The organism is Kitasatospora sp. NPDC048540 (assembly GCF_040651175.1).
In the GTDB taxonomy this organism is placed as follows: Bacteria; Actinomycetota; Actinomycetes; order Streptomycetales; family Streptomycetaceae; genus Kitasatospora.
Window position 1 is genome coordinate 1 of sequence record NZ_JBEZIR010000001.1, and the last position, 56,475, is coordinate 56,475.

A 56,475-nucleotide genomic window follows, 5' to 3' on the forward strand; every position below is an offset into this window, starting at 1 on the left:
CCCGGCCGACCGCGATCCGCGACGAGCTGATGGTGAAGGTGCATTGGACCTCCGGCGCCGGTTCGGCTTATCCGGGCGCCCGTCCACCCGCTCCACCCGTTGACGCAGTACGAAGGCCCCGCTCGATTCCACTGTCATGCCCCTGACGCCACGGCCCCACCCCGGAGCGTCGCACCCGCGGGGCGTGGCGGGATCCCCCACGACCAGGAGTCACGCAGCCATGCATCGTTCCGTTCCCGCCCCCCGGCCGCAGGGCCGGCGGCGGTCCAAGAGCCTGACGGCTCTGGTGGCCGGCACCGCCGCCTCCGCCCTCCTCGGTACCGCCCTCGCCCTGACCTCGGGTACCACCGCCCAGGCCGCGCCGACCAACTCCACCGGTGCCCCCGCGACCAGCGGCGGCATCAAGGTCGCCTACTTCGACCAGTGGTCGATCTACGGCAACGCGTACTACCCGAAGACCATCCAGGACACCGGCGTGGCCGGGAAGCTGGACTACCTGATCTACGACTTCGCCAACATCAACCCGACCACGCTGTCGTGTTTCGAGGCGACCAAGGCCGCCTCCCAGGACGAGAACAACCCCAACGCCGGTGACGGCGCGGCGGACGCGTTCGCGGACTACCAGAAGAGCTTCGGCGCGGACATCTCGGTCGACGGGGTGGCGGACGCCTGGGGCCAGCCCATCGCGGGCAACTTCAACCAGCTGAAGAAGCTGAAGGCGAAGAACCCCAACCTCAAGGTGCTGCTGTCGATCGGCGGCTGGACCTACTCCAAGTACTTCTCCGACGCGGCCGCCACCGACGCCTCGCGCAAGAGGCTGGTCTCCTCCTGCCTCGACATGTTCATCAAGGGCAACCTGCCCGTCGACGCCGGGTACGGCGGCGCGGGCTCGGCGGCCGGGATCTTCGACGGCATCGACATCGACTGGGAGTACCCGGGCGGCGGCGGCCACCTCGGCAACCACGAGAGCGCGAGCGACAAGCAGAACTTCACCAAGCTGCTGGCCGAGTTCCGCACCCAGCTCGACGCCCAGGGCGCGGCCGACCACAAGACCTACGCGCTCGCCGCGGCGGTCGGCGCCGGCCAGGACAAGATCAAGAACATCGAGACGGACAAGGTCGGCCAGTACCTGACCTTCCTGGACGTCATGACCTACGACATGCACGGCGGTTGGGAGGCGCAGGGCCCGACCAACCACCAGGCGCCGCTCTACTCCGGCCCGAACGACCCGATGACGCCGATCCCGGGCGGCACCGGCAAGTACTCGATCGACGCGGCCATCAAGGCCTGGACCGTCGGCGACCCGCAGTACGGCATTGCGGGCGGCTTCCCCGCCAACAAGATCAACATGGGCATCCCGTTCTACTACCGCGGCTGGACCGGCGTGCCCAACAACGGCAAGAACGGCCTGTTCCAGAGCGCGACCGGCCCGGCCGCCGGCGCGGCGATGTCCGGCAGCGTCCCCGGCATCCAGATGTACAAGGAGCTCGCGGGCTTCGTCGACAACGCGTCCAAGACCTTCTGGGACGACCAGGCGAAGGCCACCTACTTCTACGACGGCACCACCTTCTGGAGCGGTGAGGACGCCAAGTCGATCCAGGCCAAGGTCGACTACGCGCACTGCAACGGCCTCGGCGGTTCGTTCGCCTTCTCGCTGTACGACATGGGCACCAAGACCGCCCTGTTCGACAAGATGGTGACCGCGACCAACGGCTCCGCGGCCGACTGCCCGGCGGCCCCGAGCAGCCCGTCGCCGTCCGCCACCTCGGCCTCGCCGAGCGCCTCGGCCTCCCCGTCGACCTCGGCCTCGCCGTCCTCCTCGCCGTCGACCTCGGCCTCCCCGTCGAGCTCGCCGACCACGCCCGGCACTTGCACCGCGCCGAGCTGGAACGCCGCCACCGTGTACGCCACGGCCGGCACCAAGGTCAGCTGGAAGGGCCACAACTACACCAACAAGTGGTGGACCACCAACGAGGACCCCACGCTCAGCGGCCAGTGGGGCGTGTGGACCGACAACGGCGCCTGCTGAACCACTGACCAGCCCGCAACAGAGCGCCCGGCCGGGACCTCCCGGCCGGGCGCTCCGCACGTCCGCGGGCGGACGGCCCGGTTGCCGTGCCCGGGGTGGGTCAGTCCAGGTCCTCGGTTCGGCCGAGGGCGTCGGGCTGGGTCACCTCGATGCGGCGGAGCATCCGGCCGAGCATGGCGGACAGGGCCGGGCGCTCCTCGGGGGTGATGTCCTGGAGCAGGTCGGCCTCGAAGACGGCGGCCATCCGCATGAGCTCCAGCCACTTGTCGCGGCCGTCCTCGGTCAGCTCGATGATCACCCGGACCCGGTTGGTCTCGTCCCGGTCGCGGGTGACCAGGCCGTCGGTGACCATGCGGTCGATCCGGTGGGTCATCGCGGCCGGGGTCAGGCCGAGCCGCTTGGCCAGCTCGCCGGGCCCGAGCCGGTACGGGCTGCCGGAGATGACCAGCGCCTTGAGCACCTCCCACTCGGCGGACGTGATTCCGAGCACAGCCAGCTGCCGGCTGTAGGCCACGTTCATCCTGCGGGCGAGCCGGGAGAGGGTGGACACGATGGTCTCCACCTGGGGGTCCACCGTCGGGAATTCCCGCTGGTAGACGGCCACCTGCTCGGCGATGCCCAGCTCGCCGTCGTCCGGCGGCGCGGGTCTGCGTGCGCTCATGCGGACCATTGTCCCACGCAATCCTGCAGTCGTTAAGCCTTTGACGTCTCAACCTTTCGATGCATAGAGTTCAGGCCTAAAGTTTAGCTCTTAAATCTTCCGGCCTAAACACGACAGGTCCGAAGTCTCAAGCGAAGGGGTGTGCACGGTGACCGGCACGGTGAAGCAGCAGAGGCAGCAGCGGTACGGGGCGGGCGGCCCGCTGCGCCGCGTCCAGATCGGCAACGCGCTCAGCGCGTTCGGCAGCGGCTTCACGATGCCGTACATGTTCGTCTACGTGGACCAGGTGCGCGGGCTCGGCTCGCTCGCCGCGGGGATGGTGTTCACCCTCTTCGCACTGGCCGCGCTGGCCGTGCTGCCGTTCACCGGCCGCGGCATCGACCGGTACGGGCCGCGCCCGGTGCTGCTGGCCGGCGCCGCGCTGGCCGCCGTCGGCGCCTTCTCGTTCGGGCAGGCCGCCACCACGCCGACCCTGCTGGTGGCGTCCTTCCTGTTCGGCGCCGGTGTCACCACCTGCCAGCCGGCCCTCGCCACCATGATCGTGCGCAGCTCGGCCAAGGCCGGCCGGGCCCGGGCCTTCGCGCTCCAGTTCACCCTGGTCAACCTGGGCATGGGCATCGGCGCGCTGGTCGGCGGGCAGATCGTGGACGTCGCCGACCCGGCCAGCCTGACCCGGCTGTTCACCATCGAGGCGCTCACCTTCCTGGGCCTGGCCGCCGTCACCGGCACCGCCCGGATCCCGGCCGCCGCGGCCGAGGAGAGCGGGCCGGTTTGCCGGGACGCCCCCACCGGCCTGCGCGCGCTGGTCCGGGACAAGGCGATGCTGCGGCTGTGCCTGCTGGCCGGGCTGATCTTCTTCACCTGCTACGGACAGTTCGAGTCCGGTGTGGCGGCGTTCGCCACCGACACCGTCGGCACCGCGCCGTCCACCCTGGGCGTGGCGATCGGCGCCAACGCGCTGACCATCGTGGTGCTGCAGATGTTCGTGGTGCGGATCACCGAGCGCCGCCGCCGCACCACCGCGATGGCCGCAGCCGGCGTGGTCTGGCTGGCCGCCTGGGCGATGGCCCTGGTGGCCGGGCTGATCCGGACCGAGGCGGCGGCCGCCACGGCCGCCATCGTCGCCATCTACGCGCTGTTCGGCGTCGGCGAGTCGCTGCTGGCGCCGACCCTCGGCCCGATCGTCGCCGACCTGGCCCCGAGCCGGCTGCTCGGCACCTACAACGCCGGTTACGCGCTGGTGAAGCAGATCGCCGTCGCGGTCGGCCCCGCGGTCGGCGTGCTGCTGGTCGGCTCCGGTACCTGGCCGCTGTACCTGGCCGCGATGGCCGCCTGCACCCTGCTGATCGTCGCGCTGTCGGTGCGGCTGCGCGGGCACCTCACCCCGGCCCAGGACAACGTCCGGGTCCTGACGGTCGCTCAGCAGCCGGTCCGGGAGCTGCAGACCGCCGCCTGACCGGGCGCCGCGGACGGCCGCCCGGCCGGATCAGGGCCGTACCCGCTCCGGGGTGCGGCCCCTCCCGGGACGGGACTACGCTCGGTAACGTCGGAGTGGTCCCCGTCCCGGAGAGGGGCGAAGCATGACTTCCGACGTGCTCGACTCCGGTGGCCCGGCCGCCCTGCGGTCCGGACTGCTGGGGGACGTCATCGGGCCCGGCGACAGCGGCTACGACGAGGCGCGGGCCGTCTTCAACGGCATGGTCGACCGCAGACCGGCGGTGATCGCGCAGTGCGCCGACCCCCGTGACGTCGCCTCGGCCGTCGCCTTCGCCCGTTCGCACGGGCTCGAGCTGTCGGTCCGCGGCGGCGGCCACGGGGTGACCGGCGCCGCCGTCGCCGAGGGCGGGCTGGTGGTCGACCTGCGCCGGATGAACTCCGTCCAGGTCGACCCGCAGGCCGGCACCGCCCGGGTCGGCGGCGGGGCCACCATGGCCGACCTCGACCGGGCCACCCAGCCGTACGGCCTGGCCACCACCGGCGGCCGGGCCTCCACCACCGGCGTCGGCGGCCTCACCCTGGGGGGCGGCTCCGGCTGGCTGGAACGCCGGTTCGGGCTGATGTGCGACAACCTGCTCTCGGCCGACCTGGTCACCGCGGACAGCCGCCGGGTCCGCGCCGACGAGCAGCAGCACCCCGAGCTGTTCTGGGCCCTGCACGGCGGCGGCGGGAACTTCGGCGTGGTCACCTCGTTCACCTTCGGCCTGCACCCGCTGCCCGCCTTCGCCATCGCCCTGCTGCTGTGGCCCGCCGAGGCCGGACCCGAGGTGGTGCGCCGCTACCGGGACTACCTGGACGACGCCCCGGACGAGGTCGGCGGCGCCCTGCTCTACCTCACCGCGCCACCGGAACCGTTCGTCCCGCCCGACCTGGTCGGCCGGCTCGCCGTCGGCATCCTGCTCACCTACACCGGCGGCCTCGGCCAGGCCCAGCCGGTCTTCGAACCGCTGCTCGGGCTCGACCACCGGGCCGAAGTGATCGCCGAGCTGCCCTACGCGGACGTGCAGTGCATGCTCGACGACCCCCCGGGGTACCGGAACTACTGGTCGGCGGAGTACCTGGCAGGCTTCCCCGACCAGGCGGCGGACCTGTTCTGCGCGCGAGCGCGGGACATGGTCACGCCGTCGCCGTCCCAGCACGTGCTGTTCCCGCTCGGCGGGGCGGTGGCCGCCGGCCGCGACGACTTCCCGGTGCCCTGGCGCTCCGCGCCCTGGGCCGTCCACCCCTTCGGCCTGTGGGAGGACCCGGCCGACGACGCCCGCGGCCGGGCCTGGGCCCGCGCGGTGTGCACGGACCTCAGGCCCTGGTCGGTCGGCGCGGTCTACCTCAACTTCATCGGGGACGAGGGCGAGGAGCGCAGACGCGCCGGTCTCGGCGAGCGCAACGCCCGCAGGCTGGCCGCGGTCAAGGGCGAGTACGACCCGGACAACACCTTCCACCTCAACCACAACATCGTCCCGGCCTGACCCCGCCGCCACAGCCGCTGCCCGGCCCGGGCGGGAGGGGAAGGGGCCTGCGACGGGCTGCGCGCGGCGCCGGTGCGCGGGCGTCGCATGGGGGAGGGTGGGGTGCCTTCCGGCCGGCGGCCCGGGCGGGGGTCTGCCCCGCCGCCACAGCCGCTGCCCGGCCCGGGCGGGAGGGGGACGGGACTGCGAGGGGCGGCGCTTGGGATGGGGGTGCCTTCCGGCCCGGGTGGGGGTCAGGGGGCGGTCGGCATCAGGAGTGAGAAGGTGCCCTCGCGGTCCGCGAACCGGATCGCCAGCGGCGCGATCGGGCCGCCGAACTCGAGTACGAGCTGTCCGGAGCCGCCCGCCGCCACCGCCTCCAGCAGGAAGTCGCGGTTGACCAGCACCCGCAGGTCGCCCGCCGCGGCACCGCCCGGGTCGGCGGCCACGCTCAGCGCACCCCCGGCGTCCACCGCCAGCACCGACACCGGGTAGTCGGCACCGTCCTGGCCGCGCCGGGCGGGGCGCACCGGCCCCTCGGCCAGCGCCCGGCGCAGCCGGTCCGCGTCCGTCGCGACCCGGTGGGTCGTCTCCAGCCGCACCAGCGCCCGGTAGTCCGGGTAGTCCTGGTCGATCCGCTCCCCGCTCACCGAGCGGCCGTCCACCGTGACGGTCAGCTGCTCGCCGTCCAGCACCAGCCCGGCCGCCCCGGCGGAGCCCGCCAGCAGTGCGCGCACCTCGTCGGCCAGCGCCGTCGGCACGATCACGCTCAGCTCCGGACCGTCCTGCCCGGCCACCGGGGCCTGCGAGAGTGCCAGCCGGTAGCGGTCGGTGGCCACCAGGTGCAGCAGCCCGCCGGTGGTCTCGAACAGCACTCCGGCGACCGCCGGGTGCTCCCGGCCCGGCGCCGCCGCGAAGCGTACGGCGTCCAGCGCGGCCGCCAGCGCGGCGGCCGGCACGGTCAGTCGGATCGGTCCCATCGGTGTCTCCCTCAGCTCGATCAGTGTCCGGACCGCGGAGAGCTCACGGCGGGCGTCCGCCAGGCCGTCCTCCAGCCTGCGCAGGTGGGCCTCGACGGCCTGTCCGGCCGCCTGCGGCCCGCCGTCCAGCACCCGCCGGACGTCGGCCAGCGGCATCCCGACCCGGCGCAGCCGGGCCAGCAGCCGGGCGTCGGGCAGTTGCTGCGGCGCGTACCAGCGGTAGCCCGTGCGCGGGTCCACCCGGGCCGGGCAGAGCACCCCGGCGCCGTCGTAGAAGCGCAGCGCGCTGACGCTCAGCCCGCTGTCCCGGGCCATCTCACCGATACTGCGCATGCCGCTCTCCACACCGGGAACACTGGGCCCTCGACCAGGTCGAGGGTCAAGCCGCGCCGGCCGCCCGGGCCGGTCCAGGACATGCCGAAGGCCCGGCAGACTGGTCTGCCGGGCCTTCGTGCTACTGAGTAGCGGGGACAGGATTTGAACCTGCGACCTCTGGGTTATGAGCCCAGCGAGCTACCGAGCTGCTCCACCCCGCGTCGGTGAACACGACCTTACGGCACGCGGCGCCCAAAGCGAAATCGCTTTCCGCACGAGGGCGGCGGATCACCGGGCCGCCCGCCACCGGCGGGCTAGGATCTCCCCGAGGCGACACAGTGTCAGGCCCGGCCGGCGTCCCCGTCAGCCGGACCCACCGATCGAACCGGCGAGGTCATGGCGCACGCGGCAGTCACCGACACTCCTGCCCCCGTCCAGGCTCCCGCCCCGGCACCGGGCGGGCCGGCCCCGTGGGCGGTCCGGCACTCCGGCTGGCTCGGCCCGCTGGCGGTGGCGCTGTTCGCCGGGCTGCTGCGGTTCTGGAACCTCGGCAAGCCGAACGCCTTCGTCTTCGACGAGACCTACTACCCCAAGGACGCCTGGTCCCTGCTGCGGCAGGGCTACGAGGGAACCTGGCCCAAGGACGCCAACGACCTGGTCCTCGGCGTGCCGCAGCGGATCCCGCTCTCCACCGACCCGGAGTTCATCGCCCACCCGCCGCTCGGCAAGTGGGTCGTCTCGCTCGGCGAGTGGGTGTTCGGGCTGCACCCCTTCGGCTGGCGGGTCATGGTCGCGCTGCTCGGGACGGTCACCGTGCTGATGCTGGCCAGGATCGGCCGCCGGCTGTTCTCCTCCACCCTGCTCGGCTGTGCCGCGGCGCTGCTGATGTCGGTGGACGGCCTGCAGTTCGTGCTCAGCCGGGTCGGGCTGCTGGACGGCGTCCAGATGTTCTTCGTCCTCGGCGCCTTCGGCTGCCTGCTGGTCGACCGGGACCGCACCCGGGAGCGGCTGCGCGCCGCCCGGGCCGAGGGCGGCCGGGCCGGCGACCAGGTCCGGCACGGCCTGCGGCCCTGGCGGCTGGGCGCCGGTGTGCTGCTCGGCTGCACCTGCGCGGTGAAGTGGAACGGCCTGTACATCGTGCTGGCGTTCACCGTGCTCACCCTGCTGTGGGACCAGGCGGGCCGCCGCCGGGCCGGTGCGTACCGCCCCTGGCGCTCGATGGTGCGCCGGGACGCGCCGTGGGGGCTGCTCTCCACGGTCGGCGCCGCGCTGGTGGTCTACCTGGCGAGCTGGACCGGCTGGTTCGCCACCGGCGGCGGCTACGACCGGCACTGGGCGGACGGCCGGGCCGGCCTGTCGATGCCCCGCACCCCGGTCGTCGACATCCCGCTGCCGCAGATCCCGATGACCTGGGTGCCCGCGCCGCTGCGCAGCCTGTGGCACTACCACGCACAGATGTACGACTTCAACACCGGCCTCTCCGACCCGCACTCGTACCAGTCCAACGCCTGGAGCTGGCTGGTCCAGGGCCGCCCGGTGTCGATGTACTGGCAGCAGCTCCCCCAGGGCCAGGGCGGCTGCACCGCGCCGGAGGGCTGCGCCAGCCAGATCCTCGGCCTCGGCACCCCGGTGCTGTGGTGGGCCGCGTGCTTCGCCCTGGTGTACGCGCTGTGGCGGTGGTTCTTCCGGCGGGACTGGCGCTCGGGCGCGGTGCTGGCCGCCGTCGCCGGCATCTACCTGCCGTGGTTCCAGTACCAGGCCCGGACCACCTTCTCGTTCTACATGGTGGTGCTGGTGCCGTTCCTGTGCCTGGCGGTGGCGCAGATGCTCGGCGCGCTGCTCGGCCCGCCCGGCGCCTCGCCGGTGCGCCGCCGCTGGGGTGCGGCCGGCGCCGGGGCGGTCGTGCTGGCCGTCATGGCCTGCTTCGTCTTCTTCTACCCCCTGTACACGGCGGAGGTGATCCCCATGTCGGACTGGCGGGACCGGATGTGGTTCACCAGCTGGGTCTGACCGGTGGCGGCGCCGGCCCAGCTGCTCCCGGTCACCCCGCTGCTCGGGGTGGTCTGCGCGGTCCTGCTGGCCGGGGCGGTGGCCGTCGCCGGATGGGGACGGCTCGGCCACGGCCGGGCGGTGCTGCGGGCCGGGCTGCGGGCGGCGGTCCAGCTCGGCGCGGTGGCCCTGGTGATCGCCTGGGTGGTGGGCTCGTTGTGGGCCACCGCCGCCTTCGTGCTGCTGATGCTCGGCGTCGCGGTGCGCACCGCGGGCCGGCGGATCACCGCCGGCCCGGGCTGGGTCTGGGCGGCGGTACCGATCACCGCCGGGGTGCTGCCCGTCCTGGTCCTGCTGCTCGGCACCGGGCTGCTGCCGCACCGGGGCCTGGCGGTGGTCCCGGTGGCGGGCATCCTGATCGGCGGCGCGCTGAGCGCCACCTCGCTGTCCGGCCGGCGGGCGATGGACGAGCTGCGCACCCGGCACGGGGAGGTGGAGGCGGCCCTGGCGCTGGGCTTCGAGGACCGGGACGCCCGGCTGGAGATCTGCCGGGCGGCCGCGGCGACCTCGCTGGTACCGGCGCTCGACCAGACCAGGACGGTCGGACTGGTCACCCTGCCCGGCGCGTTCGTCGGGATGCTGCTGGGCGGCGCGACGCCGGTCCAGGCCGGGGCGGTGCAGCTGTTCGTGCTGGTCGCGCTGCTCCTGGTGGAGTCGGTCGCGGTGGTCGCGGTGCTGGAACTGGTCGGGCGGGGCCGGCTCACCCCGGATCCGGTCGGGGCCGTGGGGTAGGCTGGGCGACTGTTGAAGGGGAGTAGCCCTCCACCGGAACGTCGACATACTGGCCCGCTCGCGGGCCCGGCGCCCGGGACACCCGCACTCCGGGGTGTTGGCGAGACCTTCGGCCGCAGTCCTGTGATCATTCCAGTGCTGTCGGGCCGAAGCGTCCCCTCGCGGAGCTCTCCGGCCGGGCAGCCCGACCGAGAGACGACCGACACCCCGATGAGTCTGACCGTTGCCGCCGTCACCTTCGGCATCATCTTCCTCGCCGAACTCCCCGACAAGACCGCGCTGGCCAGCCTGGTCCTCGGGACCAAGTACCGCGCCTCCTACGTCTTCGCGGGTATCGCCGCCGCCTTCGCCCTCCAGGTCGGCCTCGCGCTGGCGGCCGGCAGCCTGCTCGCCCTGCTCCCGCAGCGCTGGGTCGAGGGCGTCACCGGACTGCTCTTCCTGGCCGGCGCGGCGATGCTGCTGTGGCACAAGGACGAGGAGGACGACGGCCAGGAGGCCAGGCAGCCGTCCTCCGGCAGCTTCTGGAAGGTGGCCGGGGCGAGCTTCGCGGTGGTCGCGGTCGCCGAGTTCGGCGACCTCACCCAGATCATGACCGCCAACCTGGCCGCCAAGTACGCCGACCCGCTGTCCGTCGGCCTCGGTGCCTGGCTGGCGCTGTGCGCCGTCAGCGGCATCGCCATCCTGGGCGGGCAGAAGCTGCTGAAGCACGTTCCGATGCGGGTGATCATCCGGGTGGCGGCCGGTGTGATGCTGCTGATGGGCGCGTTCAGCCTGGTCAAGGCCGTGGTCGGCTGACCTCGGCCCGGCCTGGCCGGCCGGGGCCCGCCCCGGCGGGCCGGATCAGCCCATCGCCTCCAACTGGCCGCGCGTCACCGGCCCGTACTTGCCGCGCTCACCCGACGGGATGTTCTGCCCGTACACGGACTGGAAGTAGCTGACGGCCTGCTTGGTGCGGCCGTCGAAGGTGCCGGTGACCAGCGAGTCGTCGTACGCCCAGTACAGGACGTCCGCCAGCCGCTGCTGCATGGCGCTGACGTCCGGGCCCTTGTCGCCCTGCTGCAGCATCGCCCGGACCGTGATGGTCGGGGTGGGCGCCGGCGGGCTCGGCGGCGCCGTCGGGGAGGCGGAGGCCGTCGGGCTCGGCGGGACGCTCGGCGCGGTGGCGGACGGGCTGGCCGGCGGCTTGCTGGTGGCCGCCTTGGACGCACTCGCCGATGGCGAGGCCTTCTGGCTGGGGGAGGCGCTCGGGGACGCCGAGGGGCTCGGGGCCACCGGGGGCGCGGCCTGCTCGGGGGAGGACACGCTCGGCAGCGGCAGCGCCTGGTCCGAGGACTTCCCGCCGTCCGAGGGGGCGAGCGCCATCGCCAGCCCGGCGCCCAGCGCCACGATGCCCAGACCCGCACCGACCACCACGGCCCGGCGGCGGCCGGCGGTGCCCCGCCCACCGCCCGGAGCGGACGCCCCGGCGGGGGCGAGCACCTGGTACGAGCCGAGGTCGGACCGGCCGGTCCGGTCCTGCTGCGGCTGCCCGTACCGGTGGACGGGCTCCGGCCCGGCGGGCGGCGCCGACGGGACCGGCGGCAGCAGCGCCGTCTCCTGGTTCCCGCCGTGGTTGCCGCCGTACCGGTACGGCTCCTGCTGTGCCTGTGCCTGTGCCTGTGCCTGTGCCTGTGCCTGTGCCTGTGCCTGTGCGTGCTGCCCGGGTCCGTCCGCGGCCTGCGGCAGCAGCGCGGTGGCGAACGGGTCGGCCGCCGCCGGTGGTTCGTAGCCGACGGCCGCCGGAACGTACGGCCGTACCAGCGGCGGGCCCTCGATGTGCGGGAGCACCACGGTCTCCTCGACCGGGGAGGCGCACGCGCAGCCGCCTGCGGTACGGGCCGCTCCGCACCGGTGGCAGTGCTCTGCCGGCATGGGCCGGTCCTCCTCGGGTCGGGTGTGAACGGGCCCGATTATGCAGGAGGTTGCCGGGCGTGCACAGGCTCGTTCGCCCGCTCCGGCAGTCATTGTCCCGGTTGATGACGATACGAACGTTGTGAACGATCGGTGTCGATCCGGTGTCAGGCGGAGTCCGTCGAGGGGAGCTTCGAGGGGTCCATCACCAGCTCGGCCGGCGGTGCGGACACCTCCACCGGCCGGTCGAAGCCGCCGAACCAGACCGTGCCCGCGCCGTCGCCGGTCAGCGTCTCGATCTTCACCGGGTACGGCGTGCCCTCGGCGGCGACGTAGATGTCCGAGTCCACGGCGGCCGCACTGTGGTACTTGACGGCCTGCACGCCGTCGATCCGGTCGGTGCCGGTCCGGGTGAGCACCCCGAGGCCCGAGGACAGGCTGTCGTACTGTGCCAGCAGCCTGTCCAGGTCGCACAGCTGGGCGAAGGGGGCCCAGAGCTTCTGGTCACCCGACGGGACGGCCAGGTAGTCCCCGGCCACGCCGGGGGGCAGCGCCCGGCCGCCCGCCCCGCCGCCGAGCGACGGCAGCGACCCGCTGTCCGGCTTGATCCAGCGGCGGTCGCCGACCGCCAGGAACTCGTAGGTGCCGGAGCCCCGCACGGCGGTGCGCCCGGTGCACGCACCGTGGCGGTCCAGCGAGACCGGATCTCGACGTTCCGGCCCTTGGCCTTCCCCAGGTGGGTCACGGTCAGCGACTGCGCGGCCCGGTCGACGCTCTCGTAGGGCGACAGCGCCGCGCCGGAGGCCGGCGGGTCCGGTGCCCGGTCGCCGCCGCCACAGCCGGACAGCGCGAGCGCCAGGACCGAGCAGGCCGCAGCCGCCCCGGCCGCCGCGCGCAGCCCCGTACCCGTGCGCGTCCCCATGACATCCCCCCGGACGGTGTCGATCTCCGCCGGAGGCTAGCAGGCCGGTCCGACGGTCCGTCAGCCGGCCCTGAAACGCTGCGGGCTGACGCCGTTCACCCGCTTGAAGGCGGCGCTCAGCGCGAACGCACTGCCGTAGCCGACCCGCCGGGCGACCGCCGCCAGCGTGGCGTCCGGTTCCCGCAGCAGGTCCGCGGCGAGGGCGAGCCGCAGACCGGTCAGGTACGCCATCGGCGGCTCGCCCACCAGCTCGGCGAACCGCCGGGCCAGCGCGGCCCGGGAGACCCCGGCAGCGTCGGCCAGTCCCGCCACCGTCCACCCGGCGGCCGGGTCGGTGTGCAGCAGCTCCAGCGCCCGGCCGACCACCGGGTCGCCCTGCGCCCGGTACCAGCCGGGGGCCCGCGCCTCGGGACGGGCGAACCAGGCCCGCAGGGCGGAGCTCAGCAGCAGGTCGAGCAGCCGGTCGAGTACCACGTCCTGGCCGGGGCCGTCCCGGCCGATCTCCTCCTCCAGCAGCGGCACCAGCGGCGAGGACCACTGCGCGCGGTCCAGCACCAGCAGCAGGGGAAGGGCCCGCAGCAACCGCCCGCTCACCTCACCGCGCAGCTGGTACGTGCCGCTCAGCAGCACCGTCGACCCGCCCGGGCCGTCGCCCCAGGCCCGGACACCGAGGTCCATGTCCGCGCACAGCTCCACCCCCTCCGGGGTGGTCGAGCGCTGGCCCGGGTGGATCACCACCCGCGGCGGCCGGTCCGGCCGGTCCGCGACGGTGTACGGCTGCGGGCCGCGGGCGACGGCCAGGTCACCGGGGTGCAGTTCGACGGCCGGGCCCTCGTCGGGCACCACCCAGACCTCGCCGCGCACCGGTGTCAGCACGGTCAGCGGCGCCTCGTCCTCGATCCGCACCGACCACGGCGGATCGAACACGGACCGGAGCAGGAAGGCGCCCTGGGCCCGCGGCCCCGCGAGCAGAGCGGCGAGTGCGTCCACGGGGCCCAGCTTAGGACCGGCCTGGACGCGCACGCATGCGGCCGAGCGTCCCGGCCATGGCCGCCCCCCGGGCCCCGGCGGTTGACTTGCGGGCATGACGGTACTTCGAACGGCGACCCTGGTCGCGGCCACCGTGGCCACCGGGCTCAGCGCGGGACTCTTCTACAGCTACGCCTGCTCGGTGATGCCGGGCCTGGCACGGGCGGACGACCGGACCTTCGTCGAGGCGATGCAGCGGATCAACGTGGCCATCCTGAACGGCTGGTTCGCGCTCTCCTTCGCCGGCGCGATGGTGCTGCTGGTCGCCGCGGCGGTGCTGCAGTTCCGGGGCGGCGGCGGGACGGCGCAGTGGTGGGTGCTGGCCGCCACGGCGCTCTACGCGGTCCTGCTGGTCGTCACGGTGACGGTCAACGTGCCCCTCAACAACCGCCTCGCGGCGGCCGGCGACCCGGGCGGCGGGATCGATCTCGCCGCGGTGCGGGCCGACTTCGAGCAGGTCTGGGTGCGCTGGAACGTGGTCCGCGCGCTGGCCGGCACCGCCGCGTTCGCGTGCCTGGCCCGGGCGTTGACCCTGACCGGGCTTTGACCCTGACTGGGCGCGGCTCCGCCGCCTGATCGCGGCCGGCCGCCCCCGCCCTCAGGCGGTCCGGCGGTAGCTGCTGCCGTCGCGCGGACGCTCCAGCCGGCCGTCCTCCACCAGGTAGCGGCGCAGCGCCGAGCAGTCGTCGTGCACCGTGCGCAGTGCCTCGTTGACCTCCTGTTCGGTGTACGAGCGGCCGGGCTCGAACAGGGTCTCGGTGAGGTGGGCCAGCAACTGCTCGCGCCGGGCGGCCCGGCGGGGGATCGCGGTCAGCCGGCCGCGCGAGAAGAGCGCGGCCACCGCGCCGGCCGGCTCGGGTCGCTGGGGTCGGTCGGGTCGGTCCTCGGTCATGGGTACTGCCTCCGGGTCGGTGGATCGCTGCCCCGGACGCTGCCATGCCGTACCCCCGCGGGTCACCCGATTTTGGCCCGGCGCCGCGCGGGCGGGCGCCGTGGGTGGGGCAGGATGGGGTCATGAGCATCGTGAAGATCAATGTGCTGACGGTCCCGGCGGAGATGCGGGAGACGCTGGAGAAGCGGTTCGCCGCGCGGGCCGGGGCGGTGGAGAACTCGGACGGGTTCGAGTGGTTCGAGCTGCTGCGGCCGGTGGAGGGCACCGAGCAGTACCTGGTGTACACCCGGTGGGCCAGCGAGGAGCACTTCAAGGCGTGGATGGAGGGGCCGATGCAGGCGGCGCACCGTCAGGGCCCGCCGGCCGGGGCGGGCGAGGCGCCGAAGCGCCCGGCGGCCTCGGACTCGACGCTGTGGTCGTTCGAGGTGGTGCAGTCCGCCGGCCCGAAGGGCTGACCCGCGCACTGACGCCCGGTCCCCGACGCCCGGCCCCTGGCCCCCGGGGCCGGGCGTCAGCCGTTCTCGCGGAACTCGACCGGGGTGCCGAACGCCGCCCGGCGGGTGGCCCGCCGCAGGGCGCGCAGCACCGGGCCGCCGACGGTCAGGCACAGCACGGCGGTGAGTGCGGCGCGCGGCAGGTCCCAGCCGAGCGAGGTGGTGAGGCAGTACACCGCGAAGCGGACCAGGTTGTCGGTGACCGGGTCGCCGGGGACGAAGGCGACGGAGCTGCCGAGGCCGGCGATGTAGGGCCAGCCCTGGAGGTTCATCACGGTCCCGTACGCGATCGAGGCGAGCGCCCCGTAGCAGGCCAGCATGGTGAGTTCGGCGCGTCCGCGCAGGGTGGCGGCGCCGGGCAGCAGGCCGGCGCCCAGGCTGACCCAGCCCATCGCGAGCATCTGGAACGGCAGCCAGGGCCCGACCCCGCCGGTCAGCAGCGCGGAGGCGAACAGCGTGACGGCGCCGAGGACGAAGCCGAAGCCGGGCCCGAGCGCCCGCCCGGCCAGCACCATCAGGAAGAACATCGGTTCCAGGCCCGCGGTGCCCGCGCCGAGCGGCCGCAGCGCGGCCCCCGCGGCGGCCAGCACCCCGAGCAGCGCCACCGACTTGGCCTCCAGTCCGGGCCCGCCGCCGGCCTCCCGGCCCTCCGCGATCTGCGCCAGCACCACGCCCAGCAGCAGCGGCATCAGCAGCGCGAACAGCCAGGGCGCGTCGGTGGAGTGGCCGACCAGCGCGGAGTCGGTGGCGGCCAGCAGCGGCCAGCCGAAGCCGGCCACGCCGATCAGCGAGACCAGGCCGAGCACGGCCAGCGAGCGCCGGCCGAGCGGGACCGGGCGCCCCAGCAGCAGCCGGCGGTCGGGCGGCGCGGGGCGGTCGGGCGGGCGGGTCACGAGGACGCCGCCAGGGCCTCGGTGACCTGGCGGACCGTCAGGAAGCCGGGCACCGCGAGCACCTTGGCGACCTGCGGGGCGAAGGTCGGCGAGGCGACCACCACTTCGGGTGTCGGTCCGTCCGCGACGATCTCGCCCTCGGCCAGCACCACCGTGCGGTGGGCCAGTTCGGCCGCCAGCTCGACGTCGTGGGTGGCGAGCAGGACGGCGTGGCCGTCCGCGGCGAGTTCGCGCACCACCTCGACCAGCCGGCCCTTGGCGGCGTAGTCCAGGCCGCGGGTGGGCTCGTCCAGCAGGATCACCGGAGGCCGGGCGGTGAGCACCACGGCCAGCGCGAGGGTGAGCCGCTGGCCCTCGGACAGGTCGCGCGGGTGCAGCTCGTCGTCGATGCCGGGCAGCAGCCGGGCGACCAGCGCGCGGCAGCTGCCGGGGGCGGCCTCCGCGTCCTGGTCGGCGGCGGCGCACTCGGCGCCGACGCTCTCGCCGAACAGCAGGTCGCGCGGGTCCTGCGGAACCAGCCCGATCCGCCGCACCAGCTGCTTGGGCGCGGTGCGGTGCGGTTCCAGGCCGCCGACCCGGACGGTGCCCGAGCCCGGCCGGTGCAGGCCGACCAGGCTGCCCAGCAGGGTGGACTTGCCGGCGCCGTTGCGGCCCATCAGGGCGGTGATCTCGCCGGGCCGCAGCGCGAGGTCGACGCCGCGCAGCGCCGCCACCGGCCCGCGCCGGACCGCCAGCCGTACGGTCTCGGCGACCGGTTCGCCCGTGGCGGGCGCCGCGGGAGCGGGGGAGTGGCCGGCCAGCCGGGTCCGCAGCGGGGCGGCCTTGCGGCGGGCGTCGCGGACCGACAGCGGCAGCGGCGACCAGCCGGCCGCCCGGCCGAGGGCGACCACCGGCGGGTGCACCGGTGAGTGGGTCATGATCTCGGCGGGCTCGCCCAGGACCGGCGGCTCGCCCCGGCCGGGCAGCAGGAGCACCTGGTCGGCGTACTGGACGACCCGCTCCAGCCGGTGTTCGGCCAGCAGCACCGTGGTGCCGAGGTCGTGCACCAGCCGCTGCAGCACGGCGAGCACCTCCTCGGCCGCGCCCGGGTCGAGCGCGGACGTGGGTTCGTCCAGCACCAGCACCTTGGGGTGGACGGTCAGCACCGAGCCGATCGCCACCCGCTGCTGCTGGCCGCCGGAGAGCGAGCGCAGGGCGCGCCCGCGCAGCTCGGCCAGGCCCAGCAGGTCGAGGGTCTCCTCGACCCGGCGCCGCATCACGGCGGGGGCCAGGCCCAGCGACTCCATGCCGTAGGCGAGTTCGTCCTCCACGGTGTCGGTGACGAAGTGCGCGATCGGGTCCTGGCCGACGGTGCCGACCAGGTCGGCGAGTTCGCGCGGGCGGTGGTCGCGGGTGTCGCGGCCGTCGACGGTGACCCGGCCGGTCAGCTCACCGCCGGTGAAGTGCGGGACGAGGCCGCTGACGGTGCCCAGCAGGGTGGACTTGCCGGAGCCGGACGGACCGACCAGCAGGCACAGTTCGCCCTCGGGGACGGTCAGGTCGACCCCGTGCAGGGCGAATCCGGCGGAGTCGGCGTACCGGACCGAGACCCGGTCGAAGGTGATCACTGGGTGCTCCGGGGCGGTTCGGGCGCGACGGCGGCGGGCAGCAGGCCGAGCAGGATCGCGGCGGCCGGCAGCAGGGGCAGGGTGGGGGCGGCGAGCGGGACCACGGACGGGGTGAAGGCGTCCGGGTAGCGGCCGGAGAACCAGATGGTCAGCGCGGCGACGGCCACCCCGCTCGCGCTGACCAGCCACTCCGGCGGCGCCCACGGGTCGGGCCGGTAGCGGGTGCGCACCGCGCGCCGGCTGCCCAGGGCCAGGCCCGCGCCGGTGACGGCGAGCCCGAGGACCAGGACGGGGAACGCCCACCCGGCGCCGCCCGGGGCGAGCAGCCCGTAGCAGGCGCCGCAGACGCCGAGCAGGCCGAGCACGGTGAGCGCGGCGGTGGCCCGGGAGAGGTGGCGCGGGACGTCGGCGGTGCGGCCGAAGCCCCGGGTGTCCATCGCGGCGGCCAGAGCGACGGACCGTTCCAGGGCGCCCTCCAGCACCGGCAGCCCGACGCTGAACACGGCCCGCACCCCCCGGTCGGTGCGCCCGCGCAGACGGCGTGCGGCGCGCAGCCGCTGGACGTCGGTGACCAGGTTCGGGGCGAAGGTCATCGCCACCACGACGGCCACCCCGGCCTCGTACAGCGCGCCGGGCAGGGAGCGCAGCAGCCGGGACGGGGAGGCGAGGGAGTTGGCCGCGCCGACGCAGATCAGCAGGGTGGCCAGCTTCAGGCCGTCGTAGAGGGCGAACAGCAGGCCCTCCAGGGTGACCGGACCGCCGATCCGCACCCCGCGTGCCCAGTCGGGAAGCGGCAGCTGGGGGAGGGTGAAGAGCACATGGCTGCCCGGGACCGGCGAGCCGAGCAGTACGGCGAACACCATCCGGACCGCGACCACCAGCAGGCCGAGCTTGAGGAACGCGCCGTACGAACGGGACCAGGGGGCGTCGCTGCGGCGGGCCGCCACCACGTACCCCGCCACGGCGACGATCAGCAGGAGCAGCAGCGGGTTGGTGGTCCGGGATGCGGCCGCGGCCAGGCCGAGGGCCCACAGCCACCAGGCGCCGGGGTGCAGCAGCCGGGGGCCGATGGTGGAACGTGTTCCGGTTTTCGGGGTTCGGGGCACGGGGTGGGGATCCTGGTGGGGGTCAGTGGCGTCGGCGGCGGGCCTGGACCACGGCGCCCGCGCCGAGCAGCAGGACCAGCGCCGCACCGGCGATCAGGCCGACGGAGGGGCCGCCGCCGTCGGAGGACTTCGAGGTGGCCGCCACCGGTTCGCCGCAGCCGGCCCGGGGGTACCCGGCGATGGCGCACAGCAGGCCGGCGGAGTCGTAGCGCAGCGGCGGCGCCACGGCCGCCAGCACCTCGGCCGAGGTCGCGCCGGAGGGCACCGACGCGCAGGCGGTGCGCGGCGCGGGCGGGGACTGCCCGGCGTCGAGCGCGCCGGGCGGGGAGTCCGCCGTGGTGCCGAAGTCCAGCACCACGGCGACCCGCTTGCGGCCCGCCGCGGCGGCGGTGGCCCCGCACGCCGCGGCGAAGTCCCCGGCGCCGCCGGGCTTCGCGGCCTGCCGGCCACCGTCCGGGCTGTCGGCGAACCGCCAGCCGTCGACGCCGCCGTCCGGCGGGACGTACGTGGTGGGGCCCTGCTGCTGGTACACCCAGGCGTCGCCGGACCACTTCCAGAACGACCAGTAGCGGTACCCGGCCGCCTCGGCGGGGGCGGCCGCCAGGCCGAGCAGGACGGTGAGGGCGAGCAGCCCCGCGAGGACGGCGGCGGGGCGGCCCGCCGCCGTCCGGCGTACGGCTCCGGTCACTTGGGCCCGTCGCCCTTGTCGTCCTCGGGGCGCTGGGCGTCGGCCTGCGGCTGCTCGCTCTGCGGCTGCTCCGCCGGGGTCTGCGGCGGCTCGGCCTGCCCGGCGGACGGCTGCCCGGCGGACGTCTGCTCGGTGGACGGCTGCGCGGCCGGCGCCGGCCCGGAGGTGGCCGGCTCCGCGGGGTGGGGGTGCTCGGGGTGGTGGTGGGTGCTCAGGTGCCGGGCGCCGCGGCGGCGGCTGAGGCTGATCAGCAGGCCGCCGCCGACGCCGATCAGCAGGCCGACCCCGATCAGCCAGCCGGTCGACAGCCCGGGGTCGGTCTTCGGGATGGTCGCCCCCGGCGCCTTGGTGGCGGCCGGTACGGACTGCGGGGCCGGCCCGGCGTCGATCAGCAGCTGGACCAGGTTGTGGCCGTCGAAGTCGTACGGGTCGACCTTGGCGGCGTGCGCCGCCAGCAGCAGGGTGGCGGCGGCCGCGGCGTCGGTGCCGTCCTTGCCCTGGGCGGCCCACGGGTAGCCGTTCTTGACCAGCCAGTTGGCGGCCGGGGCGGCCTGGTCGGGATGGCCCGCCCGGACCAGGCCGAGCACGGCCCAGGAGGTGGCGGTGAAGTCGGGGCCGGGGGTGGCACCGGGGGTGTTCTGCACCAGGTGGTCGCCGCCCGCGGACAGCTGGGCCGTCAGGTACGCGGAGACGGCCTCGGCCGCGTCCGCGTGCGGCACGGTCGCCGCGGTGGAACCGGCCGGGCAGGCGGGGGCCGTGGGGGAGGGGGAGGTGCCGGTCCCGGTGGGCGGCGGTACCGGGAGGCTGCCGCCCGCGGCCGCCAGGGCGGCCTGGGCGGAGGCGAGCGTGTTCGGGGCGAGCGAGCCGTCGGGGGCGGGCTGGTAGGCGAAGGCGCCGCGCTGGTCGGCGGGCGCGGCGCAGCCCAGCTGGAACGCGGCGAGGCCGTCGTAGGCGCTCTTGCCGGCCTTGGCGGTGCCGGCCGGGTCGGTGCCGGTCGCGACCAGCGCGTTGACCGCCAGCGCGGTGGAGTTGGCGTCGCCCGGGGTACCCGGGTTGTAGGCCCAGGTGCCGTCCGCGTTCTGGACGGCCTTGAGCCACTGGGTGCCCTTGGAGACGGCGTCCTGGTGGCCGCCGAGCCGCACCAGCGCCTGGACGGCGACGGCGGTGGCGTTGCTGTCCTCGGTGGCCGGGTCGCAGGCGGCGGCCGGGTCGGCCCGGTACGACGGCCAGCCGCCGTCCGCGCACTGCTGGCCGGTGAGCCAGGAGACCGCCGAGTCGGCCGGCACGACCTGGTCGTCGGCGAGGGCGAGCAGGGCCAGCGACTGGCGCCAGACACCGTCGTAGGTCGGGTCCCCCTTGCCGTACAGCCCGGCCGGCACGGCCACCGGGGCGGACGAGGGTGACGGCGTGTCGGCCAGTGCGGGCGCGGCGGTGAGGCCGGCGAGCAGCAGGGCGGCCACGGCGGCGGTGACCGGACGGGCGGCGGTCGGCATGGGGGGTGGAGCCTTTCGGTGGGCGGTGGCGGCAGCCCGGCCGGGCCGCCCGGACCCGGGCGGAGCCGGACGGGGGTGCCGCCGGGGCGCTTGCCCCCTTCGGGCCCGCCGGTGGGCCCTGACGGGCCGACGGCGGCTCGGCCGGTACCGCGTCGGTACGGCCTTTGCCCTGGTGGGAGGCGGATGGAGTTGTCGTGCCCCGACTCTAACGGCCCGGCGGACGGCTCCCGTGCCAACACGGTGTGGCCTCGGTCGCACATGGCGGGAGCCCCGCTCCGGCCGGGTGAACGGCCGGAGCGGGGCTCCCGGGGTGAGGGTGGATCAGGTGGTGCTGTTGGGCGTCATGGTCCAGGCCTGGTTGCTGGGGCCGAGGCCCCCGCAGTCCCAGAGGATCACTCGCAGGCCCGGGGTGGTGGTGTTGGCGCCCGGCAGGTCCACGCAGAGGTTGGACGCCACGTTCAGGATCCGGCCGTTGCCGTTGACGGCCCACTTCTGGCCGGGCTGGTCGGCCGAGCAGGGGGCGACCGCCAGGTTGGTGTTCCTCCCGGTGCCGTTGTTGAGGGCGCCGACGCAGTTCGCGCCGGCCCGGATGGTGCCGTCGGAGGCGAACTGGAAGTGCTGGTTGATGCCGTTCCAGCAGTTGTAGACGGCGATGGCGGCGCCCGGGTTCGGGCCGCCCTCCGCGTCGAGGCAGATGTTGCCGGCGATGGCCGAGTGCACCGAGACGCTGGCGTTCAGCGCGCCGATGTTGGTCGGGTTGTTGAAGCCGTCGACCCGCTCGGCGACCGCGGAGTGGTTGACGCCCTTCCAGATGCCGATGGTGCCGTTGGTGTCGACGGTCCACAGGTCGGCGAAGCCGTCACCGGTGATGTCGCCGGACGAGCCGATCTGCGGGTAGGCGGTCCCGTTGGTGCCGCTGCCCGTGAGGATCAGGTAGCCGGTGTCCGGGTCGAGCATCGAGGAGTAGTCCTCGGTGCCGTCCGCCTTCTTGCCGATGGCGTAGGCGCGGACGTCACCGGTGTCGGTGTTCCGGGCCCACAGGGTGGCCTGGTAGACCGGCTTGCCGCCGACCATGGTCGGACCGTTGGCCGGACCCGGGTTGATCAGCTGCCACTTGCTCCAGTCCTTGGTGGACAGCTCGGCGCCGCCCTTGCGGGAGAGCGCCCGGCCGGCGGTCTCGCCGTGCGGGAACAGCCAGAGCTTGCCGTCGATCACGGTGAGCAGCGAGCTGCGGGCGGCCAGCTTCTTGGTCGGGTCCTGCGGGTCGGTCAGGTTCTCGCCCTCGACGCCGCCGATGGAGACGACCTGGGTGGCGTTGGCCCAGCTGGTACCGCCGTAACCGGCGGGGCAGGTGATGGTCGCGCCGTCGGCGTCCTGGCAGAGGTTGACCTTGAGGATCGGCGACCGCGGGTTGAAGTTGCCGTGGCCGTCGTTCGGGTAAAGGTACAGGTTGCTGTCACCGGTCGCGTGGACGATCAGGTCGTCGACGGCCTTGCCGCCCCCGATCAGGGTGGCGCGGTGGCTGACCTGGACGCCGGCCCAGGTGCTGGTCGGCGAGGCCGCGTTCGGGCCGACGATCGGCGCCGCCGTGGACGGGTCCAGGGTCGGGCGGACCAGACGCAGGTTGCCGTTGGCGTCCGGGAGCACGATGTCCGGCTTGGCGTCGCCGTTGACGTCACCGAGCACCGGCATGGAGCCCGGCTTCCACGGGGCGTAGAAGCTGTACGGGGCCGGCTGGCTGTAGTTGCCGGCGTTGTCCTGGGACTGGACGTACAGGATGTTGCTGCCCCACAGGCCCGGGGTGTAGTGGAAGCTCCCGTTGGTGGTGACGCCCTCGTTGGTGTTCTCGTAGGTGTTGCAGTTCCAGCCGGTCACCGGGGTGGAGCTGGTGCTCCAGCGGATGCAGGCGATGCCCGAGGCGGCGCCGCCGGCCGGGACCGGGTCGTCCCCGCCCACGGTGAAGGTGCCCTGGTCGGTGCTGAACTTCGCCGGGTTGTCGTTCGGCGTGCCGGACGGCGGGAAGTCGGTCGAACCGATGCTGACGGTCGGGGCGGTCTTGTCGACCCGGAAGTAGCACCAGGCGGAGTCGGGCGAGGTCAGGCCGCCGTCGGTGGAGTTGGCCAGCCAGCCGTACTGGTGGCCGTCGGTCAGCTCGCCGTTGTTGACGCTGATGCTCTGGGCGTCGTTGTAGCCGCCGCCCGAGGCGCTGTCACGCAGCAGGCCCCAGCCGGTGTTCTGGTCGTCCCACACGCGGAACTTGGTGACCAGCGGCATGTTGGTCGGCGACCAGCTGCTGGCGGTCAGCGTGAGGTTCTGGTTGGCGCCGACCCAGCCCGGGTTGTACCAGGCGTAGGCGCCGCCGGGGGTCTGGCACTCGTTGTGCGAGTTGTTGCTCGCGAACCCGGGAGCCGGGCTGGTCCGGGGCCACCAGACGCTCGGCTTCATGTCGTAGTCGGTGACGATGTGCGGGTTGTTCTTGATGTGCTTGCGGTAGTACTTGTTGTTCTCATCATCGGGGGCGATGCCGAAGGTCCACCGGGCGTCCTTGTTCGCGGCGGCCTGCTGCATGTGCCAGGTGACGTCGAAGTTGATCGGGCCGGTACCGGTGATCCAGTACGAGTTGCCGATCTTGCTGCAGCCGCCGAAGGTGCCGCCGCCGTTGCACGGCTGGTTGCGCCAGGTGGTGTCGCCGTTGATCTGGCCGGCCCAGTACAGGCCGAGCGGGGTGCTGGTGCCCGGGCTGGAGGCGCCGGTCACGTCCGCGTAGAACGTGGCCTTGTAGATGGTCGGGCGCTCGGGCGCGCCGCCCGGCTGGTTCCAGATCGCCGAGTTGATGCCGATGCCGTAGTAGGCGCGCTCGCGGCCCTGGCCGGTGCAGTCGCTGTAACCGCAGTAGCCGACGCCGAGGTCGGTCACCTTGTCGGCGTACTTGGTGTCGGGGTGGTACTCCTGCACCTGGATCGACTGGACCGCCGGGCTGTCGGCGCTGACGGTCGGGTCGAGGTACCAGGGGCCGGTGCCCTTGCCGAAGGTGGCCGAGTCCGGCGTGAGGGTCAGCGCGGTGCTGTCGGCGGTGATGCCCATCGCGGCGGCGGTCGCCCCGGCGCCCGGGCCGTCCGCGTCGGAGGCGGCGGCCGAGGCGGCCGCGGCCGGGGCGGCGGCGCTCTTCGGCGCGGCCAGCAGGCTGCGGTTCTTGCCGGCGGAGGAGGACCCGGTGGCGACCGGCGCGGGGAGCGCGGAGTCCCACTGCAGCGGCGTCGGCGCGTGCAGCCGGGTCTGGCCGGAGGAGTCCTTCAGCGCGATGCTGCCCGACTCGTCGGTGGACACGCTCAGGCCGGTCGCCTTGACCGGGAAGCGCAGCTGCTTCAGCTTCGGGTCGGCGGCGGCCGCCGCCGTACGCACCACGATGACGTCCCGCCAGCCGCCGTCCGGCAGCGCGGTGAGCTGGAGGTCGACGTCGGGCAGCACCGAGGCGTAGGTCGCCGTCGAGCCCTGCCAGGTCGGCTTCGGCAGCTTGAACGGCGCGCTGATCGCGAACGACTTGCCGTCGGGCGTGGTGATGGTGGCCAGCGGGCCCTCGCCGCCCCCGGAGACGGTCAGCGCGTTGGTGCTGACTGCCGGGCTCAGGCTGCCGTCGGCGTTCTTGTGCAGGGCCGGGTCGAGTTCGGCCCAGTTCCCGTCGCGCTTGGTGCGGACCGGCGCGGCGTTGTCGGTCGTGCTCAAAGTGCCGTCAGGATTGACCAGCGTTTTCGAGGTCTCGGTCGTGAGCGCATCGACGACCACGGTCTGCCCGGTCGACTTCGCCTTGGCCTGCGCGTCCACGACGGCCTGCTGAGTGGCCGTCAGGACGGGCTTGTCGCCGGCCGCGGGCGACGGCGTTCCGGTCGCCGCGAGGGCCGGGACGGTGAGCGACCCGAAGCCCAGGGCGCCGGCCACGACCATCGTCGCCAACCGCGCCATTCCCCTGTTGTTCATACCCGGTGACGCCTGTTCACCGGACGTCGATATGGATCTCAGCATTCTTCTGACGCTCCCCCACATGCTCGTGCTCGCCCCCAAGGCGCGAGCGTTCGAGGGGGAACGATGGTGGGCGAGTCCCCCCCACGTCAAACGGGTTGAGGATTAGGGTGGATATTGGCGAAACGCCTTGTCAGTGGGCGGTCAGGAGGCGGGCCGCGGAGTGCAGGTCGGCCCGGACCTCGGCCAGCGACGAGCGGCCCGACAGCCAGCCGATCAAGGTCGCGTGCCAGGTGTGGCCGATCACCCGCAGCGCCGCCTGCTGCTCCGCGCCCGGCGGGCCGGGCAGGGCCGCGGCCTCCAGCACGATCGCCGAGGTCAGCCGCGACACCTCGTCCACCTCGTGGCTGACCGAGCGGTCGGCGAACGACAGGGCCCGCACCATCGCCTCGGCCAGCCGCGGTTCGCGCTGCAGCACCTGGAACGCGGTGGTCAGCGCCTCGGCGACCCGGCCGGCCGGATCCGCCCCGGCCGGCGGCCGGCGCCGGACCTGCCCGTGCAGCTGCTCCAGCTGCTCCCGCGCCACCGCGACCAGCAGGTGCACCTTGGAGGGGAAGTACCGGTACAGGGTGCCCAGCGCCACCTGCGCGCCCTCGGCGACCTCGCGCATCTGGACCGCCTCGTAGCCGCCCCGGGCGGCCAGCGCGGTGGCCGCCCGCAGGATGCCGCGGCGCCGCTCGGCCTGGCGCGGGGTCAGCGCGGCGCGGGCCGCGGTCGTGGTGGTCAAGGAAGCCCCCGGACGGCTGGTCGCGATGTCGGGTCCCAGCGTGGCGTGAATCACCTGCCCTGGCTCAGAACGGGAAGCTACGGGCCGGTATCTTCGAGGTCTCTCGTTGTTCACCCGCCCAACAGCGAGCTCCACACCACCATGAAACGTGATCTACTTTACCGGCCGTGCCCACTGCGGTGAGTAGGGATAAGGGGCCAGGATGACCGCGCTGCCGCGACCGCTGCGGATCGCCCTGCTGTCCTACCGCGGTGACCCGTTCTGCGGCGGCCAGGGCGTCTACGTCCGCCACCTCTCCCGCGAGCTCGCCCGCCTCGGCCACCACGTCGACGTGATCGGCGCCCAGCCGTACCCCGTCCTGGACGAGGTCGAGGGACCGGGCAGCGTCCGCCTGGTGGAGCTGCCCAGCCTCGACCTGTACCGGTCCGACGACCCGTTCCGCACCCCCGCGCTGGCCGAGTACCGCGGCGCGGTGGACGTGCTGGAGGTCGCCGGGATGCGCACCGGCGGCTTCCCCGAGCCGCTCACCTTCTCGCTGCGGGCCCGGCAGTACCTGGCCCGGCACAAGGGCCGCTACGACATCGTCCACGACAACCAGACCCTCGGCTACGGCCTGCTCGGCCTCGCCCGGCACGGCTTCCCGCTGGTCACCACCGTGCACCACCCGGTCACCGTGGACCGCCGGCTCGAACTGGACGCCGCCGCCACCCGGCTGCGCCGGCTCTCGCTGCGCCGCTGGTACGCCTTCACCCGGATGCAGCGCCGGGTCGCGGCCCGCCTCGACCACATCATCACCGTCTCCGCCAGCTCCAAGGCCGAGATCACCGAGCACCTCGGCGCCGCACCGCGCGCCGTCTCGGTGGTCCCGATCGGCGCCGACACCCGGCTGTGGTCCCCGTCCGGGGCCGTCGAGGTGGTCCCCGGACGGATCGTCACCACCTCCAGCGCGGACGTCCCGCTCAAGGGGCTGGTCTACCTGGTCGAGGCGCTGGCCAAGCTGCGCACCGAGCGCGACGCCCACCTCGTGGTGGTCGGCAAGCGCCGGGCCGAGGACGGTCCGGTCGCCGAGGCGGTCCGCCGGTTCGGCCTGGAGGCGCACATCGAGTTCCGCACCGGGCTGACCGACCAGGAACTGGTCGACCTGTACCGCTCCGCCGAGGTGGCCTGCGTGCCGTCGCTGTACGAGGGCTTCTCGCTGCCCGCCGCCGAGGCGATGGCCACCGCCACCCCGCTGGTCGCCACCACCGGCGGTGCGATCCCCGAGGTGGCCGGCCCGGACGGCGAGACCTGCCTGGCGGTCCCGCCGGGCGACGCCGGCGCGCTCGCCGCCGCCCTCGGCCGGCTGCTCGACGACCCCGCGCTGCGCGCCGCGCTCGGCGAGGCCGGCCGGGCCCGGGTGCTGGCCGGCTTCAGCTGGGAGCGGGCCGCCGAACTGACCGTCGAGCGCTACCGGGCGGCCATCGCCACCGGCGCGGGGCGCCGGGCCAGGGCCGGCGCCGGCTGGCGCTACGTCTGACCGTCCCCCGGCCCGCCGGACCCTCAACCCTCAGCAGTACCGCAGCAACGAATGGGAGCCCCGCAGTGCTGACCGTCGATTTCTCCCGCTTTCCGCTCGCCCCCGGCGACCGGGTGCTCGATCTGGGCTGCGGCGGCGGCCGGCACGCGTTCGAGGCCTACCGGCGCGGCGCGAACGTGGTCGCCCTGGACCGCAACAGCGAGGAGATCGCCGAGGTCCGCAAGTGGTTCGCCGCCATGGAGCTGGCCGGCGAGGCCCCGGCCGGCGCCTCCGCCGTGGCGATGGAGGGCGACGCGCTGGCCCTGCCCTTCGAGGACGACACCTTCGACAAGGTGATCATCTCCGAGGTGATGGAGCACATCCCGGACGACAAGGGCGTGCTCGCCGAGATGGTCCGGGTGCTCAAGCCCGGCGGCCTGCTGGCCGTGACCGTGCCGCGCTGGCTGCCGGAGAAGATCTGCTGGGCGCTGTCCGACGAGTACCACGAGGTCGAGGGCGGCCATATCCGGATCTACAAGGGCGACGAGCTGGTGGAGAGGGTCCGCGAGGCCGGCCTCACCCCGTACGGCAGCCACCACGCGCACGCGCTGCACTCCCCGTACTGGTGGATCAAGTGCGCGATGGGCGTCAACAACGACAAGGCGCTCCCGGTCAAGGCCTACCACCAGCTGCTGGTCTGGGACATCGTCGGCACCCCGGTGATCAGCACCCTCACCAAGGCCGCCGAGAAGGCCCTCAACCCGGTGATCGGCAAGAGCTTCGTGGTGTACGCCTCCAAGCCCCACCTGGCGGGCAAGTGACCGCCGCCGTCCCCGAGGTGCTGCTCCTCGACGGGGTGCTGGACGCGGACCGGGCCGCCGCCACCGTCCGCTCCATCCTGGCGGACCAGGACGGCGACGGCGCCATCCCGTGGTTCCGCGGCGGCCACCTCGACCCGTGGGACCACACCGAGGCCGCGATGGCCCTCGACACGGCCGGCGAGCACGCCGCCGCCGAGGCCGCCTACCGCTGGCTGGCCGGCCGCCAGAACGCCGACGGCTCCTGGTACGCCGCGTACACCGACGGCGAGGTGACCAACGCCTCGAAGGAGACCAACTTCTGCGCGTACATCGCGGTCGGGGTCTGGCACCACCACCTCAGCACCGGCGACGACGCCTTCCTGGAGTGGATCTGGCCGGCCGTCCGCCGCGCCCTGGACTTCACGGTGGGCCTGCGGCTGCCGGACGGCCCGATCGCCTGGCGCCTCGACGAGGACGGCACCCCCGTCAAGGAGGCGCTGCTCACCGGCTCCGCCAGCATCCTGCACGCCCTGCGCTGCGGCCTGGCCATCGCCGACTACCTCGAAGAGCCCCAGCCCGACTGGGAGTTGGCGGCCGGCCGGCTGCGGCACGCGATCGCCCACCACCCGGAGCGGTTCCTCGACAAGGACCGCTACTCGATGGACTGGTACTACCCGGTGCTCGGCACCGCACTGCGCGGTGCCGCCGCCGCCGAGCGGATAGCCCGCGACTGGGACCGCTTCGTGGTCCCCGGCCTCGGCGTGCGCTGCGTCAGCGACCGCCCCTGGGTGACCGGCGGCGAGAGCGCGGAGCTGGCCCTCGCGCTGTGGGCCTGCGGCCAGTCCGACCGGGCGGTGGAGATCCTGCGCTGGATCCAGCACCTGCGCCACACCGACGGCTCGTACTGGACCGGCTACGTCTTCGAGGACGACGCCATCTGGCCAGAGGAGCGCACCACCTGGACCGCCGGCGCGCTGCTGCTGGCCGTCGCCGCGCTCGGCGGCGACCCCGCCACGGTCGCGGTCTTCGGCGGCGAGCAGCTGCCCAGCGGGCTGGTGGTCAACGACTGCTGCTGAGCAGCGGCGACCCGCACGACGACGGGGGCGGTACCGGTCGCGACCGGTACCGCCCCCGCTGTCGTCGCACCCGGTGCGGGTCAGCCGCGCTGGATGCCCGTGGTGTCGTTGAGCAGGCCGTGGGTGCCGTCCTGGAGCTGGGCGACCAGCGCGCTGCCGCGCTGCTCGACGGCCAGGTACCAGGTGCCCGGGACGAGGTCGCCGACCGGCGGGCCGGCCGGGTTGTCACGCGGGGTCAGCTGACGCAGCGCCGGCACCGCGAACCAGAACGGGGTGAACGGCGCGGCCGCGGCCGCCGGGGCGGGCGCCGGGACCTGGACCGCGTCCTGCGGCACCGCGGCGGCCGGGTAGCCGTAGCCGCCGGCCGGCGGGGCGGCGGCGTAGCCGCCCGGCTGGGCCGCCGGGTCGCCCTGGCCCGCCGGGGTGCCCGGGTAGCCGTACTGGCCGCCCTGGGGGGCGTTGAACTGGCCGCCCTGGCCGCCCTGGAGGGGCTGGCCCGGGGTGTAGGGCGCGTAGCCCTGCTGCTGCGGGACGGCGGCGGGCTTGTCGGTCAGCAGCGGCGCCTGCAGTGCGGGCACCAGCGGGCCCGCGACCGCGGCGGCGGCCAGCACCAGCACGACGATCACCGACAGCCAGGCGCCGAAGGCGTGGTCGACCAGGTCCGAGGGGTCCAGGCCGCGGGTGGTGTCGGCCGCCGAGAGGTAGCCGCCACCGTTGGTGAACAGCGCCCACAGGCCGCCCCAGGCGGCGAAGACGGACAGCGCCACGCCCCACTGGCGGAGCTTGAGGCCGGCCACCAGCCGGGTCTCGGCCGCCTCGCCCTGGAAGCGGGCCAGCAGGATCAGGGCGGCACCGGCGACGCCGGCCAGGAAGACCGTGGCCAGGATGGACAGGAAGCCGCTGTGCCAGACGTTGTACGAGCAGTTCGTCCGGCACGGTCCGCCCACCGAGGTGTTGGCCTCGTAGAAGGGGAGGAAGGAGAAGACGAAGAGCAGGACAGCCGCACCTGCGACGGCGGCGTCTCCCCTGGTGAGAGCGCGCAGATTCACTAACGTTCCCCTCGTTGGTGTGTCGTGGACGGCGGGTGGTACTCGGCGGAGCCGGGGCGGGCCCGGTCCGGCCGATCGGGGCAAAAGCCTAGGGCCAAGCAGCCGCGACGTGCACAGCGCCCTCCCGGAACGGTCCGCAGTCGTTGCAGAACGGTCGGCTCCGGGCACCTCGCCGAGGACCGCCCCGGGGCCGCCGGAGACCGGTCCGGGGGCGGCCCGGAGCGGCTCAGGAGGTGGTCAGGTAGGTGGTCAGCGCGTCCGCGATGCCCTGGGCCGCGCGCTGCCGCCACTGCGGATCGGTCATCCGGCCGGCGTCGCCCGCGTTGCGCATGTTGCCGCACTCGATGAACACCTTCGGGACCGTGGACAGGTTCAGGCCGCCGAGGTCGGTCCGGGTGTCCAGCCCCTGCTTGCCGATGTAGTCGGCGAACGGCTCGCCGGTGGCCGCCTTGAAGGTGTCCCGCAGCAGCACGCCGAGCCGGTGCGAAGGCTCGACGATCGCCGAGGTGTCGGCCTTCCCGGCGGTCACCTTGCCCGGCATGATCACGTGGAATCCGCCGGCCGAGGCCGGCGCGCCGTCGCCGTGCACCGACAGCGCCACGTCGGCCTTGGCCGCGTTGCCGATCCCGGCGCGCTCGTCGATGCACGGTCCCCACGGGCGGTCGCCGTCCTGGGTGAAGACCACCTTGGCGCCGCGGTCCTGGAGGATCTGCCGGGCCCGGCGGGCCACGTCCAGGGTGTACTCGGCCTCGCTGTAGCCGTTGTTGGTCGAGGTGCCGGTGGTGTCGCACTCCTTGCGCGCGTTGCCGATGTCCACCTGGCGGTTGATCTCGGTGGTGTACTTGGCGTTGCCGGTGTTGTGGCCCGGGTCGAGCAGCACCGTCCGGCCGGCCAGCGGGGTCGCGCCGCCCGCCGCGGCCGGGGTGCCCGGGGAGGCGGCCGCCGACGGCGCATCCGGGGAGGCCGCGGCGCCCGGCGTGCCGGACTGCTCGGCCGGGGCGCCGGTGGCGCCGTCCAGGTGGCCCTCGCCCGCCGGGTCCGACGGCGAACCCGCGGCGCCGGCCCGGTCGGCCGAGCCGGCGGACCCGGCCGGCCCGCTGTCGGCCAGGGCCTGCCAGCCGAGCCAGCCGCCCAGGCAGATCGGGACCGCCGCGCAGCCCAGCAGGACCGTGCGGCGCAGCCGCCGGCGGCGGGCGGGGTACGCGGCCGACCCGTCGGGGTACTCGGCGTGCTCGGCGTGTTCGGGGTGCTCGGGGGGCGTGGGGGAGCTGGTGGGGCGGGTCACGAGTGGTTCAGATCCTGTCCGCGGTGCGAGGGGTCAGGCCGTAGGCCTCGGCGATCGGCTTCCACTTTCCGGCGAAGTCGTTCTTCGACTGGGTGGCCTGCGGATTGAGGTCGCCGGCCCGCTTGTAGTCTGCCGTGCTCGGTGCGGTGCCGTTCACGCACCCCTGGGCGGAGACCACCCGGCCCCAGGCCGCGTAGGCCCGGTCGATGTCGCCCGACTGCTGCCAGGCGGCGTTCAGGGTCTTCGCGAGGTCCGGGCCGCCGGGCAGGTCACCGAGGTCCAGCTTGGCCAGTGCGGCGATCAGCTGGTCGCGCTGCTGGGCGCCGCTGTCGAAGACCGCCACGGCGGCGTCGGTGTCCGGTTTGGCCGGGCAGCTGCGCACCTTGGCGACCGCGCTGCCGATGCCCGAGCGGGCGTTCTCCGCCTGGGCGAGCAGCGCGTCCAGGGCGGTGGCCTGGGCGGCCGCGTTCGGCCCGGCGCCGGCCGGGCCCGCCGAGGACGACGGTGAGGCGGCCGCCGGCGCGGAGGCGCCCGGTGCGGGCGCGGTGGTCCCGGACTGCGGCGGCGGCTGCTGTCCGGCCGTGGCGGCGGGGGCCTGCCCGGCCCGGTCCGCGGAGTCGGTGCCGCTGTTGCGGACGGCCCAGGTCACCCCGACGCCGATCACCACGACCAGCGCCACCCCGAGCGCGATGAACAGCGGCGTCCGGCCGCGCGGCGGCTCGTCCTCGCCGGGCCCCGGGTGGTCGCCGGGCGGCGGGTACGAAGGCTGCGGCGGCCCGCCGAACCCGCCCGGGAACGGCGGCCGCGCGCTCCCGTCCGGCCCGGGGAAGGCGCCGCCGTGCGGGGGCCCCGGCGGGGCGGGGTACCCGCCCGGGTGGGGCGCCGGGTGGGGTGTCACGTGCTCGGGGAAGCCGGTCGGCGGCCCGGAGGGCGGCGCCGGGGAGCGGAACAGCGGCGGCGCGTCCGCGGCGCCCGTCACCGGCGGCAGGACGGTGGTCGGCTCGCCGCCGAACGGGTCGGCGCCGGGCGCGGGGAACGCCGCCGGGGCCTGCTGCGGCGGGAAGCCGGGCCGGACCTCGGACCCGAATCCGGACGGGAAGCCGGACGGCACCGCCGGCGGTGCCGGCGGCTGCGCCGGGGCACCCGGTTCCGTCCTGCGGCGCACCCAGCCACCCGCACCGCCGCGCGCGGTCGGATCCCAGACCGCCGGCGGAGTGTTCTCCTGATCCGTCATGCCCCTGCCCTCGCCCCCGACGACCTGTCTCACCTGTCAGTCGGACCCGGCACGGTGGCGGGGCCCTGGCTCGTGCGGCACCGGTGCGCCGTCGGCCGGCCCCCGGCCTCCGGCTGCCGCCGACACGCTACCCGGCGGCCGCGCCGCCGGGCCACGGCGGTACCCCTGCGGGACGGCCGTCCCGGACGACGTTAGAGCATCGCTGATCGTTCGCGCAGGGACCCGGCGCAGTCCGTCGCGGTCAGGCCCCGGTTCGGCGCAGTACCCGCAGCGAGCCGGTCACCGAGACCTCCTCGAAGCCCTCGGCGAGCGCCCGCAGGTAGACCCGGTAGGGGGCCTGGCCGCCGTCGGCGGGGTCCGGGAAGACGTCGTGGACCACCAGCAGGCCCTCGGGCGCCAGGTGCGGCACCCAGCCCTCGTAGTCGCCGGTGGCGTGCTCGTCGGTGTGCCCGCCGTCGATGAAGACCAGCGCGAGCGGACCGCCCCAGACCGCGGCCAGCTGCGGTGAGCGGCCCACCAGGGCGATCACGTGCTCCTCCAGCCCGGCCCGGTGCAGGGTGCGGCGGAAGACCGGCAGGGTGTCCATCAGGCCGACCTCGGGGTCGACCAGCGTCGGGTCGTGGTACTCCCAGCCGGGCTGCTGCTCCTCCGAACCCCGGTGGTGGTCCACGGTCAGGGCGACCGTGCCGCACCGCCGGGCGGCGTCCGCCAGCAGGATCGCCGAGCGCCCGCAGTAGGTGCCGATCTCCAGCAACGGCAGCCCGGTGCGGCCCGCCGCGGCCACCGCCGCCGCGTACAGGGCGAGGCCCTCGTCGGCCGGCATGAACCCGGTGGCCGCCTCGAAGGCCGCCAGCACCTCGGGCGCGGGGTGGGCGGTGGCCGCCAGGAGGTCGGTCATGGTGGTGCTCCCTGCTCGCGCTGTCGGTGGGTGGCTGGACCCTACTCGATGGTAGGCAGCGGCGCCGCCGCCGGGGCGGCCCGGGTCAGCGCCCGGAGCAGGGCGGCGGCGCCGGCCACCGCGATCATCGCCAGCCCGGTGCCGACCAGGATCTGCCGGGGCCCCAGCACTGGGGCCAGCGCCCCGCCGAGCGCCGCCCCGGCCGGCGCCGCGGTCAGGAGCACCGTCCCGCGCAGCGCCAGCACGGTGGTCAGCCAGCGGCCCGGAGTGCGCTCCTGGAACAGGTTGGCGACCAGCGCGCTGTACGGGCCGTACACCACGCCGCCGAGGGCGAAGCCGAGCAGCGAGGCGACGGCCGGGGCCTGCGGGCCGAACGCCAGCATGGCGGCGCCGTGCCCGGCCAGCACGCCCAGTACCACCGGCCACAGCGGCAGCCGGCGCAGCGCCCCGGCGGTGAGCGAACCCGCCACCGCGCCGACCCCGAACACCGCCCAGTACAGCCCGAGCAGATCGGACCCCGCCCGCAGGTCCTGGGCGACGTACAGCGGCAGGGCGACCTCCACCGGCCCCCAGCAGAGGTTGAACAGCCAGGTCACCCCGATCAGCCCGAGCAGTTCCGGCCGGGCCCGCAGCACCCGCAGACCCGCGCCCGTCCCACCGCCGGCGGGTTCCGGGGCCTGCGGGGCCGCCGGGCCGGGCCCCGGGCGGCCGGCCCGGACGGCCAGCAGCCCGAAGGTGGCCGCGTCCAGGCCGATGATCCAGGCCGGTCCGGCGCACCCGGCCAGCAGACCGGCCAGGGCCGGCCCGGCGATGGTGGACACCCAGGTGCTGGTGGAGAGCAGCGCGTTGGCCGCCAGCCGGTGCTCCGGCGGCAGCAGCCGGGCGACCATCGCGTACCGCGCCCCGCTGCCCCACGCGTGCAGCACCGACGAGCAGGCCAGCAGCGCGACGAGGACCGCGGGGTGCAGCAGGCCGAGGACCTGGGCGAGCGGTACGCAGCCGAGCAGCACCGCCCGCAGCGCGGCGTCCGCCCGGATCAGCCGGTCCGGTGCCAGCGGGCGCATGACGCGCCCCAGCAGCACCCCGCCGACGGCCCCCGGCAGCACGTACGCGACCAGCGCCGCCCCCACCAGCGGGCCCGCCGCCCCGGGCGGCGCGAGGTGGACGGCGAGCCAGGCCACCGCGACCGTGCTCATGCCGTCCCCCAGGTCGGAGACGGCGAGCGCGGTCAGCAGCCGGGCGAACCGGCGGTCGGCGAGCACAGGACGGTATCCCCGCGGCAGCAGCCGCGGGAGCAGGGCTGAGATCATGCGGCCAGGCAAGCGGTTCAAGCGCGGTTGAAGTCAACCGGCGGGGCGCCGCCGGGCGGAGCGAGGAGGTGCCGTGCGACAGCTGGGCATCGGTGAACTGGCACGGCGGACCGGCCTGCGGCCCTCCGCACTGCGGTACTACGAGAGCCTCGGCCTGCTGCCGGACGCCCGCCGGGAGGGCGGGCGGCGGGTCTGGCCGGCGGCCGTGCTGCGCCGCCTGGCGCTGATCAGGATGGCGCAGCGGGCGGGGTTCACCCTGGCCGAGATCCGTGGCCTGCTGGCGGGTGAGCCGGACCGTCCCGCCACCCGGCAGTGGCGGGAACTGGCCGAACGCAAGCTCCCCGAGCTGGACCTGTTCATCCGCCGGACCCAGCAGCTGCGCGACGCCGTCGCCGCCTGCCTGGCCTGCGGCTGCATGAACTTCCAGGACTGCGAGCTGCTGGCCGGCCCGGCGGCCTGACGGCGGCTCACTCCTGCTGCCGCAGCTCCTCGGCGATCTTCACCCGGTGCGGGGCCAGCTCCGCCTCGACGGCGCCCTGCTGCGCCGGATCGGCCGTCACCGACGGTTCGGTGACCGGCGGACGGGTGGTCAGCATCCGCAGCCGCAGGTGGGTGGGCGGGTGGGTGGCGTCCACGGCACCGAGCTCGCGCGCGGACAGCCGCAGCCGCCGCTCGCGCTCGGACGGCGGGACCGCCGCGATCCGCTCCGCCAGCTCGGTCCACAGGTCCGGCCCGTCGGCGGTGCCGTCGGCGGTCCGGCGCACGGGCCGGGGCCGGTTGCGCCGGCGCAGCACGACCGACTCGGCGGTGGCGTGGAGGAGCAGGACCTCCAGCACGCCGCGGACGGCGGCGGTCCCGCCGACCCCCGCGGCCAGCGCGTCGGCCCGGTACTCGGCGGCCTGGCCGGACCGGACGGTGAGCCGCTCCAGCGCGCGGTACAGGCCGGTCACGAGGGCGTTGAGGCCGCCCATCAGCAGCCGCTGCACCGTGCCCGCCAGGAAGAACACGAGGTCGACCCCTTCGGAGCGCGACCGGTCCGGCAGGGTCATCCGGTGCCACTCCTCCAGCGCCCACAGGGCCGAGCCGAGCCAGCGGCCGCGGCGCGAGTCGCCGTTGACGTCGTGCCCGAACTCGTGGCCCAGCAGGGCGATCCGCTGCTGTGGGGTGAGGGCGGCCCACAGCGGGAGCCCGAGGACCAGCAGGCTGCGGTTGCGCACCCCGTACCGGGCGTAGCTCGCGTTGAAGTCGCCGCCGACCACGATCACGTCGACCGGGCGGCTGCCGACGGCGGCGGCCACCCGGTCGGCCAGGGCGTACAGCGCAGGGGCCTCGTCGCGGCGCAGCGGTGTCACCCCCGGGGCCAGCCGGCCGAAGCGCGGCCGCAGCACGTAGGCCATCGGCAGGCCGATCGCGCCGAGCACCCGCAGCGGCCAGGGGCCCGTCACCAGCAGCGTCACCGATCCCGCCAGCACCAGCAGGGTCACCAGTGGACCAGGCCCGCCAGGGTGGACGCGAACAGCCCCGACAGGTCCCGGTGGGCCGGGGCGTCGTCCGCCACCCGGGCGTACACCTGCTCGGTGCGGGCCCGGACGGTCCGCTCGCGGCGCTCGGTGCGCCGCCGCTCGCGGTCCCGGCGCCGCTGCTCGCGCGGGGTGGGGGGCCCTCGGCGCGCGGCGGGACGACCAGGTTCCACTCGCAGGCGGGGCACCAGACGGGGAACGAGGGGTCGGTGTCGAGCGGTGCGCGGCAGTCGGGGCAGGCGCTGGGGCGGCCGGCCGGACGGGTGACGGAGGCGTCGGCGCGCCCGGCGGGGGCGGGGGTCGGCATGGCGGGTGATCATGCCAGAACGCGGCGGGACGGGCGGTCGAATATCCGGACCGGCCGCTCGGACCCCGGTTCCTGGAACGTGTTCCAGAACCTATCCTCGTAGCGCCGACGACCGGCCACACCGACGCGAACCCGGGAGCAGCCCATGCGCGCAGCGATCCTGCACAAGACCGGCCAGGACGAGCTGGAGGTCCGCGAGGACGTCGAGGCGGTGGGCTTCGGCCCCGGAAAGGTACGGGTACGGCTGCGGGCGACCAGCCTGTGCCACTCGGACCTGTCGGCGATGGCCGGGATCATGCCGCAGCCGGCGCCGTTCGTCCCCGGCCACGAGGGCGCGGGGGAGGTGGTCGAGGTCGGCGAGGGCGTGACCGGGGTCTCGGCCGGCGACCGGGTGGTGCTGTGCTGGATGCCGCCGTGCGGCGTTTGCGCGCAGTGTCGCGGCGGCCGCAGCCACCTGTGCGTGGCGAGCCTGCGCCGGCTCTCGACGCCCACCTTCCGCTTCGCCGGCACCGACGCCTACGGCTTCTACAGCACCGGCACCTTCGCCGAGGAGGTGGTGGTCGCCGCCGACAGCGTGCTCGCCGTGCCCGCCGACCTGCCCTACGAACTGGCCGCGCTGATCGGCTGCGGGGTCACCACCGGCCTCGGCGCCGCCGTGAACACCGCCCGGGTCGAGCCCGGCTCCTCGGTGGCGGTGATCGGCGCCGGCGGGGTCGGCATCGCGGCAGTCCAGGGCGCCCGGGTCTGCGGGGCCGCCCGGATCACCGTGGTCGACCCGGTGGCCTCGCGGCGCGAGCGGGCGCTGGCCTTCGGCGCCACCGACGCCGTCGCCCCCGAGGAGCTCAAAGCGGCCGCCAAGGGCCAGGACGGCGGCGGCTACGACTACGTCTTCGAAGCGGTCGGCCGCTCCGCCACCGTCCGGGCCGCGTACGACGCCACCCGGCGCGGCGGCGCGGTGGTGGTGATCGGCGCCGGCGCCAAGGACGACCAGGTGCCGTTCAGCATGGCCGAACTGTTCTTCAACGAGAAGCGGATCCTGCCGTCGATGTACGGCGGCGGCGAGGTGCGGCGGACGATGGCCCGCGCGGTGGACCTCTGGCGGGCCGGGCGGCTGGACCTGGCGGGCATGGTCACCCACCGGCTCCCGCTGGCGGCGGTCAACGAGGCCATCGCCCAGATGCGCAGCGGCGAGGCGCTGCGCACGGTGCTGACCCTGGACTGACCCCGCATCGGGAGCGGCCCGGGAGCGGCCCGAGGAGGCGGGGACGGATGCCGTCCCCGCCTCCCCGGGCGGCGGAGCGTTCAGCGGCGGTGGCGGCCGTGCGGGTTGCTCTCGGGGCTGTCGTCGGGGGCGGTCGTGCCGCGGTGGCGGCCGTGCGCGCCGCCGTCGGCGGCCTCCTCGGCGCGGGCCGCGCCGAGGTCGTGCTTGGTGGTGTCGGTGAGGGTTTCGGACATGAGCTCGTCTTCTCCGTGCGGATAACGGGTGCTGCGTTCGGCAGCGTCGGATGGGCGGTGGTGGCACGCCCGGACCGGATCACCATAACGGCCGGGTCGGACGTGGCCCACCGAGACCCTCCGTGCGGCGCCCGGCTTCCGGGCACCCGCACCCCGGCGGTACCCCGGCCGGGCGCGGCGCCGCCGAGCCGGTGGCCGACCGCCTCGCGGTGGAGCGGGGACCGGACCTGAAGGTCCCGTGGCGGGCCGTCAGACCCCGGCCGGGGCCCGGTGGCAGCACCGCCCGGCCGTGCGGCCCACCCGGCCGCGCCGCCGTCACTGCCGCCCGGAGTCCGCTGCCGCCGCGGGCGAACCCGGGCCCGGGAGCGCCCGGCTCCGGGCCGCGTCGGACTCGGTCCAGCCGGGCCGCCCGGTCCGCAGGAAGGCGGCCAGCACCTCGTGCAGCACCGCCGCCCCCTCCTCGACCAGCAGCTCGTGCCCGGCGCCGGCGGCCTCCAGGTACCGGAAGTCGGTGCCCTCCGCGCGGCCCAGCCGCAGCAGTTCGTGCCGCAGCGCACGGGACTGGCCCACCGGCACCACCTCGTCCCGGTCGCCGTGCAGGATCAGCAGCGGTGCGGTCAGCCGGTCCGCCAGCCGCAGCACATCGCGCGGACCGCGGGCGTCGTCCAGCGAGACGTCCCCGCCGAGCCGACCGGTCAGCGCCCGGACCGGCGCGGTCCCCTCGGCGAGCAGCCGCGGACCGGACAGGAACGGCGCGACCACCGCGCAGCGCGCCACCTGGCCGGCGGCCGCCCACGCCGCGGCCAGCAGGGCCAGGAACGCGCCGTAGCTGACGCCGAACAGGGCGGGCGGCTCCAGCCCCAGCGCCGCGCGCTGCCCCGCCACCGCGTCGACCAGGTGCAGCACGTCGTCCAGGTCGGGGCCGCCCCACGCGCCCCGGATGGCCATCGCGTGCTCGTCGCCGTACCCGGTGGAGCCGCGCTGGTTGGGCGCCAGCACGGCCAGGCCGTCGGCGGCCATCCGCTGCAGCGCGGGGTCGAACTCCAGCCGCCAGGCGTCCGCCGGCCCGCCGTGCAGCGCGATCACCAGGTGCGGTGCGCCCAGCCAGCCGTCCCCGCCGTACACCACGGCCTCGACCGGCCCCGCCGGGCCGGCCAGCTCCAGGCTCTGGGCGGGCTGCCACGGCACGCCGTCGCCGGGGACCGCGGAGGCGTCCAGCCGCCAGCCGGCCGGCACCCCGCGCGGATGCCGGACCGCGGCCTGCCACGGCTGCGCCGGTGGCGGCCCGCCCGGCCCGCCACCGGCCAGCGGGGCCAGCTGCAGCGGCAGCGCCACCGCGCCCGGTACGCTCCCGGGCCCCTGGCCGAGCAGCGCGTCCACGTCCATGGTGGCCAGCGCGGCCGGCCGGTCCGGCGCCGAGTACGGCATCCGCAGCCCCGCCGACGACCAGTCACCGACCGCGCCGAACCGCCCGGGCGGCACCGGCACCGGCTCGAGGCCGCCACCGGGCCGCCAGAGCGCCAGCGCGGACCCGGCGCCGCGGTCCAGCTGCAGGGCGACCCGCAGACCGGCCGGCCCGTCGGCGCTGCCGGGCGCCAGCGCGACCGGGTGCAGGAACACCCCCGGCAGGTGCAGGCCGTCGGGGAAGCGCAGCGGATCGGTGCCGCCGATCACCCCCCAGCCGAGCCGGTCGGCGCCGGGCGCGTCGCTGCGCACCATGCCGAAGCGGGTGTCCGGGTCGAACAGCACCAGCCGGTCGTTGCTGCCCTCGCCGATCTCCAGCAGCGGGGTGGTCAGGCCGAGTTCGAGGTCGAGGACGACGGACTTCACGGTGGTGCCGGCGACCCGGTCCAGAGCGAGCAGCCGGCCGGTCCGGTCGAGCCAGACACCGCCGCCGTGCAGGCCGGGAAGTTCGGCGATCTGGGCGGGGGCGGTGCCGTCCGCGTGGACCAGCCAGACGGTGGTGACCGGGCGGGTGTCGGAGCCCAGCGCGACCGCGACCGGCCGCCCCGGCCCTGCGCCGGGCAGCGGCAGTACCCGCAGTCCGGGCAGCCGCAGCGCGGCGAGCTCCCGCTCCTCGGCGTACGGGCCGCCGGGCACCGCCGACAGCAGGACGAGGGCGTGCCGGTCGCCGTCGTGCCGGCAGGCCAGGACCCGGCCGTCCGGCAGCGCGACCAGCTGGGTGCGCAGGTGCTCCGAGCGGTTGCCCGGCAGCGGGAGGGCGGTCGGCTCGGCGGGGCCGTGGTCGGGCAGCCGCCAGCTCTCCGGGTACCAGCCGCCGTCGGGGCCGGCGGCCAGGCAGGCGGCGTGCGAGCCGTCGGCCGCGAAGGTGAAGCTCAGGCGGCGCAGGGCGTGGGCGGCACCGGTTCGGGCGGGGGTCTCGCTCACCGGGGGTCACCTCCGGTCGGCTTCCGGTCGTTCGGGGTGGGTGGGGGCAGTGGCCGCCGGTGGTGCGGCGGGCGGTGGTGTCGCGGCCGGCATCGACGTGGCGGTTGGCATCGACGTGGCGGTCGGCTGCGCTTCGGTGGCGAGGGCGGCGCGGACCCCGGCCAGCGGCAGGCGCCGTTCGGGCGCGCGTTCGCGCAGGGCGAGGACGACGGGGGCGAGCCGCCGGGCGGTGCCGCCCTCCCGGGCGGCGAGGCCGAGCCAGCGGGCGAGCCGCTCCTCGACCGGCCGGGCCTGCGGGAGGTCCTCCGGCAGCAGCGGGTCGTGGCCGGTGGCGAGCAGGAAGAGCAGGCCGCCGAGGGCGTACAGGTCGGCGGCCTGCTCGGTGCGGGCGATCCGCCGCAGGTGGTGGTGCTCGGGCGCGCGGTACCCCGGGGAGCCGGCGGAGCCGGCGACCGCGCCGGCCTCGGTGGCGAGCCGAAGGCCGACCAGGCGCAACGCGCCGTCGGGCAGGACCATGACGTGCCCGGGGGAGAGGTCGCGCAGTACCAGCCGCTCGGCGTGCACGCGTTCGAGCAGGCCGGTGAGGGCCAGCGCCATCGGGCCGGCCTCGGCCCAGGGCACGTCGGCGGTGCCGTCCCGGCGGAGCCGGGCGGCGACCCAGCTGCCGAGCGGCCGGCCGGGGATGCGTTCCTGCACCAGGAAGAGCGAGTCGTCCTGTTCGATCAGCTCCAGCGGGCGGGGGGCGAGCTCCAGGCCGTCGAGCCGGCCGAGCAGCCGCGCCTCGTGCCTCAGCGCGGCCCGGGCGTCGGTGCCGGAGCGGCCCACCCCGGTCCGGGCGCGGGCCTGTCTGACCACCACGTCGGTGTCGGTGACGGTGTCCCGGCCGAGGAACACGCCGCCCGCGGCGCCGTTGCGCACCGCCGAGGTGAGGGCGTACCGGCCGCCCAGCAGTACCCCGCCCGGGCGCCGCCCGGCCACGGCGGGGCGGGCCGACCCCCTCCGCCCGGCCGACCCGTTCCGCCCGGGCGACCCCCTCCCCTCGACGGGGTCGACCGCCCACGGGGGTCTGCGGAAGCCCGCGGTGCGGGCGTCCTCGGCGGCGGCCCCGCCGGGGCCGGCCGGGCTCGAGCGGTACGTGTCCCCGCTCCCCGGTTCGGTGTGGCCGGCGGTGGCGCCGAACCGGGGGTGCCCCCGGCGGCCGGGGGCGTAGGGCCGGTCCGGGAGCGCCACCGGGCCGGGCGGGCCGTGGGTGGCGTGGTGGAGTTCCTCGGCGGGCCGGCGGAATTGCGCGTCGTCGGCGGGCCGGGCCGGGCTGAATTCCCCGGCCGGGCCGCGGCCGCCGCTGCGGGAATTCAGCTCGTGGTGTTTCTCCCGGCCGGCGGCGAATTCGGCGGCGCAGGGGTCGGCGGCGGTGGCCGCGGCGACCGCGCCGGGCAGCTCGGCCGTGGCCTCGGCGGCCGGGCCGGTGTGCGGTCCCCAGCCCCGCGCGGGGAGGTCCCGGCCGGGCGGCCGGACCGTGCACCACGGGCCCTCGACGGCGGTCAGCCAGCCGCTGTCGTGGTCCTCCCCTGCCCCGGTGCCGGCCACGGCCGCCCGTACCAGCTCCACCAGCGTGCCGTCGCGGCCGGGCGGCCCGTCGTGGACCGGCCCGGGCCCCCCGGCCGGACGCAGCGGTGTGCCCTTCCCCATCCGCTTCACACCCCTTCGTCGCTGCCGGTCGGTCCTGGTGGATTCACGGGTGCCGCCTCCCGCTCCGCCGGTCCCGGCCCGGCGCCGGGCCGCCGTGAACGGCGCGGACCGGAGCGGAGTTCGGCAATTCGGCGGAGCGCCCCTTTTCCGACCCCCCTGGCCGGGGCAGCTCCCGTTTGCAGCACCGAAGTTACTTTCGGAAACGGGAGCCACTCAACGCCCCTCGGGTCACTTCACTCGTAAGGGTGATCTCGATTCGTTTTCGATTACGTGCGACCCCCGGCCTGTGGACCGCCGCGACCGCGTGGCACCCGGGCCGTCCGGCCGGGGAGGCGCCGATGCGCCCCGGCGCGCCGGTTGACGAGCAGCTGTACGGGTTGCCGGGACTGGGCCGGCTGCGCTTCGCGGTAGTCTCGACAGGTGCCGAAACTGTCCGACGTGATCACCGTGCTCGAAGAGGTCTACCCGCCGCGCTGGGCGGAGTCCTGGGACGCCGTCGGCCTGGTCTGCGGCGACCCCGGGGCCGAGGTGGAGCGCGTGCTGTTCGCGGTCGACCCGGTGCAGGCCGTCGTGGACGAGGCCGTGGAGTGGGGCGCCGACCTGATCGTCACGCACCACCCGCTCTACCTGCGCGGCACCACCAGCGTCGCCGCGACCACCTTCAAGGGCCGGGTGGTGCACACCCTGATCCGGGCCGGGATCGCCCTGCACGTCGCGCACACCAACGCCGACCACGCCGACCCCGGGGTCTCGGACGCCCTCGCCGACGCCGTCGGCCTGCGGGTCACCGGCCCGCTGGTGGCGGACCCGACCGACCCCGAGGGCCGCCGCGGCTCCGGCCGGATCGGCCTGCTGGAGCCGCCGCTACCGCTCTCCGCGTTCGCGGCCCAGGTCGCCGCCGGCCTGCCGGCCACCGCCACCGGCGTGCGGGTGGCGGGCGACCCGGAGCGGATGATCGGCCGGGTCGCGGTCTGCGGCGGCTCCGGCGACAGCTTCCTGGCCGAGGCCCGGGCCGCCGGGGTGGACGCCTACCTCACCGCGGACCTGCGCCACCACCCCGTCTCGGAGGCCACCGAGGCCGCCCCGATCGCCCTGCTGGACGCCGCGCACTGGGCCACCGAGTGGCCCTGGCTGGGCCTCGCCGCCAGCGAACTGCTCACCGTCGCCAACCGCAACGGCTGGCTGCTGGAGGCCCGGGTCTCGGACCTGGTCACCGACCCGTGGACGGCGCACGCGCCGATGCCGTTCACCCCCTGACACCCCACGACGCGGCCCGCCCGCCGTCACCACCCGACCGCGTCGCCGGCTGACCGAACCCCAGCCGCCCGACTGACACCAGGAGCTCCCCGCTTGAACGCCGCGCCCGCCGACCAGATCCGCCTGCTCGACCTGCAGGCCATCGACTCCCGCCTCGACCAGCTGGCCCACCGGCGTCGCAGCCTGCCCGAGCACGCCGAGATCGACAAGGCCGGGGCCGACCACACCGCGCTCAAGGACCTGGTCGTCGCCGCCCAGGCCCAGCTCGGCGACACCACCCGCGAGCAGACCAAGGCCGAGGGCGACGTCGAGCAGGTCCGCGCCCGGGCCGCCCGCAACCAGCAGCGGATGGACTCCGGCGCCGTCACCTCCCCCCGGGACCTGGAGAACCTCCAGCACGAGACCGCCTCGCTGGCCAAGCGCCAGGGCGACCTGGAGGACGTGGTCCTGGAGGTCATGGAGCGCCTGGAGTCCGCCGAGACCCGGGTCACCGAGCTGACTGCCCGTCTGGAGCACGCCACGGTGGTGCTCAAGGAGGCCGAGGCCCGCCGCGACGCCTCCTTCGCCGAGATCGACGCCGAGGTGGCGAAGGTCCAGCGGGACCGCGAGGTGGTCGCCGCCGCCGTCCCCGCCGACCTGCTGAAGCTCTACACCCGGCTGCGCGAGCAGCAGGGCGGCGTCGGCGCGGCCCGCCTCCACCAGCGCCGCTGCGAGGGCTGCCGGGTCGAGTTCGCGGTCTCCGACCTGAACGCGATCAAGGCCGAGCCGGCCGACGCGGTGCTGCGCTGCGACAACTGCGGACGGATCCTGGTCCGCACCGCGGACTCGGGCGCCTGACCCGGTGGCCCCCCGCAGACTGATCGTGGAGGCCGACGGCGGCTCCCGGGGCAACCCGGGACCGGCCGGCTACGGCGCGGTGGTCCGCGACGGCGACACCGGCCTGATCATCGCCGAGGCCGCCGAGTTCATCGGGCGGGCCACCAACAACGTCGCCGAGTACCGGGGCCTTATCGCCGGCCTGAAGGCCGCCCGCGCGATCGACCCGGACGCCGCCGTGGACGTCCGGATGGACTCCAAGCTGGTGGTCGAGCAGATGTCCGGGCGCTGGAAGATCAAGCACCCGGACATGCAGCCGCTCGCCGCCGAGGCGCGCACCGTCCTGCCGCGCGCCCAGGTCACCTACCGCTGGATCCCGCGCGAGCAGAACAAGGACGCCGACCGGCTGGCCAACGAGGCGATGGACGCGGGCCAGGCCGGCCGCCCGTGGGAGCCCGGGGCGCGCCCCGCGGCCTCGCCCGCGGTGACCGGGACGCCCCCGGTAGCCGAGGAGCCGCTCGCCGAGCCCGCCGCACCCAGGGCCGGCTGGGCCGCGCCCGCCGACCTCGGCACGCCGACCACCTTCGTGCTGCTGCGGCACGGCGAGACGCCGCTCACCCCGGAGAAGCGGTTCTCCGGCAGCGGCGGCAGCGACCCGGCGCTGTCCGAGAAGGGCCGCTGGCAGGCCGAGCGGGCCGCCGAGGCGCTGGCCGCCCGGGGCACCGTGCAGGCCGTGGTCTGCTCGCCGATGCAGCGCACCCGGCAGACCGCCCAGGCCGTCGCGGACCGGCTCGGCCTCGAGGTCCGGATCGAGGAAGGCCTGCGCGAGCTCGACTTCGGCGCCTGGGAGGGCCTGACCTTCGCCGAGGTCCAGCAGCGCTACCCGGCGGACCTCGACGCCTGGCTCGGCTCGGCCAAGGCGAAGCCCACCGGCAGCGCGGAGAGCTTCACCAACCTCACCCACCGCACGGGCGTCGCCCGCGACAAGATCCTCGCCCGCTACCCCGGGAAGACCGTGCTGGTGGTCTCGCACGTCAGCCCGATCAAGACCCTGGTCCGGCTGGCGCTCGGCGCCCCGCCCGACTCGGTGTACCGGATGGAACTGTCGGCCGCCTCGCTGTGCGCCGTCCAGTACTACTCCGACGGCAACGCCTCGGTGCGGCTGCTCAACGACACCGCCCACCTGCGCTGACGGGTGCGGGCCGACCCGGCCCCACCCGCCGGTGCCCGGCCGTCAGTGGATCTCCGCCACCACGACGTCCAGCTGCCACGGCCGGCGCGCGGTGCCCTGCGCGGACACCTCCACCCGGTGGCCCAGCTGCGCCAGCGCGTCCACCAGCTCGCCCGGCGAACCGGGCTCCAGCCCGGCCGTCAGCAGGTCGCGCACCAGCCGGCCCTTGGTCGCCTTGTTGAAGTGGCTCACCACCGAGCGCTTCAGCTCGCCGTCCACCTCGCGCTCGTGCAGCACCCGCACGGTCGCGGTCCGGGCGGCCACCTCACCGGCCGGCTTCCACGCCGCCGCGTACGCCGAACTGCGCAGGTCCAGCACCAGCCCGTCCGCGACCTCGGGGATCGCGCCGGCCAACGCGCCCCGCCAGTACGCTCCGAGCGCCCCCAGCGGCGGCAGCTTCACCCCCATCGCACAGCGGTACGGCGGGATCCGGTCACCGATCCGCACCGCGCCCCACAGCCCCGAGAACACCAGCAGCGACCGCTCGGCCCGCGCGTACGCCGCCTCGTCCAGCTTCGCCAGCCCCAGGTTGTCGAAGAGCACCCCGGTGTACACCTCACCGGCCGGCAGCGTGCCGGCCGCCGGCAGCCCGGCGTTGCGGGCCACCTCACCGCGCAGCCCCACGCTCAGGCCCAGCACCTCGCGGGCCGCTTCCTCGTCACCGGCGCACAGCTCCACCAGCGCCGCCAGCACGGCCGCCCGCGCCCCGGTCAGCCCGGGCAGCGACAGCGCACCGAGCTCGACCGGCGCCCCGGCCACCGAAGCGGCCTTCCCCTCCGACGGCGGCAGCAGGACCAGCACGGCGACACCCCTCAACAGTTTGTGGCAGCGAACCCCGCCACTCTACGCGCCGCCGCCCCGCCCCCGGGCCGCCACCAGCGCCGCCCCCGCCCCCAGCACCACGCACAGCGGCGCGTAGTACCGGCGGTCCAGCCGTACGAAACGCGCCGACCGCCGGATCCGGCCACGGCCGAACAGCACCGGCCCGGCCACCCCGCGCACCAGCAGCACCCCCGCGACGGTCGCGCTGCCCGCCCGCGGCAGCCCGCCGGCCGCACCGGCCCCCGGCACCACCCCGGCCTGCCGCCCCACCAGCCAGGACGCCGCACCGAGCAGACCCGCCACCCCCGCACACATCACCGGTGTCGGCGTCCGGTCCTCGGTCACCCCCACCACCGCGTCCGCGAACTCCGCCCGGCTCTCCAGCGGCCACGGCGAGCGCATCCACACCACGTGCAGCGCGCCGACCGCCGCCAGGGCGCCCCCGACCACCGCCCCGACACCCCGTACCACCGCCGGAGCGGCCGGTTCCCTCTGCATCACGTCAATCCCCCTTCGCCACAACCACCTTACGAGCCGTTCCAACGCGCCCACCGGCCGCCCCGGCCGTACGCTGCGACCATGCCGCGTCGACACCTGAGGGTCCGAGCCGCCGAAACCGCGCGGATCAACACCGAACTCGCCGAGCTGCGCAGCCGGCTGGAGGTCCGCGCCGAGTGGCCCGCCGAGGTGCTGGCCGAGGCCGAGCGGACCGCCTCCCTCCCCCGGCTGCCCGAACTCGACGCGACCGACCTGGAACTGTTCACCCTCGACCCGCCCGGCTCGCTCGACCTCGACCAGGCCATGCACCTGGCCCGCCGCGGCACCGGCTACCGGGTCCACTACGCCATCGCCGACGTGGCCGCCTTCGTCACCCCCGGCGGCGCCGTCGACATCGAGGCCCACCGCCGCATCCAGACCTACTACTTCCCCGACCTCAACGTCCCGCTGCACCCCGCCAGGCTCTCCGAGGGCGCCGCCAGCCTGCTGCCCGGCGAACGGCGCCCCGCCCTGCTCTGGCAGCTCGACCTCGACGCCGACGGCGCCGTCCTGCTCGCCGACGTCCGCCGCGCCCAGGTCCGCTCCCGCCGCCGGCTCGACTACGCCGGGGCCCAGCAGGCCGTCGACACCGGCACCGCCGACCCCCAGCTCGCCCTGCTCGCCGAGATCGGCAGCCTCCGGGAGGCCCGCGAGCGCGACCGCGGCGGCGTCAGCCTGCCGCTGCCCGAACAGGAGGTGGAGACCGCCGACGGCGGCTACCGCCTGGTCTACCGCGCACCCCGCCCCGCCGACGCCTGGAACGCCCAGATCTCCCTGCTCACCGGCATGGCCGCGGCCGACCTCATGCTGGACGCCGGCATCGGCCTGCTGCGCACCCTGCCCGCCGCGCCCGCCTCCGCCTACGCCCGACTGCGCCGGGTGGCGGCTGCCCTGCACGTCGAGTGGCCCGACCGGATGCCCTACCCGGAACTGATCCGCTCGCTCGACCCGGCCAGGACCGCCGACGCCGCCTTCCTCAACGAGTGCACCGGCCTGCTGCGCGGAGCCGGCTACCACGCCTTCGACGCCGCCAAGGGCGTCCGGCCGCCCGCCGACCCCGGCCACGCCGCGCTCGCCGCGCCGTACGCGCACTGCACCGCCCCGCTGCGCCGGCTCGGCGACCGCTACGCGCAGGAGATCTGTGTGGCCGTGGCGGCCGGGGCCGACGTGCCGGACTGGGTCCGGGAGTCGCTGACCGCCGTCCCCGGGCTGATGGAGAGCGGCGACCGGCGCGCCCGGGAGCTGGAACGGGCCTGCGTGGACCTGGTCGAGGCCGAGCTGCTGCGCGGCCGGGTGGGGGAGGACTTCGAGGCGGTGGTGATCGACGTCGACGAGCGCCGGCCGGAGAGCGGCACCGTCCAACTGCGCGAGCCGGCGGTGGTGGCCAAGTGCGAGGGGTCGCTGCGGCTGCCGCTCGGGGAGCGCATCCTGGTCCGGCTCACCACCGCGGACCCGGTCACCCGGACCGTCCGCTTCGCCCCGGCCTGATCGGCCCGCCGTTACGGGCCGAGTGGTCCGCCGCTGCGCGGGGCCGTTGCGGCCCGGCCCGGTGGCATGATCAATGGGGTGAGCGCACAGACCCCCGCGAGCGCCCGGACCCCCGCGCCGGACCGGCGGCGCCGCGTCCTGATCCTGTCGATCTGCTGCCTGAGCCTGTTCATCGTGGGCCTGGACAACACCGTGGTCAACATCGCGCTGCCGTCCATCCAGCAGGACCTGCACGCCCCGACCTCCGGCCTGCAGTGGATCATCGACGCGTACACCCTGGTGCTCGCCTCCCTGCTGATCCTCTCCGGCTCGGTCGCGGACCGGGTCGGACGGCGGCGGATCTTCCTCACCGGGCTGGTGGTCTTCGTCCTCGGCTCGCTGCTGTGCAGCCTCGCGCCGGGGCTCGGCTGGCTGATCGCGTTCCGGGCGGTGCAGGCCGTCGGCGGATCGATGCTCAACCCGGTCGCCATGGGCATCATCACCAACACCTTCACCGACCGGCGCGAACGGGCCCAGGCGATCGGCGTCTGGGGCGGCGTGGTCGGCATCAGCATGGCGCTCGGCCCGCTGATCGGCGGCGGCCTGGTGGAGAGCGCCGGCTGGCAGTCGATCTTCCTGATCAACATCCCGGTCGGGCTGGCCGCCTTCCTGCTCACCTGGCGCTACGTCCCGGAGTCCCGGGCACCCCGGCCGCGCCGCTTCGACCTGGTCGGGCAGGTGCTGATGGTGCTGCTGCTCGGGGCCGGGACCGCCGTCATCATCGAGGGGCCCGGCTTCGGCTGGACCTCGCCCGTCATCCTGCTGCTCGGCTCGGTCGCGCTCACCGCGCTGGTGGTCTTCCCGCTGTGGGAGCGCCGGGTCGCCGAACCGCTGATCGACCCCCGGTTCTTCGCCAGCGTCCCGTTCACCGGCGCCACCGTCACCGCCGTCTGCGCCTTCGCCTCGCTCGGCGGCTTCCTCTTCCTCAACACGCTCTACCTCCAGGACGTCCGCGGCTACAGCCCGGTCGAAGCCGGCCTGTGGACGCTGCCGATGGCCGGGCTGACCCTGGTCTGCGCACCGATCTCCGGGCGGATCGTGGGCCGGCGCGGGCCGCGCCTGCCGCTGCTGGTGGCGGGGGCGGCGATGGCCGCGAGCGGCGTGCTGCTCACCGGGCTGGCCGACGACTCCCCGGCGGGCCTGCTGATCGGCGCGTACGCGCTGTTCGGGCTCGGCTTCGGCCTGGTCAACGCGCCCATCACCAACGCGGCGGTGTCCGGGATGCCGCTGGCCCAGGCCGGGGTGGCCGCGGCCGTCGCCTCCACCAGCCGGCAGATCGGGCAGTCGCTGGGCGTTGCGGTGCTCGGGACCGTGGTCACCGCCGCGGCCGCGGCCGGGTCGCCCGGGTTCACCGAGGCCAGCCACCGCGGCTGGTGGATCGTGGCCGGCCTCGGCGTGGTGATCCTGCTGGTCGGCCTGGTCTCCACCACGCCGTGGGCGGCCGGCACGGCGGCCCGGGTGGCCGACCGGCTCGACCCGCCACCGCGGGTGCCCGTCCAGGGCGGCCACCGCGAACCGCTACGATGACCAGTACGGCGGACGAGCCGGCCGGGCGGCCGCGTCGGGCACCTTCGGGGGCCCGCCGAGGAACGTCCGGGCTCCACAGAGCAGGGTGGTGGGTAACGCCCACCCGGGGTGACCCGCGGGACAGTGCCACAGAAAACAGACCGCCGGCGGCTTCGGCCGCAGGTAAGGGTGAAACGGTGGTGTAAGAGACCACCAGCGACCGAGGTGACTCGGCCGGCTAGGTAAACCCCACTCGGAGCAAGGTCAAGATCGGTGCCCTCGGGCACCGTGCGCGGATGTTCGAGGGCTGCTCGCCCGAGTCCGCGGGTAGACCGCACGAGGCTGCCGGCAACGGCAGCCCTAGATGGATGGCCGCCTCCCCGGGCCGCGCAAGCACCCCGGGAGACAGAACCCGGCGTATAAGGCCGACTCGTCCGTCGCCTGACTGAAAAAGGCCCTCTGATCTGCAAGTTCGCAGATCAGAGGGCCTTTTTGCATCGACTGGAGCTGTATCTGGTTGCTCACTCTTCGTGCCTGTTGGGGCCTGTTTCTGAGTGCGCTGTGGCGATCGTGTGGCGGTGACGCGCCCGCATGATCCCCTCCACGCGGACGGCGAAATCTGCCGGGGTAGAACTCCCCATCGGCCGCTCATACGCCTCGCCCAAGCGTCGCAGGATGCCCTGGGGTTGGCGTGTCCCCGCCCAGCGAGCTGCCCAGTAGGGCACGTGATGTCCGCGTAGTTAACCCGCGGCGGATCGCCGGGCATTTTTCAGCCGGAGGGGGCATTTCACCATTACCGTGAGAGGCAGACAGGAGGTTCGGATGACCATTGAGACGCCAGACCGGCTCGACCTCCACCAGGAGGGCCAGGAGACGACCGCGCTAACACTGGTGGCCTCGGAGGACGCGGTTCTCGCCGCCGAGGAGGTGGTGGTGCGACTGTGGAACGAGATGACGCCTCCTGACCGCGAGAGCGCCCGGCCCGTCCGGGACGCCGTGAAGATCCTCCTCATCGTGCACGTCTCTCAGGACCCCGGACACAAGCACTGGCTCACCGAGAGCGTGCGCGGATTGCTGGAGCCGCGGATCTCCCACCAGGCCGATCACTGGTGGCAGGAGCGACTGCTTCACGTCATCGCTCTCAAGGGAGACGCGACGGCGGTTGATGTCGTCGCACTGGAGGAGGAAGCTGACCTCGCCAAGAAGGACGGCCGCTTCACTGGCCCCATGTCCGGTGCGGACTTCCTCGCCGCGCTGGCCGCCGAAGACGGGCTGAAGCTGGATGATGTGCTCGATGAGGCCGGGCTGGCACGGGGAGATGTCTGAGTGCCCACGTACGACCAGCTGAGCACCTTCTGGGATGACTGGAAGAAGCTCACTCCGGCGATGCGCGCCGCCTTCCGCATCGCTGTCGCCCACATGATCGCTGATCTCAAGGCTGGCGGCGGATTTCGCAAGGGTCTTCGAATCTCGAAAATGAGCGGCGTCGGCGACATCTACGAGATGACGTTCGGCGACGACTGGCGCGCCACCTTCGAGTACGGGGATGCCGTGGTCCCTGGTGAGGTTCACGTCATCTGGCGCCGAGTCGGCACGCACAGGGTTTACAAGCGCCCCTGATCGCAGCCAGCATGCAGCAGCCCCCGTCAGCCTCGGCCAGCGGGGGCTCTGTGTGCTCCTGGGGACTACGTGGTCTTGGTGTATTCCGTGGTGTCCTTCACCCGCTTGTAGACGTCTTCCCCAACCCAGTGGCAGTACAGGGAAGCCCCCGGAATCGAGAGCCGCGGGGAGTGCTGCCCCTTCGCCGACCAGGCCGCGACCTCGGCGCGCGGCTTCCGGTTGTTGGGGCTGAGGCCGACGACGTACTCCAGCGCGGGCTTGAGATCGGTATCGGCGGACATCATGATTCCTACGTCGTACAAGCCCTGGAAGGCTAGGCCAGCGAAGTCGAGGGCCAGCTGGACGTCGATGCCCTTCTCTTGCGCGCGTTCGGCCGGCCAGTTTTGCGGGTACCGCAGGGGCCGGGTCACCAGGTGCACCAGGGGGTCGCGCTGCCAGACGGCGTGCTGGCGGCGGGAGGCTCCGTAGGAACCGGGCTGCTTCGTGGAGTCCGGCTGCCCCCGGTAGATCCGGATCTGTGTCAGCTCACGGTCGTAGGGGCTGTCCTTGGCGATGTGGTGGGCGAGGGCCACCGGGTCGACGTGGCCGCATTCTGGGGGTTCCCAGTGGCTGTGGAACTGCCGCCGCGCACCGCCGTAGACGTTCTGGTAGTCGAAGAAGACGATGACGCGGTCTGCCACGTGACCCCTCCTGGCCGGAGCGCCGTTGCCCCGAAAAAAGATAATCCCCGCCAGTGCGGGCACGAGGCCCGGACGACGGGGAGGAATGCCTTAACTGTAGTCGCTGGCGACCTGGCCGCACAGTCGTAGTGTCGCCCTTGAGTGAGATCTGCGTCACATCTACCCGATCAGGCGACAGAACGTCCTACTTGAGCCGGCCCGCACCCGTCTGCCACAGCTGCCGAATTTTCGGTGAATCCGCAGGTCAGGCGCCTCGTAGACCGCGACGGTCAAGGTGCCATGGGGGCGCGCCACGCGTTGGACCAAGAATCTGCAACCAACAACCTTGGAAGTGGTCCAACGCGTGGCGCGCCCCGTTCGTTCCCCCTTGATGTCTTAGCCGACCTGCTCAATGTGCTCGAAGATGTCCGCGTCGGTCTCCTGCTGCCACTTGGGCAGGTCGTCCCAGTCGGCCACGTAGCCCGGCTTCGGGGACTCGATGTGCTTGTGGATCTGTGCGATCCAGCACGTCGCGACGAACCGGCCCTTCTGCTCGCGGCTCAGCTTCGCAGTGTTGCCAGCGCTCACGCTGACGAAGTCCCGGACCTGGCCGAAGACCGCGGCGGCGCACTGACGCTCCCACTCCGGGGTCTCGTCCCACGGCGCGACGTAGCCGGCCTTCGGCTCGCCGGGGTAGTGCTTCGTCACACCCGCGATCCATGCCTCGCGGAAGATCCGCCCGTTGTCGTTCGTCATGCCGCCGCCCCTGTCCTCTGCGCGAACTCGCGAAGGCCGGGAAGCTCCCGGCCAGTGGTAAGAAGATCCGCCGTGATCGCCCGGACCTTCGGGCGCTGTGCCTCCTCCGGGGCGTGACCCTCCAGGGCCCGGAGCGCGGCGAAGCACCGCTCGGGCTCCTTGGCGTCACGCCAGACACGAGCCATGTCCATGCACATCCGCCCGCGCCTCTCCGCGTTCGGCAGCGAACGAAGGTCGACCAGACTCCCGTATCGGATTGCTTCGGTTGTCTCCCCCAGAGCCTGATGCACAGAGATCCGGTACCCGGCCACCTGCTCATGCCCGAACACGCCCGGCAAGTACAGCATGCGCCCGGCACTCTCACGGCGTGCAGCGGTGTCCTCCGCCGCCGCCATCAGGTCGAGCGCCTCACTGCGCCAGCCCGCCTGCGCTGCGGCATAGGCGGCGGTGAGCAGCATTGAGCCGCGCATAGCCAGGCGGTCGGGTTGGGCGTCCAGGTTCGCGGCGGCAGACGACAGGTGGTCGATCGCGTCGCGGTACTCCCCGGCGCGGCGCATCGTGATCGCCATAGAGTGCGCGGCCTCGCCCATGACCACCGGGTCGCCTGTGCGCTCCGCGTGGATGCGAGCGTAGGTGGCGGCGACCGGTGCGTAGGACGGGTGGTAGTTCTTGATCGCCAGTTGCGCGAGGAGGACGTACGCGCGGGCGGCCACGTCGTCGGCCTCGGCTGCGCGGGCGCCGGCGATCAGGATGGGGAGCATCTCTCCGAGGCGCGCGTACTGCGCTTCATGGAGCAAGTGCCTGGCCTGCGCTGCGGAGGCGTCCAGGTCCGCCCGTGAGGGCGCGGGAACATCGGGAAGGCGGAAGAGCGCCCGGCTCACTGGATCGTCCACGGCAGGGGCTGCTGCGGCCCGCGTGGTGGGCATTAGTGCGGCTGCACCCATCCCGAGGCCGATCGTCAGCATCGTGCGGCGTTTCACGTCGTCACCATCCGGAAGCAGGGACGGGGGCTGCGCCACCACGGCATGCGGCGCATCGGTCAGGAGATCAACTAATCCCTCCGGGGTCACCTGGAGCAGAGTAGCCATCCGGGGCCGCTGTGCCGGATGAGGCGCAGCTCGACCAGTCTCCCACCGGACCACCGTAGAGGGATCAACTCCGTTCGCTTCGGCGAAGGTCTCCTGGGTGAAGCCCAACATCTTGCGGCGCTCGATCAGCCGCACACGCCTTGAGCCCATCAAACCCCCTGGTCGCCGTGGGTGTTGCAAGGAAAACGCCTGAAAAGCGCATGGACTTCGCTCTGGGAGACGGTAGCTGACGGTGGCTTACTGGTCACGCTGATCCGCGGGAAGGAGCCGGACACCCGGTCCTGGGGCCCGTGGGTCGGCTGCCTGCGGCGGCTCCGTCAATGCGTCGCCCGACGAGGCGGGGCCGCCGCACCCCACCCCACCCCACTCGGAGGAGGACGACGTGCAGCTCACCGCCGACGCCCGGCAACGACGACGGGAAATCGTCGAAGGCGACCGCCACCCCTGGGGGATCTGGCTGTCTGACCACCAGGGCGGCGAGGTCTTCGTGGAGAACCTCACCCGGGCGGAGCGCCGGCGTTCGGTCCTCTCGCAGATCGCGGCGGGTCGCCGGCGCCGACTCCGGGGTCTGCGGTGAGTGTGGTGGCCAAGGTGAGCAACGAGACGTCGCCGGACTTCGTCCCCCTGGAGGAGCGGCGCCAGGGCCTCTACATCCGCACCTTCAAGGTCGCTGCCGACGGCACCCGCTACGACGACTCGGGCTTCACCGTCGTGGACGCCGAGCCGAACCCGCACGCCTACCACCCGGCCGCCACGTGGCCGCAATGCCAATGCCCGCTTCATGGCGGGTAGCCGCCAAGACTCCTCCGCCTCAACCAGGCGGAGGCCAGCACGACCCCTCCCGGCAGCCGCCGGAAGGGCTGGACGATCCCAAAGGAGAGCTGGCTATGAGCCAGGCCGTCACCGTGGACAACTACAACCCCGTCGGCGCCCCCGTCGGGCTGGACTGGCGCAAGTCGAGCCGGTCGAACCAGCAGCAGTTGGACGACAGCGTCGGCTTCGCCATCGAGGGCGACGTGATCCGCATCGGCATCACCACCGACGAGTCGCAGGTGCCGCTCACCGCGACCCGGACCAAGATCCGCGCCATGATCGAGGGCGCCAAGGCCGGCGAGTTCGACTACCTCCTCGACTGAGTCCACGCACACGCAAGGCGGCTCCCCGGAGAGCGGAATTCTCCGGGGAGCCCGCGCCCTTGATACCCCGATCGAGTGGAGCACCACCATGAGCGTGATCACCCGTCTCGTCGACGACCCTCAAGCGTTCCTCGCCCGCTGGCCCTCCGAACCGGCCATCTACCAGCGTGACGCCAAGGACGTAGCCGACCTCTTCGACCGCGACGACGCACGCCGGATCGTCGCTGACCCCACCCTTCGCTCCATCGAACTCGGCCACGTCCGCGAGGGCGCGCTCGTTCCCGACGCCCCGAACGCCGACCACCCCACCGCAACCCTGGTCCTCAACGGCCTGCACGTGACCTGGGGACCGCTGCGCGACGCGTCGAAGCACCTCGCAGCGGAGCTCGGCCACCCGGTGACCGCGAACGTGTACCTCACGCCGCCGAACTCCACTGGCTACGGGCCCCACTGGGATACCCATCACGTTCTTCTCGCGCAGTCCGAGGGTGAGAAGACGTGGCGGCTGGCACCCCCGATCGTCGAAGATCCGCTCGACGCCCACCGGTGGACGAAGGTCGGCTTCACCCCGAAGCAGCGGGCCGACATCGAGGCAAACGCGGACACGGTGACCCTCAAGGCTGGTCAGGTGCTGTTCATCCCGCGCGGCTGGGTGCACTTCGGGCACACCACCGACCAGCACTCCCTGCACATCACGTTCGGAATCCAGGTGCTCACCCGGCACTGGGTCCTCGCTCAGCTACTCGACCAGGCCACGGAGCACGTTCCGCTGCGTGCCGCTCTGCCGCCCGGCCTGAGCAGTTACCCCGCTGACGCGCTCGTGGCGGACACCCGGGCCGCACTGTGGACCTTCCTCGACCAGCTCGACCTCACCGCCTCTGGCGGAGCCGTTCAGGGCAAGCAGCAGTGCGCGGTGCTCGGCATCGCCTAACCTCACCCTCAAGGACGCCGCACGGGAAGGAACTGTGGACGTGCTCGGAGAGGACGAGAATGTACAAGGTTGGTACGAGGCCCGTGCCGGCCTCACACCGGCCCTCGGGGCCCGTGACGCCATCCTCCTCGACCCGCAGGCGCAGCGCGCCGCAGGACCGTTCGGCGACACCGCGCATTTGGTCGTGGAGTGGCACGGCACCGGTTGGTTTCCGGTTGCTGTCGCCGACAGCTACGCCGAGGCGTACAGGTTGATCGTGGAGGCGAAGCCTCCGGCCTTCCCGCAGCCCTACACGCCGGTCGCATTGCTACGACGAGGCTCCGGACGGCACCGCAAGAACTGATCATCAGCCAGGGGGAGGAATTGGGCAGGCATCGCAGACTGTGCCAGTGGAGCGGATGCCGCCAGTACGCGAACCTGCAAGACCTCGACACCGGGCAGACCTTCTGCTTCGGCTGTGCACTCGCGATGCTGTACGCCGCTGACGACCCGATCGTCAACTACACCGAGTTCGACGACTCCACCGAGTACACGGACGCGATCACCCGGCACCCAAGCATCGAAAGGTTGATGCAGCGCCGGCGTAGATGACCAAGCCGGCGGCGTGACGGGCTGCA

General features: G+C 74.5%; 54 protein-coding genes, 1 tRNA gene and 1 other RNA gene. 27 read left to right on the forward strand and 29 right to left on the reverse strand.

Features of this window, described 5'->3' with window-relative positions; genetic code table 11:
- The first annotated feature begins 220 nt into the window (after positions 1–220).
- A complete protein-coding gene (locus AB0D08_RS00005) occupies positions 221–2,029 on the forward strand; it encodes a glycosyl hydrolase family 18 protein (protein WP_359885736.1) in 1,809 nt (602 codons plus the stop codon).
- Between the two features lie 100 nt (positions 2,030–2,129).
- Here AB0D08_RS00005 and AB0D08_RS00010 read toward each other — a convergent pair whose 3' ends face one another.
- Positions 2,130–2,690 (reverse strand): MarR family transcriptional regulator, encoded by a 561-nt coding sequence (locus tag AB0D08_RS00010; RefSeq protein WP_033822500.1) that lies wholly within the window; start codon positions 2,688–2,690, stop codon positions 2,130–2,132.
- Positions 2,691–2,850: 160 nt separating this feature from the next.
- On the opposite strand from AB0D08_RS00010, the gene AB0D08_RS00015 reads away from it, so the two are divergent.
- Both AB0D08_RS00015 and AB0D08_RS00020 read left to right on the forward strand, forming a co-directional pair.
- Positions 2,851–4,146 (forward strand): MFS transporter, encoded by a 1,296-nt coding sequence (locus AB0D08_RS00015; RefSeq protein WP_359885737.1) that lies wholly within the window; start codon positions 2,851–2,853, stop codon positions 4,144–4,146.
- Positions 4,147–4,270: 124 nt separating this feature from the next.
- Positions 4,271–5,653, forward strand: coding sequence for an FAD-binding oxidoreductase (locus tag AB0D08_RS00020; protein ID WP_359885738.1), 1,383 nt, complete (start codon positions 4,271–4,273; stop codon positions 5,651–5,653).
- 233 nt (positions 5,654–5,886) lie between these two features.
- Here the strand turns inward: AB0D08_RS00020 and AB0D08_RS00025 are convergent, their stop codons facing one another.
- Both AB0D08_RS00025 and AB0D08_RS00030 read right to left on the reverse strand, forming a co-directional pair.
- A complete protein-coding gene (locus AB0D08_RS00025) occupies positions 5,887–6,945 on the reverse strand; it encodes a MerR family transcriptional regulator (RefSeq protein ID WP_359885739.1) in 1,059 nt (352 codons plus the stop codon).
- A 129-nt stretch (positions 6,946–7,074) separates the two neighbouring features.
- Positions 7,075–7,148 (reverse strand) — tRNA-Met (locus AB0D08_RS00030).
- A 175-nt stretch (positions 7,149–7,323) separates the two neighbouring features.
- Between AB0D08_RS00030 and AB0D08_RS00035 the strand changes: the two genes are divergently transcribed.
- From AB0D08_RS00035 to AB0D08_RS00045, 3 genes are all read left to right on the forward strand, one after another.
- A complete protein-coding gene (locus tag AB0D08_RS00035) occupies positions 7,324–8,937 on the forward strand; it encodes a phospholipid carrier-dependent glycosyltransferase (RefSeq protein WP_359885740.1) in 1,614 nt (537 codons plus the stop codon).
- Between the two features lie 3 nt (positions 8,938–8,940).
- Entirely contained in the window at positions 8,941–9,708 is a 768-nt protein-coding gene (locus AB0D08_RS00040) for an ABC transporter permease (protein WP_233289179.1), read from the forward strand.
- Positions 9,709–9,918: 210 nt separating this feature from the next.
- Entirely contained in the window at positions 9,919–10,503 is a 585-nt protein-coding gene (locus tag AB0D08_RS00045) for a TMEM165/GDT1 family protein (RefSeq protein ID WP_033822483.1), read from the forward strand.
- Between the two features lie 45 nt (positions 10,504–10,548).
- Here the strand turns inward: AB0D08_RS00045 and AB0D08_RS00050 are convergent, their stop codons facing one another.
- The 3 genes from AB0D08_RS00050 to AB0D08_RS00060 form a co-directional block, all read right to left on the reverse strand.
- A complete protein-coding gene (locus AB0D08_RS00050) occupies positions 10,549–11,619 on the reverse strand; it encodes a peptidoglycan-binding domain-containing protein (protein WP_359885741.1) in 1,071 nt (356 codons plus the stop codon).
- 146 nt (positions 11,620–11,765) lie between these two features.
- The gene (locus AB0D08_RS00055) at positions 11,766–12,257 is read right to left on the reverse strand and encodes a hypothetical protein (protein WP_359885742.1); all 492 of its coding nucleotides are present in this window, start codon (positions 12,255–12,257) and stop codon (positions 11,766–11,768) included.
- A 323-nt stretch (positions 12,258–12,580) separates the two neighbouring features.
- Positions 12,581–13,510 carry an AraC family transcriptional regulator gene (locus AB0D08_RS00060; RefSeq protein ID WP_033822485.1) on the reverse strand — a complete coding sequence of 310 codons (930 nt, stop codon included), beginning with the start codon at positions 13,508–13,510 and terminating at the stop codon, positions 12,581–12,583.
- A 94-nt stretch (positions 13,511–13,604) separates the two neighbouring features.
- On the opposite strand from AB0D08_RS00060, the gene AB0D08_RS00065 reads away from it, so the two are divergent.
- Positions 13,605–14,096, forward strand: a complete 492-nt coding sequence (locus tag AB0D08_RS00065; RefSeq protein WP_359885743.1) for an anthrone oxygenase family protein — start codon at positions 13,605–13,607, stop codon at positions 14,094–14,096.
- 51 nt (positions 14,097–14,147) lie between these two features.
- Here AB0D08_RS00065 and AB0D08_RS00070 read toward each other — a convergent pair whose 3' ends face one another.
- Positions 14,148–14,441 carry a DUF2087 domain-containing protein gene (locus tag AB0D08_RS00070; protein ID WP_051813281.1) on the reverse strand — a complete coding sequence of 98 codons (294 nt, stop codon included), beginning with the start codon at positions 14,439–14,441 and terminating at the stop codon, positions 14,148–14,150.
- Between the two features lie 122 nt (positions 14,442–14,563).
- Here AB0D08_RS00070 and AB0D08_RS00075 point away from each other — a divergent pair, with 122 nt between their 5' ends.
- A complete protein-coding gene (locus tag AB0D08_RS00075; protein ID WP_033822487.1) occupies positions 14,564–14,896 on the forward strand; it encodes an antibiotic biosynthesis monooxygenase in 333 nt (110 codons plus the stop codon).
- 56 nt (positions 14,897–14,952) lie between these two features.
- Here the strand turns inward: AB0D08_RS00075 and AB0D08_RS00080 are convergent, their stop codons facing one another.
- The 7 genes from AB0D08_RS00080 to AB0D08_RS00110 all read right to left on the reverse strand — a co-directional run bounded on the left by AB0D08_RS00080 (position 14,953) and on the right by AB0D08_RS00110 (position 25,466).
- Positions 14,953–15,828 carry an ECF transporter S component gene (locus AB0D08_RS00080; RefSeq protein ID WP_051813283.1) on the reverse strand — a complete coding sequence of 292 codons (876 nt, stop codon included), beginning with the start codon at positions 15,826–15,828 and terminating at the stop codon, positions 14,953–14,955.
- Positions 15,825–17,435, reverse strand: a complete 1,611-nt coding sequence (locus AB0D08_RS00085; protein ID WP_359885744.1) for an ATP-binding cassette domain-containing protein — start codon at positions 17,433–17,435, stop codon at positions 15,825–15,827. Before AB0D08_RS00085 ends, AB0D08_RS00080 begins: the two co-directional genes overlap by 4 nt.
- Positions 17,432–18,541 carry a CbiQ family ECF transporter T component gene (locus tag AB0D08_RS00090; protein ID WP_051813284.1) on the reverse strand — a complete coding sequence of 370 codons (1,110 nt, stop codon included), beginning with the start codon at positions 18,539–18,541 and terminating at the stop codon, positions 17,432–17,434. Before AB0D08_RS00090 ends, AB0D08_RS00085 begins: the two co-directional genes overlap by 4 nt.
- 22 nt (positions 18,542–18,563) lie before the next feature.
- Positions 18,564–19,229, reverse strand: coding sequence for an SCO2322 family protein (locus AB0D08_RS00095; protein ID WP_359885745.1), 666 nt, complete (start codon positions 19,227–19,229; stop codon positions 18,564–18,566).
- Positions 19,226–20,722 (reverse strand): prenyltransferase/squalene oxidase repeat-containing protein, encoded by a 1,497-nt coding sequence (locus AB0D08_RS00100; RefSeq protein WP_359885746.1) that lies wholly within the window; start codon positions 20,720–20,722, stop codon positions 19,226–19,228. Before AB0D08_RS00100 ends, AB0D08_RS00095 begins: the two co-directional genes overlap by 4 nt.
- A gap of 321 nt (positions 20,723–21,043) precedes the next feature.
- Positions 21,044–24,697, reverse strand: a complete 3,654-nt coding sequence (locus AB0D08_RS00105) for an RICIN domain-containing protein (protein ID WP_359885747.1) — start codon at positions 24,695–24,697, stop codon at positions 21,044–21,046.
- Positions 24,698–24,872: 175 nt separating this feature from the next.
- Complete coding sequence (locus AB0D08_RS00110) at positions 24,873–25,466, reverse strand: TetR family transcriptional regulator (RefSeq protein ID WP_033822493.1); 594 nt, start codon at positions 25,464–25,466, stop codon at positions 24,873–24,875.
- 202 nt (positions 25,467–25,668) lie between these two features.
- On the opposite strand from AB0D08_RS00110, the gene AB0D08_RS00115 reads away from it, so the two are divergent.
- The 3 genes from AB0D08_RS00115 (at position 25,669) to AB0D08_RS00125 (ending at position 28,837) form a co-directional block, all read left to right on the forward strand.
- Positions 25,669–26,982 (forward strand): glycosyltransferase family 4 protein, encoded by a 1,314-nt coding sequence (locus AB0D08_RS00115; protein WP_033822494.1) that lies wholly within the window; start codon positions 25,669–25,671, stop codon positions 26,980–26,982.
- A gap of 65 nt (positions 26,983–27,047) precedes the next feature.
- Positions 27,048–27,782 carry a class I SAM-dependent methyltransferase gene (locus AB0D08_RS00120; protein WP_033822495.1) on the forward strand — a complete coding sequence of 245 codons (735 nt, stop codon included), beginning with the start codon at positions 27,048–27,050 and terminating at the stop codon, positions 27,780–27,782.
- Positions 27,779–28,837: a prenyltransferase gene (locus AB0D08_RS00125; protein WP_233289180.1), complete on the forward strand. Its 1,059-nt coding sequence runs from the start codon at positions 27,779–27,781 to the stop codon at positions 28,835–28,837. Before AB0D08_RS00120 ends, AB0D08_RS00125 begins: the two co-directional genes overlap by 4 nt.
- Positions 28,838–28,917: 80 nt before the next feature.
- On the opposite strand, the gene AB0D08_RS00130 is transcribed toward AB0D08_RS00125, so the two are convergent.
- The 5 genes from AB0D08_RS00130 to AB0D08_RS00150 all read right to left on the reverse strand — a co-directional run bounded on the left by AB0D08_RS00130 (position 28,918) and on the right by AB0D08_RS00150 (position 34,613).
- Positions 28,918–29,886 (reverse strand): hypothetical protein, encoded by a 969-nt coding sequence (locus AB0D08_RS00130; RefSeq protein ID WP_359885748.1) that lies wholly within the window; start codon positions 29,884–29,886, stop codon positions 28,918–28,920.
- 226 nt (positions 29,887–30,112) lie between these two features.
- Positions 30,113–31,171, reverse strand: a complete 1,059-nt coding sequence (locus AB0D08_RS00135; protein ID WP_359885749.1) for an N-acetylmuramoyl-L-alanine amidase — start codon at positions 31,169–31,171, stop codon at positions 30,113–30,115.
- A 7-nt stretch (positions 31,172–31,178) separates the two neighbouring features.
- Positions 31,179–32,405 carry a hypothetical protein gene (locus AB0D08_RS00140; protein ID WP_359885750.1) on the reverse strand — a complete coding sequence of 409 codons (1,227 nt, stop codon included), beginning with the start codon at positions 32,403–32,405 and terminating at the stop codon, positions 31,179–31,181.
- Between the two features lie 241 nt (positions 32,406–32,646).
- Complete coding sequence (locus AB0D08_RS00145) at positions 32,647–33,303, reverse strand: class I SAM-dependent methyltransferase (protein WP_359885751.1); 657 nt, start codon at positions 33,301–33,303, stop codon at positions 32,647–32,649.
- 41 nt (positions 33,304–33,344) lie between these two features.
- Entirely contained in the window at positions 33,345–34,613 is a 1,269-nt protein-coding gene (locus tag AB0D08_RS00150; RefSeq protein WP_359885752.1) for an MFS transporter, read from the reverse strand.
- Between the two features lie 73 nt (positions 34,614–34,686).
- On the opposite strand from AB0D08_RS00150, the gene AB0D08_RS00155 reads away from it, so the two are divergent.
- A complete protein-coding gene (locus AB0D08_RS00155; protein WP_033820244.1) occupies positions 34,687–35,073 on the forward strand; it encodes a MerR family transcriptional regulator in 387 nt (128 codons plus the stop codon).
- A gap of 7 nt (positions 35,074–35,080) precedes the next feature.
- On the opposite strand, the gene AB0D08_RS00160 is transcribed toward AB0D08_RS00155, so the two are convergent.
- Both AB0D08_RS00160 and AB0D08_RS00165 read right to left on the reverse strand, forming a co-directional pair.
- Positions 35,081–36,097, reverse strand: coding sequence for a M48 family metallopeptidase (locus AB0D08_RS00160; RefSeq protein WP_359885753.1), 1,017 nt, complete (start codon positions 36,095–36,097; stop codon positions 35,081–35,083).
- Complete coding sequence (locus tag AB0D08_RS00165) at positions 36,094–36,306, reverse strand: hypothetical protein (protein WP_359885754.1); 213 nt, start codon at positions 36,304–36,306, stop codon at positions 36,094–36,096. Before AB0D08_RS00165 ends, AB0D08_RS00160 begins: the two co-directional genes overlap by 4 nt.
- A gap of 279 nt (positions 36,307–36,585) precedes the next feature.
- Between AB0D08_RS00165 and AB0D08_RS00170 the strand changes: the two genes are divergently transcribed.
- Complete coding sequence (locus AB0D08_RS00170) at positions 36,586–37,662, forward strand: alcohol dehydrogenase catalytic domain-containing protein (RefSeq protein WP_359885755.1); 1,077 nt, start codon at positions 36,586–36,588, stop codon at positions 37,660–37,662.
- 80 nt (positions 37,663–37,742) lie between these two features.
- Here the strand turns inward: AB0D08_RS00170 and AB0D08_RS00175 are convergent, their stop codons facing one another.
- The 3 genes from AB0D08_RS00175 to AB0D08_RS00185 form a co-directional block, all read right to left on the reverse strand.
- On the reverse strand, positions 37,743–37,895 hold the full coding sequence (locus AB0D08_RS00175) for a hypothetical protein (protein ID WP_359885756.1): 153 nt from the start codon (positions 37,893–37,895) through the stop codon (positions 37,743–37,745).
- Positions 37,896–38,210: 315 nt separating this feature from the next.
- Complete coding sequence (locus AB0D08_RS00180) at positions 38,211–40,283, reverse strand: alpha/beta fold hydrolase (RefSeq protein WP_359885757.1); 2,073 nt, start codon at positions 40,281–40,283, stop codon at positions 38,211–38,213.
- Between the two features lie 6 nt (positions 40,284–40,289).
- Positions 40,290–41,972: a hypothetical protein gene (locus AB0D08_RS00185; protein WP_359885758.1), complete on the reverse strand. Its 1,683-nt coding sequence runs from the start codon at positions 41,970–41,972 to the stop codon at positions 40,290–40,292.
- A 420-nt stretch (positions 41,973–42,392) separates the two neighbouring features.
- On the opposite strand from AB0D08_RS00185, the gene AB0D08_RS00190 reads away from it, so the two are divergent.
- From AB0D08_RS00190 to AB0D08_RS00200, 3 genes are all read left to right on the forward strand, one after another.
- Positions 42,393–43,229: a Nif3-like dinuclear metal center hexameric protein gene (locus AB0D08_RS00190; RefSeq protein ID WP_033821907.1), complete on the forward strand. Its 837-nt coding sequence runs from the start codon at positions 42,393–42,395 to the stop codon at positions 43,227–43,229.
- A gap of 93 nt (positions 43,230–43,322) precedes the next feature.
- Entirely contained in the window at positions 43,323–44,066 is a 744-nt protein-coding gene (locus AB0D08_RS00195) for a C4-type zinc ribbon domain-containing protein (RefSeq protein WP_033821908.1), read from the forward strand.
- A gap of 4 nt (positions 44,067–44,070) precedes the next feature.
- A complete protein-coding gene (locus AB0D08_RS00200; protein ID WP_033821909.1) occupies positions 44,071–45,237 on the forward strand; it encodes a bifunctional RNase H/acid phosphatase in 1,167 nt (388 codons plus the stop codon).
- Between the two features lie 42 nt (positions 45,238–45,279).
- Here AB0D08_RS00200 and yaaA read toward each other — a convergent pair whose 3' ends face one another.
- Entirely contained in the window at positions 45,280–46,077 is a 798-nt protein-coding gene (gene yaaA, locus AB0D08_RS00205; RefSeq protein WP_033821910.1) for a peroxide stress protein YaaA, read from the reverse strand.
- Between the two features lie 42 nt (positions 46,078–46,119).
- A complete protein-coding gene (locus tag AB0D08_RS00210) occupies positions 46,120–46,596 on the reverse strand; it encodes a DUF3995 domain-containing protein (RefSeq protein WP_359885759.1) in 477 nt (158 codons plus the stop codon).
- A gap of 81 nt (positions 46,597–46,677) precedes the next feature.
- Here AB0D08_RS00210 and AB0D08_RS00215 point away from each other — a divergent pair, with 81 nt between their 5' ends.
- The 5 genes from AB0D08_RS00215 to AB0D08_RS00235 all read left to right on the forward strand — a co-directional run bounded on the left by AB0D08_RS00215 (position 46,678) and on the right by AB0D08_RS00235 (position 51,288).
- A complete protein-coding gene (locus tag AB0D08_RS00215; protein WP_359885760.1) occupies positions 46,678–48,123 on the forward strand; it encodes an RNB domain-containing ribonuclease in 1,446 nt (481 codons plus the stop codon).
- A gap of 78 nt (positions 48,124–48,201) precedes the next feature.
- Positions 48,202–49,689, forward strand: coding sequence for an MFS transporter (locus tag AB0D08_RS00220; RefSeq protein ID WP_233289133.1), 1,488 nt, complete (start codon positions 48,202–48,204; stop codon positions 49,687–49,689).
- A gap of 13 nt (positions 49,690–49,702) precedes the next feature.
- Positions 49,703–50,105: RNase P RNA component class A (rnpB, locus tag AB0D08_RS00225), an RNA gene on the forward strand.
- Between the two features lie 385 nt (positions 50,106–50,490).
- The gene (locus AB0D08_RS00230) at positions 50,491–50,994 is read left to right on the forward strand and encodes a hypothetical protein (RefSeq protein ID WP_359885761.1); all 504 of its coding nucleotides are present in this window, start codon (positions 50,491–50,493) and stop codon (positions 50,992–50,994) included.
- Positions 50,995–51,288, forward strand: coding sequence for a hypothetical protein (locus tag AB0D08_RS00235; RefSeq protein ID WP_359885762.1), 294 nt, complete (start codon positions 50,995–50,997; stop codon positions 51,286–51,288).
- 65 nt (positions 51,289–51,353) lie between these two features.
- Here AB0D08_RS00235 and AB0D08_RS00240 read toward each other — a convergent pair whose 3' ends face one another.
- The 3 genes from AB0D08_RS00240 to AB0D08_RS00250 form a co-directional block, all read right to left on the reverse strand.
- The gene (locus tag AB0D08_RS00240) at positions 51,354–51,968 is read right to left on the reverse strand and encodes an NYN domain-containing protein (RefSeq protein WP_359885763.1); all 615 of its coding nucleotides are present in this window, start codon (positions 51,966–51,968) and stop codon (positions 51,354–51,356) included.
- A gap of 375 nt (positions 51,969–52,343) precedes the next feature.
- Complete coding sequence (locus AB0D08_RS00245) at positions 52,344–52,703, reverse strand: hypothetical protein (protein ID WP_359885764.1); 360 nt, start codon at positions 52,701–52,703, stop codon at positions 52,344–52,346.
- Entirely contained in the window at positions 52,700–53,926 is a 1,227-nt protein-coding gene (locus tag AB0D08_RS00250) for a helix-turn-helix transcriptional regulator (protein WP_359885765.1), read from the reverse strand. The genes AB0D08_RS00245 and AB0D08_RS00250 overlap by 4 nt, the downstream gene beginning before the upstream one ends.
- A 247-nt stretch (positions 53,927–54,173) precedes the next feature.
- Between AB0D08_RS00250 and AB0D08_RS00255 the strand changes: the two genes are divergently transcribed.
- The 6 genes from AB0D08_RS00255 to AB0D08_RS00280 all read left to right on the forward strand — a co-directional run bounded on the left by AB0D08_RS00255 (position 54,174) and on the right by AB0D08_RS00280 (position 56,449).
- Positions 54,174–54,368, forward strand: a complete 195-nt coding sequence (locus tag AB0D08_RS00255) for a hypothetical protein (protein ID WP_359885766.1) — start codon at positions 54,174–54,176, stop codon at positions 54,366–54,368.
- Between the two features lie 14 nt (positions 54,369–54,382).
- Complete coding sequence (locus tag AB0D08_RS00260) at positions 54,383–54,583, forward strand: hypothetical protein (RefSeq protein ID WP_359885767.1); 201 nt, start codon at positions 54,383–54,385, stop codon at positions 54,581–54,583.
- A gap of 95 nt (positions 54,584–54,678) precedes the next feature.
- The gene (locus AB0D08_RS00265; protein WP_359885768.1) at positions 54,679–54,927 is read left to right on the forward strand and encodes a DUF397 domain-containing protein; all 249 of its coding nucleotides are present in this window, start codon (positions 54,679–54,681) and stop codon (positions 54,925–54,927) included.
- Positions 54,928–55,015: 88 nt separating this feature from the next.
- Positions 55,016–55,858 carry a cupin domain-containing protein gene (locus tag AB0D08_RS00270; RefSeq protein ID WP_359885769.1) on the forward strand — a complete coding sequence of 281 codons (843 nt, stop codon included), beginning with the start codon at positions 55,016–55,018 and terminating at the stop codon, positions 55,856–55,858.
- Between the two features lie 34 nt (positions 55,859–55,892).
- Positions 55,893–56,201, forward strand: a complete 309-nt coding sequence (locus AB0D08_RS00275) for a DUF6087 family protein (protein WP_359885770.1) — start codon at positions 55,893–55,895, stop codon at positions 56,199–56,201.
- Between the two features lie 20 nt (positions 56,202–56,221).
- Complete coding sequence (locus tag AB0D08_RS00280) at positions 56,222–56,449, forward strand: hypothetical protein (protein WP_359885771.1); 228 nt, start codon at positions 56,222–56,224, stop codon at positions 56,447–56,449.
- Positions 56,450–56,475: the final 26 nt, after the last annotated feature.

Bases quoted from the DNA above. Each gene is read 5' to 3' on its own strand.
- AB0D08_RS00210 (WP_359885759.1), bottom strand. From the start codon at position 46,596: ATGCAGAGGGAACCGGCCGCTCCGGCGGTGGTACGGGGTGTCGGGGCG.
- AB0D08_RS00020 (WP_359885738.1), top strand. From the start codon at position 4,271: ATGACTTCCGACGTGCTCGACTCCGGTGGCCCGGCCGCCCTGCGGTCC.
- AB0D08_RS00005 (WP_359885736.1), top strand. From the start codon at position 221: ATGCATCGTTCCGTTCCCGCCCCCCGGCCGCAGGGCCGGCGGCGGTCC.
- AB0D08_RS00170 (WP_359885755.1), top strand. From the start codon at position 36,586: ATGCGCGCAGCGATCCTGCACAAGACCGGCCAGGACGAGCTGGAGGTC.
- AB0D08_RS00065 (WP_359885743.1), top strand. From the start codon at position 13,605: ATGACGGTACTTCGAACGGCGACCCTGGTCGCGGCCACCGTGGCCACC.
- AB0D08_RS00025 (WP_359885739.1), bottom strand. From the start codon at position 6,945: ATGCGCAGTATCGGTGAGATGGCCCGGGACAGCGGGCTGAGCGTCAGC.
- AB0D08_RS00215 (WP_359885760.1), top strand. From the start codon at position 46,678: ATGCCGCGTCGACACCTGAGGGTCCGAGCCGCCGAAACCGCGCGGATC.
- AB0D08_RS00100 (WP_359885746.1), bottom strand. From the start codon at position 20,722: ATGCCGACCGCCGCCCGTCCGGTCACCGCCGCCGTGGCCGCCCTGCTG.
- AB0D08_RS00150 (WP_359885752.1), bottom strand. From the start codon at position 34,613: ATGATCTCAGCCCTGCTCCCGCGGCTGCTGCCGCGGGGATACCGTCCT.
- AB0D08_RS00175 (WP_359885756.1), bottom strand. From the start codon at position 37,895: ATGTCCGAAACCCTCACCGACACCACCAAGCACGACCTCGGCGCGGCC.
- AB0D08_RS00050 (WP_359885741.1), bottom strand. From the start codon at position 11,619: ATGCCGGCAGAGCACTGCCACCGGTGCGGAGCGGCCCGTACCGCAGGC.
- AB0D08_RS00105 (WP_359885747.1), bottom strand. From the start codon at position 24,697: ATGAACAACAGGGGAATGGCGCGGTTGGCGACGATGGTCGTGGCCGGC.
- AB0D08_RS00140 (WP_359885750.1), bottom strand. From the start codon at position 32,405: ATGACGGATCAGGAGAACACTCCGCCGGCGGTCTGGGATCCGACCGCG.
- AB0D08_RS00265 (WP_359885768.1), top strand. From the start codon at position 54,679: ATGAGCCAGGCCGTCACCGTGGACAACTACAACCCCGTCGGCGCCCCC.
- AB0D08_RS00070 (WP_051813281.1), bottom strand. From the start codon at position 14,441: ATGACCGAGGACCGACCCGACCGACCCCAGCGACCCGAGCCGGCCGGC.
- AB0D08_RS00245 (WP_359885764.1), bottom strand. From the start codon at position 52,703: ATGACGAACGACAACGGGCGGATCTTCCGCGAGGCATGGATCGCGGGT.
- AB0D08_RS00270 (WP_359885769.1), top strand. From the start codon at position 55,016: ATGAGCGTGATCACCCGTCTCGTCGACGACCCTCAAGCGTTCCTCGCC.
- AB0D08_RS00035 (WP_359885740.1), top strand. From the start codon at position 7,324: ATGGCGCACGCGGCAGTCACCGACACTCCTGCCCCCGTCCAGGCTCCC.
- AB0D08_RS00010 (WP_033822500.1), bottom strand. From the start codon at position 2,690: ATGAGCGCACGCAGACCCGCGCCGCCGGACGACGGCGAGCTGGGCATC.
- AB0D08_RS00075 (WP_033822487.1), top strand. From the start codon at position 14,564: ATGAGCATCGTGAAGATCAATGTGCTGACGGTCCCGGCGGAGATGCGG.
- AB0D08_RS00230 (WP_359885761.1), top strand. From the start codon at position 50,491: ATGACCATTGAGACGCCAGACCGGCTCGACCTCCACCAGGAGGGCCAG.
- AB0D08_RS00145 (WP_359885751.1), bottom strand. From the start codon at position 33,303: ATGACCGACCTCCTGGCGGCCACCGCCCACCCCGCGCCCGAGGTGCTG.
- AB0D08_RS00185 (WP_359885758.1), bottom strand. From the start codon at position 41,972: ATGGGGAAGGGCACACCGCTGCGTCCGGCCGGGGGGCCCGGGCCGGTC.
- AB0D08_RS00115 (WP_033822494.1), top strand. From the start codon at position 25,669: ATGACCGCGCTGCCGCGACCGCTGCGGATCGCCCTGCTGTCCTACCGC.
- AB0D08_RS00045 (WP_033822483.1), top strand. From the start codon at position 9,919: ATGAGTCTGACCGTTGCCGCCGTCACCTTCGGCATCATCTTCCTCGCC.